Raw genomic sequence first — 57,364 nt, forward strand, 5'->3', positions numbered from 1 at the left:
GCGACGTCTGCGCGCGTCGAGGCGGCAGCTGCCGCGGCTGCCGGACCGTTGCCGACGGGTCGGGCAGATGCGGGGTGACCGCGGTGGGGCGGTCCGCGAGTATCTCCCTGATGGCACCGTGCATCTCCTCGGCGGTCTGGTACCGGTCCGCGCGATCTTTGGAGAGGGCACGGAGCACCAGGGTGTCGTAGGCGCGGGGGAGTCCCGGAACGCGGGCGGACGGAGCCACCGGCGGTTCCGACAGGTGCTTCATGGCCACGGCCAGCGGTGTGTCACCGGTGAACGGGGGAAGGCCGGTGAGCAGCTCGTACAGCAGGCAGCCGGTCGAGTACAGATCGGTGCGACAGTCCACCTGCTCGCCGCGGGCCTGCTCCGGCGAGAGGTACTCGGCTGTGCCCAGCACCATCGATGTTCGGGTGAGGGCCGTGTCCGTCAGAGTCGTCGACCGGGCGATGCCGAAGTCCATCACCTTCACCACGCCCTCGCGGGAGACCATGGCGTTCGCCGACTTGATGTCCCGGTGGATGATGCCATGGTGGTGAGCGTGTTCAAGCGCCTCCAGGACGCCGGCGGTGAGCTGCAGAGCATGTTCGGGTCCGGTGATCCGCTTGTCGCGCACCAGCTGGAGCAGTGTGGTGCCTTGGACGTACTCCATCACCAGATAGGGGGCGGGTACGCCGTCTGCCGTGTCCTCTCCCGCGTCGTAGACGGCGACAAGGGACGAGTGGCCGAGCAAGGCGGTCGAGACCGCTTCACGACGGAAGCGCGCCCAGTGTTCGCCATCGGCTGCCAGTTCCGGACGCAGCATCTTCACTGCGACCGAGCGAAACAGCAGCACATCGTACGCCAGCCACACCTCGGCCATCCCACCTCGGCCCAAGACCTGTTCCAGACGGTAACGCCCGCCCAGACACCGTGTGCGGTCCACTGTGGTCCCCCCTCCTCGCCGGCACTCGTCGGCACTCGCCGGGGCACGGTAGGGACAGAGCTTGTGGGATTTCTGTGATCCCCACGAACCCGGAGTAGCTCGGGGCGGCCCCCCAGAAGACCTGGAACGAGGCTTTGCGCGTCCACGTGGGTTTCTTGGTCAGGACACGGCGTGGACGTCCGATTCCGTACACGTTCCGCCCTTCGGATGTCCCCGAACAGACCGCGTGCCGCCCCCCTCCCGCACTGCCTGAGGAGAAGCCTTGTCCCGACGTCCGGCCCGTCCGACCCGTCTGGCCCGTACGGTCACCGCGGCAGCCGCCGCGCTCGCCGCCGCCGGCACGCTCACCGCCACGGCCATCGAGCCCGCCTCGGCGCACGCGCCCGTACACCCTGCCGCCCGGCACGTCCTGCTGCTGTCGGTCGACGGCCTGCACCAGTCCGACCTGGCCTGGTACATCGCCCGCCACCCGCACTCGGCCCTCGCCCGACTCGCGGGCGGCGGCGTGGAGTACACGCACGCGAGAACCACCGTCCCCTCCGACTCGTTCCCGGGCATGGTCGGCCAGCTCACCGGCGGCAACCCGGGCACCACGGGCGTCTACTACGACGACGGTTACGACGCCGCCCTGCTCCCGGCCGGTACCACCACGTGCGCGGGCGCCAAGCCCGGCGCCGAGGTCGACCTCACCGAGGACCTCGACAAGAACAAGGACTCCATCGACGCGGGCCAGGGCCTGACCGGACTTCCCGGCAGCATCCTGAAGATGACCGGTCACGCCGCGAGTCTCATCGACCCGACGAAGCTCCCGATCGACCCGAAGTCCTGCGTGCCGGTCTCCCCGCACGCGTACCTGCGCGTGAACACGGTCTTCGACGTGGCTCGCAGGGCCGGACTGCGGACCGCGTGGTCCGACAAGCACGTCGCGTACGACATCCTCAACGGCCCCTCGGGCAACGGCATCCAGGACCTGTTCGCCCCCGAGATCAACAGCACTGCCATCGGCTACCCCGCGGGCGCCGACTGGACCAAGGACAACGCGGCGACCGAGCAGTACGACGGCTACAAGGTGCGGGCCGTACTCAACGAGATCGACGGCTACGACCACAGCGGCACCCAAAGGGCCGGCACCCCGGCGGTGTTCGGCATGAACTTCCAGTCCGTGTCGACCGCCCAGAAGCTGCCCGCCTCGGGCGGACTGGCCGGCGGCTACAAGGCACAGGGCGTGCCCGGCCCGCTGCTGGAGAAGAACCTCGCCTTCGTCGACAAGGAGGTCGGCGCGTTCGTCGCCGAGCTGCGCAAGCGGCACCTGGACGGCAGCACCACGGTCGTCCTGTCCGCCAAGCACGGCCAGTCGCCGACCGATCCCAGGGCGCTCAACCGCATCGACGACGGCCCCCTCCTGGACGGCCTCAACGCCGCTTGGAAGAAGGCCCACCCGGGCTCCGGTGACCTGGTCGCGCATGCCGTGGACGATGACGCCATGCTGATCTGGCTCACCGACCGGTCGAAGGCCGCCACCGACTTCGCCAAGGCGTACCTGCTCGCGCGGTCCGGCACCGGCAACGGCATCGACGGCAGCGCGAAGCCTTTCACGGCGAGCGGCCTGAAGACCCTGTACGCGGGCGCCGAAGCCGCCCGCTACTTCCACGTCGAGCCGGGCGATTCCCGCGTGCCCGACCTGTTCGGCATCAGCCAGTACGGCGTCGTCTACACCGGCGGCAAGGGCAAGATCGCCGAGCATGGCGGCGCCCACGCCGACGATCTCGACGTCCCGCTCGTCGTCTCAGGCGCCGTCACCCCGCACGACGTCCGTGTCGCCGCCCCGGTCGAGACCACCCAGATCGCCCCGACCATCCTGCGGCTCCTCGGTCTCGACCCGCGGGCCCTGGACGCCGTACGCGCCGAGCACACCCCCGCACTGCCGGTGCGCTGACCTCACGGCGCGCGGGCTGGGGAGCCACCCCTTGGCTCCCCGGCCCGTGGCCGCTCCGCGCGCGAGAGCGACGACGTCGGGAACTCGAACGCGTCGTCGCCCTTGGGCCCCGCGCCCTGGGCATCCTGCGCGCTTCGGTATGCCTCAGCCATGGCGTGGAAGGAACGCTTCGGTGCCAGGCTGCCGTCGGGCATGACCTTGCGCACTCCGTAGGAGGCCATGTCGAGGTCGTAGCGCGGATCCTCGTGGTGCGGAGGTGTGTAGCCGGCGAAGGTGAACCAGAAGGCGGTGTCCACGCCTTCCTCGTCGAAGACGCCCCATTGCCGGCGCAGGTAGCGGGCCTGTTCGTCTTCGTCGCGGATGTAGTCGCCGTCGATATTCGGTCGCCGCGAGCGGCTTGCCGCGCCGGAGATACTCGCGCAGACCCTGACGGAAGGCGTCACTGGCATCGCCGTAGGCGTCGGCACTGACGATGTCGACGGGCGCCCAGTCGATCTGTTCCAGGGCTTCGATTCTGGCGAGGCTGTCGTCTCCGGGGAGAATACCGGCGGCGAACAGGCTCAACTCACAGCCGGCGACGAAGACGTCCGCCCCCACCTCTTCGGCGCGATCGGCGCAGTCCGCGAAGTAGGGCGGCAGCTCCTCGGCGGACAGTTCGCAAGGGAACGGGGAGAACCGGACCTCCAGCCCGGCGTCGGCGGCGTGCCGGGCCGCGAGGGCCAGCCGCCCAGGGTCGCCACCGGTGATCCGTACGGCGTCGCAGTGCAGGTCGTCCGCGATCATGCGGATCTCGCGTCGTACCGCGTCGGCGTCGAAGACGGGCCGAGAACTCTTTCCGCCCGGAGTGAAGCCGGTGTCGTAGGTGATGCCTTTGGCTCGCATGGATGCTCCTGACAATCGATCGACGTCTGTTGCCGCGTCTCACCGGGCCCGGCGATCGGAGCCGAACGTGAGGTCCGAGTCGAAAGTCCGGTCAACGGCGGTCTCCTCTGAACCGTGCTGTTTGTGCTGGTCAGCCATGCGACTGGTGATTGCAATGACAGTGAGGGGCAATGCACGCCGAGCGAGGGGGTGTTGCAACGATCGGCGACCGGTGCACACTGTGGCCGAGACGCCCCCGTCAGAGGAACCGAACCCGATGCCGGGACGCAGGCTGACCAGAGCCGACCGGCAGCAGATCGCCGCCGGGTTGGCGCAGCGCCTGAGTTACGCCGACATCGCCCGGCGCCTGGACCGTCCCACCTCGACGGTGAGCCGCGAGGTCGCGCGCAACGGCGGACCCGCCCGCTACCGTGCGGAACTGGCACAGCTCGCGACCACCCACCGAGCCCGACGCAGACCGCAGCCGCCCGCGTCGGCGCAGCGGACCATCGAGCACCTCGGCCCCGGCCCCGACGCGACGGCCGCGTTCGTCACCGAGCTCACCGCGGCACTCGTCGAAACCGGCCTCCCGCGCACCGCCGCCCGTGTGATGGCCTGCCTGTTCACCGCCGAGACCGGCAGCCGCACCGCCATCGATATGGCGCAGCACCTGCACATCAGCGCCGCGACCGTCTCGCAGGCGGTCCACCTGCTGCAACGGCAGGATCTGATCCGCTGCGGCCGCGACGACCGCAGCCGCCGCCACCGGTATTTCCTCGACGACAACGCGGGCCTGCGGACCGTCGTGGCCAGCGTCGCCGCCAACCAGCGGCTCGCCGCCACCGCGCTGCGCGGCGCCGAGGTCTTCGGAGCCCGGACCGCTGCCGGAACCCGGCCGGCCCTGGCAGGCCGATTCCTCGAACGCCTCGGCGACGACCTCATCCGCTCCGCTGAAAAGCACTGGCGTGACATGGTCGGTGACGGGGCCGAGGAGCACACGCCGATGATCCACACATCGACACAGTCGGCTACCGGCCAGTAGGTTTGGCTGATCAGGTACTCCTCTCAACCACTTGAGTCTCTCTAGGCTCCGATCACCACACCGGACGGGTGCCGCTGGGGCATCACGGTCCGATCCGATGCTGATGAGGACAGTGAGGACACCGATGACGCGTTCCGGCCGTATCCGTACGCACCTGGTCCGGGGCTGGCCGACGGGCGCGGCGGCGATGATCTCCGTCGCCCTGTGCTTGGGCATCGGCACGGCTCCCGCCTCTGCCACCACGTCTGCGCCGCGGTCGGCGGCCGCCGACGCGGCCGGGCCCGCCTTCCGCCTGGCCGACATTCCCATGAAGGACGGTGTCGTCCTCAAGGCCGACGTCCTGACCCCCGCCGCCGGAACACCGGGCGCCGACGCGCAGGGACGCTATCCGGTGATCGTGCAGCCCGCCTCCTGGGGGCAGAACGACCTGGAGTACGTCGCTCAGGGCAGGAAGCTGGCTGCCGACGGCTATGTGGTGGTCACGTACACGGTGCGCGGATTCTGGCTCTCCGGCGGACGGGTAGACGTCGGCGGGCCCACCGACGTCGCCGACATCTCCTCCGTCATCGACTGGACCCTCGCCCACACCGAGGCCGACCCCCGGCGCGTCGGCATGCTCGGCCTGTCCCTGGGCGCGGGCATGTCCCTGCTGGGCGCCGCCCACGATCCACGGATCAAGGCGGTGGCCGCGCTGAGCGCCTGGGGCGACCTGGTCGACTCCCTCTACAGCGGTCGGACCCGGCATCTGCAGGCGGCGGCCCTGCTCAACGCCCTGCAGGCGCCGACCGGCCGTCCGGGCGCGGAGTACGCGCGGACCCTGGCCGACCTCTACGCCAACCGCGACATGCCAGAAGTCGTCGACTGGGCCAGGAAGCGGTCGCCCGGAACCTACGTGGACGACATCAACGCCCACGGCACGGCGGTCCTCTTGGCCAACGCCTGGAGCGACAGCATCTTCAACTCCAGCCAGATCACGGACTTCTACCAGAAGCTGACCGGCCCCAAGCGCCTGATCATGCGTCCCGGAGACCACGCCACGCAGGAACTGACCGGATTCCTCGGCGTGGACAACGCGACCTGGGCGAACGCACGTGCATGGTTCGACGAGCGGCTGAAGGGCGGCGGCGGAACGTCGGGTGACCACGGCGCACCGGTGGAACTGCATGTCAGGAATGGCGGCGGCGAGGAGGACTATCCCAGTTGGCGGGCCGTGAGCTCGCGGACCCGGTCACTGCCGCTCGGCCGTGCGAACGCCTTCGGCACCGGTGCACTGGATGGTCCGGCCGACACCGGATGGCGCACCTCGATCACCGGTGGCATCGATTCCGGGGCGGACGCCGGGATCACCGAACTGTCCGGGGCACTCGACCAGATCGCCGAGCTGCCGCCGAGCGTCGAGGTTCCGCTACTGCCCCGGTTCGCCGCCGGCGTCTGGCAGTCGGCGCCCTACCCGTCCGTCCAGCGCATCCGCGGTGCGGTCACGTTGCACACCACCGTCACCTCCTCCGCGCCGCAGGGCACCGTCTTCGCCTACCTCTACGACGTGAACGTCCTCGGCGTGGGCAAACTCATCTCGCACGCACCACAGAGCTGGTCCGACCGCACCCCGGGGCGGGCCTTCCCGCTCGACGTCTCACTCTTCACCACGGCGTACGACCTGCCGGCGGGCCACCGCCTCGCCCTCGTCGTCGACTCCAAGGATCCCGCGTACGGCGGCAGCACCCCGCTCGGCAGCGACATCTCGTTCAGCTCTCCGCAGGCCGACCCGTCCCGTCTGGTGCTGCCGTTGAGTTGACCGGATGATGGTGGCGTGTCCGTCGCGCCACCCCAACTTCCGCTCCGGCTCGGCGCATTGACCAATCGATCCGTCATGTCGCCTTCAACGCTGGGTTGTTAGGATCTTCTCATGGGACCTTTGGAGCCAAAGGCAAATGACCTCATCGTTGCGGTGATCTGCTTCGCAGCGGTCTTCTTCACTTTCGCGAAATTCCTGGTGCCGCGCATCACCAGGACGCTCGAAGCCCGGCAGGACGCTATCGAGGGCACCCTTGCTCGGTCCGAGGCCGTGCACGCGGAGGCGCGGCGGATTCACGCCGAATACCAGGCCGAACTCTCCGAGGCACGTCACGAGGCTGCCCGCATCCGGCAGGCCGCGACCGACGACGGAAGCCTCCTCATTCAGGAAATCCGGGCGGAGGGGCAGCGGCAGCGCGACGAACTCGTGGCATCGGCCAGGGCGCAGCTGGAAGCCGACCGGATTCTCGCCGAGGCGGTGCTCCGTGAGGATGTGCTCAGGCTGGCCACCGACCTGGCCGAACGAATCCTGGGCGAGCCGATCACCGACGAGCGCAGGGCACGGGAAACAGCCGAGGCGTTCTTCGCCGAGGTGGACGCCGACTCGTCGGCGAAGGCGTAACCAATCTCTGAGGGGCCGGCCGCAGGGCTTGCGAGCAGCCCTTGGGATCCGGTCGGCTCCGGCCTGGTGTTCAAGGCGTTCGCCGACCCGGAGATTCAGCGGTGGAGCCTGTGCACCGCGCTGTCCGAGGAGCAGGCGAGGCCGTGGATCGCCGGCCGGCAGGAGGGGTGGCACGCCGAGACGGATGCCGCGTGGGCGATCACCGCGCCGCACGGAGCCGTGGCCGGCCACATCGCCCTGCGCCAGGTGTCGTTGGTACTGGGTGTCGCCCGGTGTTCGTACTGGGTGTTGCCCGAGACCCGCGGACGGGGCCTTGTGCCCGCCGCATGGGAAGTGATGGCGGGCTGGGCCTTCGAGGAGATCGGCCTGAACCGGATCGCGCTGGCCCACTCCGTGGCCAACGCCGCCTCGTGCCGCAGCGCGGTCAAGGCCGCATTCGCGGGTGAGGGGATCCGGCGGAGTGTCGTGAAGCATCTCGGCTCGATGCGTGGGGTGAGGGTGCCGGGGTTGTCGTCCATAGGAACAGGCTTCTCCCCGGTGCCGACTGGCTCTGTGATGCGGGTTCGGCACGGGCCTGCACGCGCTCGACCTCCAGTCCGGCGAGTCGGGCGTAACGGTGGAGGTCCTCGGGCAGGCAGCGCATGGGGCGGTACGTCAGGTTGAGGAAGTGCACCTCCTCGGTGCCCCGGGATTCCGGCACCGCGACCATGATGGTGCCGCCTGGCACGGTGAGGGCCGCCAGCCGTCGCAGGCCCTCGACAAAGCGGGGTTCGGGCAGGTTGACGAGGCAGAACAGGCAGACGACGGCGTCGTATGCACCCAGGTCGGTGGTGTCGCTGAAAAGGTCGGCCAGGATGAAGCGGGCCTGGGGAACCTGGCGCCGTGCATGGGCCAGCATGACCTCGGAGATGTCGACGCCCGTGACATCAAGGCCCTTGGCGCACAGTTGCTCCGTGGTCGGGCGGCCCGTCGCGCACCCCACGTCGAGGACACGGGAGCCGGGGGCGAGACGGCCCGTCAGCTCCTCGACGGCGTCGATCTGGGCCTGTTTCCGGCCGGTGAAGGCATGTTCGTAGTCCATGCCGAGGCTGTCGAAGAGGCGCGCCATGGCGGCGCCTTCCGGTGAGATCACCACAGGACCGGGAGCCTTTCGGGGACCCGCTTGATGTTGCCCGTGCGCCAGACCAGCTGGTCGAGGGGCTGTGCGAGGCGCAGTCGCGGGAGGCGCTGGAGGAGGGCGGTGAGGGCTTCCGCGGCGTGGACGCGGGAGATCGCGGAGGCGGGACAGAAGTGGCGGCCCGCCCCGAACGACAGGTGTGCGTTGGGCGAGCGGCCGGGGTCGAACCGTTCGGGGTCCGGGAACTGCTCGGGGTCGAAGTTCGCGCCTTCCACGCAGACCAGCACCAGTTCCCCGGCCCGCACCAGGACGTCACCGACCTGGACGTCGGCCCGCGCGATCCGGGGCAGTCCGTCGCCGATCGACAGCGTGGCCCGCAACAGTTCCTCCACCGCGTCCGGCATCGCCTCGGGCCGCTGACGCAGGTGGTCCATCGCTGACGGGTGCCGGATCAAGGTCAGGACGGCGTGCAGCAGGAACACATAGGTGCTCATGGCGCCGGCGCCGAAGAGCGAGGTGACCGTCGCGGCGAGCATCTCGTCGGTCAGGTCGCCGCCGTCGCGCTCCGGGTCGTCGCGGAGCTCGCACAGCCGCCGGATCAAGCCCTGCTGGGCATCTCGGTCGGCGCGCACGTGCCGCAGGACGAAGGCGTAGTCCTTGTCCCAGTTGGCGGTGCAGCCGTCGTAGACCACGGGGCTGGTGACGAAGCCGAGGTCCAGGCCTGACATGAGCCGCAGCCCGTCCTCATAGGGCAGGCCGAGCACCTTGCAGACCAGGGCGGCGGAATACGGCTCGGCGAACCGCTGCCGCAGGTCGACCGGTGGCCCCTCCTCCACGATGGTGTCGAGCAGTTCGTGCGCCCGCGCGGACATCCACTGTGCGGACGCCGGCCCGGAGCGGGGTCCGAAGGCACGCAGCACTTCCTGGTGGAGCCCGGCACTGTTGACGTTGCCCATGGTGTTGACGACCTCGGGGGGAATCGTCAGAGCGTACTGGCGCGGTACATCGGGAGCGGCTGTGTCGCGCAGGCTGAAGCGTTCGTCCTCCAGTACCTGTCGGGCCGTCGCGTAGCTGGTGACCAGCCATGCGTCGTCGCCCGTGAGCGTCCGGATCCGCGCGACGGGGTTCTTCTCGCGCAGCCGCGCGCACTCGGCGGGCACGACGTCACCGCGCCGGGACAGCGGCCACTCCACATCGGCGTAAGAGGACAGGGAGGTTTCGGTGGGGGTGGATGCCATGGCACTCTGCTTTCTTCTGCGGCTCCGTGGGAGTCCTGCGCGGGTCAGTCGCGGCACGCGACGATGGCGTAGCCCTGGTTGTCGGCCGGGCGCAGACCTGTCCGGCGACCACCGAACAGCAGCCGGCCCAGCGGAAGGACGGTGTGATAGCAGTGGACGGACGAGGCGGCCCCCAGGATCCGTGGCGTGTCGACGAAGAACGGCAACTCGGCGTCCACGTAGGCGAGTGCCGCCTGTACCTGAGCGGGAGCGGGCAGGCCGCCCGGCTGCAGCCGCTTGGCGAGGAACTGGTACGCCATGGCGTCCCGGACCGACCGTAATTCCAGATCGGTTCGCAGCGCCGTCCGCGTCCGCGCACGCACATCCCGGTAGCCGGGCTGGTCGAGGAAATCGGATAACGGCCGAGCCCGTACGCGCTCCGCCGCAGTCCCGAGGTCCTCGAGCGCGCCGTCGATGCGGCGCCGTACACCGCGCAGTTGCTTGGCCACACTCCTGCGCGCGGCGCCCCGCTCGTAGCCGAGGGCTTCGAGCATCGCCTCCAGAGCGACATCCGCGTGCACCACGTCCACGACGGCGAAGCGCTCCACCGCCCACGCCATCCCGTCGGCCAGACGCCGGCGGCTGAAGTAGCTGTTGCCCGTGCTGACTCCGAACAGCGCGTGATCCCCACGCTGAAGGAGCCCTTCACTGCTCGCCCCGAAGGGTAAGACGCTTACCCCTTGATCAGTTTCACGACAGGTCACTGTCACTCCACGCCTAGGTGTCTGCGCACATGCGTCGCAACGTACCCACGGAGAGTGACAGAGATGCCGTCGATCCCCTGAAGGTGTGACTCTGAGTAGTCAATGGTGAAGTCGTGCGCCCTGGCGCGCACTTCCCATGCCCCGGCTCGCCCGGCGCGCGGGCCGCTGGCTTGCTGACCCGCTGACCCGGACTCCTGCGCCAGTTCGCCATCGCCAACTCCAATGGGGCGGACGCCCCTTCGTCGGCGCGACATGAGTATTCCGGCGAACCTCTGAGGTCACAGCACGAGAAAGGACCCCAGTTGAACCCGGGGGCTCCAGTTGAACCCGCACAGCCCGCTGACCGAGAATGGGCCCGACTGGCTTGTGCCGTTTCGGCGGCTGACCGTTTCCAGGGGGGAAAGTGGGCGGTAGTGCCTTTGGGGAGCTTCTGCGCGATTGTCGGCTCTCGGCCGGTTGGACGCAGGACGAATTAGCCGACCGGTCAGGGGTGTCGGCCCACTCGATCAGCGTGTTGGAGGCGGGGCGGCGACAGCCGCGGCTCTCCTCGGTGAGCCGGCTCGCCGAGGCCCTCGCACTCGATCCGCGCCGCCACGAACAGTTGCTCGCGGCGGCGCGCACCGTCTCCGCCCCCGCCCGCTCGGCCGCCGCCCCCGAAACGCGGCGGCCGCGCCCGGCCGCGCCCTGCCAACTCCCTTACGACACCCGGCTGTTCACCGGCAGGGCCCGAGAACTCGACCAACTGCTGGCGCTGGCCAGGTCGGCGCCCGCGGGCAGCGCCGCCGGCATGGTGGTGATCTCGGCGATCGACGGCATGGGCGGTGTGGGCAAGTCCGCGCTGGCCATCCGAGCCGGGCACCGGGCGCGTGCCCACTTCCCCGACGGGCAGCTCTTCGTGGACCTCCACGGCCACACGGCCGGGATCGCCCCGGTCACCCCTGCCGACGCCCTGGACTGGCTGCTGCGTTCGCTGGGCGTACCGCCGCAGCAGATACCCGAGGAACTGAGCACCCGCGCCGCCCTGTACCGGGAACGGCTCGCCGACACCCGCACCCTGATCGTCCTCGACAACGCCGCCAGCAGCGCGCAGGTACGCCCGCTCCTGCCGGGCACACCCGGCTGCCTGGTCCTGATCACCAGCCGCAAGCGACTGACCGGCCTCGACGACGCACACAGCCTCGCCGTCGACGTGCTCCCGGACACGGACGCGGTGACGCTGCTGCGCGAAGGCGCGGGCCCCGGTCGCATCCCCGACGGCCATCCGGCCACCGACGAGCTCGTCCGGCTCTGCGGCCACCTGCCGCTGGCGATCCGTATCGCCGCCGCGCGGCTGCGCCACCACCGCGGCCTGGACCTGGAGGACCTGGTGGACAGGCTCCGCGACGAGCACCAGCGCCTGGCTCATCTGACGGACGAGGACCGCAGCCTGACCGCCGTCTTCGCGACCTCCTTCGCCTCCATCGCCCCCGACGAACAGGATCTGCTGCGGCTGCTGGGCGGCTTCCCCGGCTACGACGTCGACCCTTACGCCGTCGCCGCCCTGGCCGGCACCGACCACCGCACCGCGGAGCGGCTGCTGGAATCCCTGCTTCACCACAACCTGCTGGTCCAGCGCACCCCGTCGCGCTACCACTTTCACGACCTCGTCGGTCTCTACGCCCGGTCGATGGCCGAAGACCAGACGGGGGAGACGGACCGGAACGTCCCGCTGCGCAGGCTGGCCGGCTACTACCAGCACGCCGCCGCCCGGGCCAACGAGCACCTGGCACGCCGCACCCGCCCCGGTCGGCGCCCGGAGCCGGCGGCACCGGCCGCCCTCCCCGCGCTGACCGACCGGACCAAGGCCCTGGCCTGGATGCGCGGCGAGCACCGGAACCTGCTCTCGCTGCTGGGCCACCCCGCCCTCGCGGCCCTCCCCTCGTTCACCGTGTCGGTCTCCGTCGACCTGGCGGCCTTCCTCCTGCTGGAGGGGCGCTGGAGCCAGGCCGCGGCGCTGCACCAGTCCGCGGTGACCGCGGCGGCAACCGCCGGCGACCGCCGTGGCGAGGCGGACGCCCTGTGCGACCTGGGCCGGGCCCGGCACGCGACCGGCGACTATCGGGCCGCCGCGGAGCTGTACGAGGGGGCCCTGGCGATCCACCAGGAGCTGGGCGACCGGCACGGTGAGGCCAACGACCTGCACGAACTCGGCCGTATCCGGCTGCTGACCGGGGAGATCCGGGAGGCTGCCTGGCTGCACGAACGGGCCCTGGCGGCGTTCCGAGCGCTCGGCGACCGGCTCGGCGAGGCCCGCGCCCTGTGCGACCTGGGCCGGGCCCGGCACTCCTCGGGCGACTCCTCGGCAGCGGTGGAGCTGACCTCGCAGGTGCTCGACCTCTACCGGAGCATGGGAGACCGCCGCGGCGAGGCCGCCGCCCTGCACGACCTGGCCTACATCCTGGACGAGGTGGGCGACCGGGACAGCGCCGGGGTGTTCTATCAGGAGGCGCTGGCGATCTACGAGGACCTCAACAGCGTGCAGGGCGTGGCCAACACCCTGCGCGGGCTGGGCCGGATCCGGCACGCCGTCGGCGACCACCGCGGCGCGGCCGAGCTGCATCAGCGCTCCCTGGACGCCTGTCGGGAGGCGGGCAGCCGCCACGGAGAGGCCGACTCGCTGCTGGGCCTGGGCCGGGCCCGCGACGCGCTGGGGGACAGCCGCGACGCCGGCGCGCTCTACCAGCAGGCACTGGCGCTCTACCAGGAGATCGGCAGCCGTCTGGGCGAGACCAGCGCGCTGCTCGACCTCGGAGCCCTGACCGAGCGGACGGCGGACCCGCGCTCGGCGCTGACGCTCCACCAGCAGGCCCTGGCACTCGCCCGCGACACGCGCAGCCTGCTGGACGAGGCGCGTGCCCTGGAAGGCGCCGCCCGCTGCGCCCTCGCTCTCGACGACCGTGCCGCCGCCCTGGCCGGCCTGGAGGACGCCGTCGCCCTTTACCGCCGACTCGGCTCATCCGCCGCTGCGGACGCCGCTGCTCGGCTCTCCGCCCTGCGGACCGAGCGTTCCTGAGGCCGCGGGACCGGCTCCACGTCGAACCGCCAGAGCTCACCGCGTACGTCGACGAACTCCCGCCAGGCGCGGCGTGCGCGCCTCGGCGAGCGAGAGGCTGTTCCCGTCCGGGTCCGATACGACAACGTGGCGCACGCCGTTGCTGTACGTCTCCACCGGCTGGTGGGGATGCCACGTGCGGCGAGGCGGGCCAGGATGTCGTCGAGGTCGGTGACCGCGACCGAGCGCCGTCGGCAGCTGCTCCAGTCGACCGCGTACGAGAGCAGGCCGTCCGACCGCGCCTTCGCCCTCTACGTGGACGCGGTCCTGGCCTCCTGGGAGGGCGGCGTCGACGTCGCGCTGCACTCAGGCGCAGAGGGTTCACGCCTGGCCGGCGAGCACGGCCTGCTCTACTGGAAGGCGATGATGCTCGCGGTCATCGAACGCCGACGCGAGCACGCCTACCTCCACCCCGCGCTGCCATCCACCCACACACCCACCTGGTCCACACGCTGCTGGGACGGGGTGCGGCGGAGCGGGTGCTGAGGGGACGATCGCGCGGCACGCCTGGCGTATCCGGTGGGCGCGGCGTGATGGCGGTTGCGGCGGTCGACCTCGGCGGCGTGTTGGTGGGCCCGGCACATGGGGTCTGTTCCAGCACTCACGATCGTACGGGGATCCGGCTACCCTGCCTTTATTTGCTGCGGATCCCGGGGGGACGGCATGCACTTACCGGAGGGGGACAGAAGCGGACCCGTCTCGTGTGCGATCGGAGCCGTCACTGTGCGCGGCAGAGCGGCGCGGTCCGGTGCGACGAGATTGTTGTGGGTGTCCGTCCTGGCCATGGGCGTGGTCGTGGGGTGTGCGTCGCCGCCGCGGGTGTGCAACGGGCCGAATGAGCCCGCTCCGGACGTGCTGTTGGATGTCGCACCCTGGGTTGCGTCGCATCAACAGGCCACCGTGCGGGCCTGCGTCGACGGCCGGTGTCAGACGATACCGGGCACGTCTCCCCGTGTGCGCTCCCTGTTCCTGCCGACGTCGGCAGGGCCGGATGCCGGGCGTACCGTCACGGTGACCGTCACGGCGGACGAGAGTGACAGGCGAGTGCTCCGGGTCAGCAGAAGAGTCCGGCCGGTCCGGCACACGGAGGATGGGGCGTGCGGCAGGGCCAGCTGGTGGCAGACCCCGATGACACTGACGGCTGCCGGAGAGCTTCAGGTGCGCTCACGATGATGCGATCGGCAGAGCCGGGACACCGGCGCACTCCCCGCTCACATACGCTGCTTCCCCGCACGCGCCAGGCACCACGTGCCGCCGCCGAAGAAGACGAAGGTGGCTGCACGGGGCCCGAGTGCGGACATGCGGATGTCATTCGGCATGTCGACGGCCTTGGTCTGGATCACCCAGATCAGGACGGCGCCGAGCACGATCAGAGCGAGTCCTGCGACGGCCCAGGCGATCCTGGCAGCCGGTGTCCGGGTGGCCGTCGCGCCGGTCGTCGTCTGCTCGTCCTTCAAGGCTGTCATGGTCGAACTCACCTTCGTGGCGGGGGATCCACTCGGGAGCCTACCCGCTGGTGCGCTGTGCCAAGTCGGGGGTGATGAACGGCACCTGTGCCACACAACTCCCGGGCCGTCCGTCCCGCCGATCAGGTGGCCTCACACCGAGAACTCGCGTATCACCGTGTTGCGGAACACCGCACTGCCGCCGATCGTGAACAGCGCGAGCCTCGTGTCCAGCAGGTACGGGAAGACCTGGCTGGTGTGCACGTAGCGGCCGTCGTCGACGAACATCTCCACCGAGGTGCGATCCACCAGGACGCGCAGCTTCACCGTGCCGGCGGACCGGTCGAACGGGGTGCGGCTCTCCTGCCACTTGCCGGACGTGTCGGCGTTCACCGTGTTCCGGCGGTTGAGGAAGGCGTAGGCGTCGTAGATCCCGGCGTCGATGTGCCGACCGCCGTCCGGTGAGCGCCTCAACTGAAGGCCTGCGCCGGTGAGTTGGGACCAGTCGATCGAGGTCGTCACCTCGTAGGAGATGCCGGTGTAGTCGAGCACCTTCGTGCCGTTCACGGTCACGTCGCCCAGGTTCACGGTCCGGGAGACATACGAGTCGAGGCCGGCGACGGGCTGGGAGGCGAGGTAGCAGGTGCCGTCGGACGCCTTCTTCAGGATGACCTCGCGGACGATGGAGTCGCTGCCGTTGAAGCCGTCACAGTCGATGGTGGGGGTGGTGTTGGCGTAGTCCCAGTTGTTCACCCAGCCGATCGCATACCGGGCACCCGAGTCCACCGCGCCGCTCGCGTCCCGCTTCTCGAAGGTGACGGCGGCGTACCAGTCCCAGCCGTGGTCGAGCCACTGCGGGTCACTCGCGTCCGCGGTGAACGCGCTGCCGTCGAAGGAACCCGTCCAGTAGGCGTACGTGTTGGGCAGCCCCGAGCTCTTGCCGTTGGCGCTCGCGCCGAGCACCCACTTGACGGTGCCGTCGCCGGCGGTGATACGGAACAGGTCGGGGCACTCCAGGACGCCGATGCCGTCGTGGACGAAGCCGCCCGCGTACACCCAGGACTTGAGGTCGTCGGAATGGTAGAAGCCGATCTTGTCGTTCTCGGCAAGGGCCATCACCCAGCGCCCCCGGTCCTCGTCGCGGATCACCTTGGGGTCACGGAAGTCGGCGACGCCCGGGTTGGGCAGGACGGGGTCGGTCCCGTAGTTGCTGAAGGAGCGGCCGCCGTCGGTCGAGTAGTACAGGAACTGCTCCTGATGGTCGGTGCCGCCACCGGGGGACATGGTGACGATGACGACGACCGCGCCCGCACCGAAGCCGGCCGTGTTGCCGGTGTCGACCACCGCCGAGCCCGACCAGAGGTCGCCGCCCGGCGTGGTGTCCTTGGGCACGGCGACCCCGCGGTCGCTGAACGAGACCAGGTCCCTGGTGGTGGCCAGGCGCCACGCGGTGCCGACGGCGCCGGTGAAGTAGTCGGCGTTGTAGAGGTAGTAGTAGTGGTACTCGCCATCGATCCAGATGGGCCGCTGAGGGTCGTTCTTCCACTGGTCGGGGACCGTGAAGTGGTACGCGGCACGGTAACTCGCGCCGCTCGCCCCGGCCTTGGCCCTACCCCTGGCCGTAGCCTCGGGCTGCGGGGCGGCCGTCGCCGGTCCGGCGGGCAGCAGCGCGGCGGCGGTGCCCGCGGCCGAACCCGCGAACAACGCTCTCCGGGAGATCCCCGATGTTCCGGGCATGACGCATCGTTCCTCTCGTGACGGCCCATCAGGGCCCATGACGGCTCGTGACGCACGCGAGTGCGGCTCGCAACGCAGGGGGCGTGAAACAGGCGGCTCGTGTGAACGAGGACTGTAGACCTAACTCGTTAAAGGTCAAGCGTTCCCGGCCCTTGACAGGCCTGTTGTCCGGTTCACATCATCTGGGTCATCAACCCTGATCTAACACGAGTTAGGCCCGTTCGATGACCGACTCGAACCTCCCTCGCCGCACGCTGCTGCGGTACGGCGCGTACGGAGCGGGGGCATCCGCCCTGGCCGCTGCCGCCGCGAGCTGGGACCGGCTCACCGCAGCCGACATCCCCGGCCGCGACGACGGCTCCCTCGTCGTCGCCACCCTCGGCTCCGCCTTCGACCCGGCCGCCGTCGACGCCCTCACCGAGGGCTTCCACCGGCTCCACCCCGACATCCCGCTGCGGGTCAACGCGGTGCAGGCCGTCGACTGGTCGGACTTCTTCGCGAAGATCCTCACCCAGATCGCCGCGGGCGCCGCGCCCGACCTGGTCTATGTGGCCACCGAGGGTGTGCAGCTGTTCGCCCGGCGGCTCGGCGTGCCACTGGATCGCTGGGTGCGCCGGGACGCGGCGGAGCTGCGCTCGTACTTCGCCGACGTCCACCCCTCGCTGGTGGAGTCGATGATGTACGAGGGGAGCCTCTACCAGCTCCCGATGGAGTTCAACGCCGCCGACATGTACCTCAACAAGCAGGTGCTGAAGCGGGCGGGCGCGGGTTTCCCGCCGGCCGACTGGAGCCGGGACGACTTCACCGCGTTGCTGCGGGAGATGAAGCGTGCCGGCGATGCGCACTTCACGCCGTACTTCTGGACCAACCGGCTGTGGGGCGGCGTGGTGCCCTGGCTCTTCGCGAACGGCACGAACCTGCTGAAGGAGTCCAAGGCGCCCGGTGGCTCCTGGCTGTGGGACACCTTCTACCCGGCCGCCGACCGGCATGGGCGCGGTGGGGGCTTTCGCTGGACGACCCCGCAGGCCACCGCCGACCGGGTCGAGGAGGCGTACGACTATCTCGCCTCCCTCGTCCAGGAGGACCTGTGCACCCGGCCCGAGGGCGGCAACGGCAGCAACCTGGTCGGTGTGTTCTCCACCGGCCGCGTCGGCGTCACGCCGGCGGGCGGCTTCTGGGCGGGCGGCCTGCAGCTGGCCGGAATGCAGGCGGCCGACTACGACGTGCAGTATTTCCCGCGCTGGCGCACCCAGCGCCACCAGTTCGGCGCCGCGGGCTACGCGCTGCTGCGGACCTCGAAGAAACAGGACGCCGCCTGGGAGTTCATCAAGTACGCCGTCCGCCAGGACACGATGACCCGGCTGTTCCGCAGCAACCAGACCACCCCGGCCCGGCGCTCGATGCTGAACGCCGCCCGCTACGCCGGAAGCGGCCCGGCGCACTGGCAGGTCTTCTACGACACCCTCGACCGGTTTCCCGACACCGGCCCGATCCCGGCGCCGCCGCAGGTCGCCGAGGTGACCGACGTCCTGCTCAAGTACACCGGCACCGCGCTGGCCTCGCCCCGTGCGGTCCGTCCCGCACTGCGCCGGATGCAGGGCGACCTGGAGAAGGCCATGGAGCGTGAGGTATGACGAACACCCAGGTCCCGGCCGCACGTCCACGGCCCGCCGCGCCACCCGCCGTCGCCGCACGGCCCTCCGTCCGCGACCGCGGCTCCCGGCTGCTGGCCGCGCTGTTCCTGGCGCCCACGGTCGTCGGCATCGTCGTCTTCACGGTCGTGCCGATTATCGGGTCGGTCGTGCTGAGCCTGTTCCGCTGGAACGTGATCGACCCGCCCCGTTTCGCCGGCGGCGCCAACTACCGCACCACATTCACGGATTCGACCGTCCTGGTCTCCTTCCGCAACACGCTCCTCTTCATGGTCCTCGCGGTCGCGCTGCAACTTCTGATCGCGCTGGCGCTGGCGCTCGCGCTGAACGGGCGGATGCCGGTGTGGCTGCGGTCGGTGTTCCGTTCGGCGTTCTTCTTCCCGCTGGTGCTGTCCGCCGCGTCGATCTCGGTGGTGATGAAGTACCTGTTCAACCAGGACTTCGGGGTGGTGAACTGGTTGATCGGCCTGGTCGGCGTCGCGCCCGTGCCCTGGCTGACCTCGGAGCACGCGGCGATGGCCACGGTGATCCTGGTCTACGTCTGGCAGCAGTTCGGCTTCTCGTTCCTGCTGTTCGTCGGCGGTCTGAACAACATCCCCAAGGAGATCCACGAGGCCGCCGCCCTCGACGGCGCGACCGGCCTGCGCAAGCACCTCGGCATCACGCTGCCGCTGCTGTCGCCGACGCTCCTCGTCGCGTCGGTCGTCGGCATCATCAACGCCCTTCAGGTCTTCGAGCAGCCGTACGTCCTCACCGACGGCGGACCCGGCGACTCCACCCGCACCGTGGTCATGGTGATCTACGAGCGGGCCTTCGAGCAGCTCGACTTCGGTGAGGCATCTGCGGTGGGAGTGCTGCTCTTCGCGCTGATCATGGCGGTCACCGCCCTCCAGTTCCGGCTCAGCCGGCGTTTCGTCCACTACCAGTGAGCCGGTGAGCCGCATGAGCCAAGCAACCCTGACCCTGAGCCGCGTACGTCACTCGCTCGCCCCCTGGGCCCGGATCGCCGGACTGACCGTGTGCGCCCTGGTGACGCTCGGCCCGGTCATCTGGACCGTCTCCACCTCCCTGCGCACCCCGGCCCAGTCCTTCGACCTGCCTCCGCAGATCATCCCGACGCACCCGACGACCGCGGCCTACCACGGGGTCTTCCAGCAGCTCGACGTGTGGCTGCTCGCCCTGAACTCCACGCTGGTGACGGCGCTGATCGCAGTCGGCCAGATGATCACGGCCGGCCTGGCCGGATACGCCTTCGCGCGCCTGGAGTTCCCTCTCAAGAAGCCGCTGTTCGGCCTGGTCCTCGCGACCATGATGGTGCCGTTGCAGGTCACCATCGTGCCCGTGTTCCTGGTGCTGAAGTCGATGGGCCTCACCGACACACTCCTCGGCCTGATCATCCCGGCCTTCCCGACCGCCTTCGGCACCTTCCTGATGCGCCAGTACTTCCTCGGCATGCCGAAGGACCTGGGCGAGGCGGCCATGCTGGACGGTGCGGGGCCCTGGCGGATCTTCCGCTCGGTGTACGCGCCGCTGGCCACACCCGGCCTGGCGATCGTCGGCGTGCTGGCCTTCAACTACCACTGGAACGAGTTCTTCCGCCCGCTGATCCTGGAGACCTCCAGCCAGAACTACACACTTCCGCTGGGCCTGGTCTCCCTGCAGGGCAACCTCGGCACCGGGTCGATCTCGGTGGTCCTGGCCGGAGTCGTGCTGTCGATGCTCCCCGCCGTCGCCGTGTTCGTCGTCGGCCAGCGCCCGCTGCGCGAGGGCATCACCTCGGCAGGAGTCAACCGGTGAGCCACGACCCCCACGCCCCCCGCTTCCGGGTCCGTCCGCCCGCGGGCTGGATCAACGACCCCAACGGGCCCTTCCGTTGGCACGACCGCCACCACCTCTTCCACCAGTACAACCCGCACGCCCCGGTCCACGCCGACATCCACTGGGGCCACGCCTCCAGCAGCGACCTCGTCCACTGGGAGCACCACCCGGTCGCCCTCGCGCCGACACCCGGCGGCCCGGACGAGGCGGGCTGCTGGTCGGGATGCGTGGTCGACGACGCCGGCACACCGACCGCCGTGTACACGGGAATCGACCGCGACCACACCGGTCTGGGCACGATCTGCCTGGCGCGGGCGGAGGACCCGGACGACGAGCGGCTGACCGAATGGACGTCGCTGCCGGCGCCCGTGGTGGCAGGGCCGCCGCCGGGACTGGACGTGGTGATGTTCCGCGACCCGTTCGTCTTCCGCCACGCGGACCGGTGCTGGGCCCTCGTCGGGGCCGGGCACGCCGACGGCACGCCGTCGGTCCTGCTCTACGACTGCGACGACCTGACCGACTGGCGGTTCGCCGGTGTGCTGCTGGACGGCAGGGACCCGGTGGCCGCGTGCGCGTTCGGCGACAAGGCGGTGGGCTGGGAGTGCCCGCACCTGTACCGGACAGCCGGCGGCGACCATGTACTCCTGGTGTCCCTGTGGGACGGAGATCCGTGCTCGACCGCATATCTGACGGGTCATCTAATAGCCGACAGCCAGGGCACGTTGAGGTTCGTGCCGCGCACCGGCGGCCGGCTCGACCAGGGGCGGGACTTCTACGCTCCCGCCGTGCTCCAGGAGCCGGACCGCGTACTGCTGTGGGGCTGGTCGTGGGAGGCCCGGCCGGGCGAGGAGGTGGACCGGGCCGGATGGGCGGGCGTGCTCACCGCGCCACGGGTCGTCGACGTGCACCCCGACGGCTCGCTGCGCGTCCGTCCGGCCCCGGAACTCGGTCTTCTGCGTCCGGCCGAGCCGTTCGTCACCGCGCCGGGCCGGGCTCCGCTTCCGGAGACATACGACCTGACGGTCACCGCGTGCGAACCGACCACGGTGAGCCTGCTCCGGGACGCTTCGGGCCGGGAGCTGACCGTCCGGGCGGACCCCGCCGGGGGAACCGTCCTCCTCGACCGCAGCGCCTGGCCCCGGACCGGCCGGGAGGGCTCCGCCCCGATCACCGTGCACGTGCCGAAAGGCCCAGAACTCGCGATCCGGCTACTCGTCGACGGCTCGCTGCTCGAACTCTTCGTCGAGGAACGGGCGATGATCACCGAGCGCGTCTACCGTCGCCCCGGCGACATCGCCGAGCTGGTGGTCGACGGGCCGGGTGCCCAGGTCACGGGGTGGGCGCCGGACCCACGGAAGCACGGCTGACCATGGGGCAGGCCAGGCGCCGGGGGGTCGCGGGCGGCGTACGGCCGGTGCCGATGGAGTCCAGGAGCAGCCGGGCCGCCGCCTCGCCCATCGCCCGGTGCGGCAGTGCGACCGAGGTGAGCGGAGGGGTGAGGAACGCGGCCATGTGCTCCTGGTCGTCGTAGCCGACCACCGACAGACCGGCGGGCACGTCGATCCCGAGCCGGGCCGCGGCGTGCAGGACACCCGCCGCGACCCGGTCGTTGTAGCACAGGACGCCGGTGGGGCGGCGGCCCGGCTCGACCCCGTCGAGCAGGCGCAGCGCCCCGGCGTATCCCGCGGAGATCTCCCCGCCGCCGCGCACGATCCACTCCTTGGGCACGGCGATGCCCTCGGCGCGCAGCGCGTCCCGGAAGCCGCGGGTACGTTCGGCCGAGGCGATGTCGTCCAGGCCGCCGATCACGGCGAGCCGACGGTGGCCCGCGTCGAGCAGCAGGCGGGCCGCCGTACGGCCGCCGGCGCGTTCGGCGGGGACGACGCAGGGCAGGGAGTCGTCCTCGGGCAGGCAGTTGGCGAGCACGGAGTGGGTGCGGTGCAGGCCCTCGGGGACGCGGACCCGGCGCAGTGACATGGCCGCGTAGATGATGCCGTCGACGCGCCGGTCGAGCAGTTCGGCGACGGCCGCGTCCTCCTTCGCGGGGTCGCCGCCGGAGTCGACGGTGAGGACGAGGTGGTCGCTGTCCCAGGCGGTCTCCATGGCGCCGCGCAGCAGCCGACCGGCGAACGGGGAGGACGCGATCTCGTCGGTGACCAGCCCGATCACGGCCGTACGGCGACGGCGCAGACCGCGGGCGACGGGGTCGGGGCGGTAGCCCAGCCGGGCGGCGGCCTGCCGGATGCGTTCCTGGGTGGCGGGCGAGAGATTGCCCTCGGCGCGACCGTTGAACACGAAGGACACCGCGGTGTGCGACACGCCGGCGAGCCGGGCGACGTCCCGCGACGTCGGGCGCCCGGTGCCCGTGCTCCTGCTGTCCTCGGCACCGCCCATGCCGTCCGCCGCCCTCGCGCAACCCGTCCCTGCCGATCTCCACCCACCCTATCCGTCCTGGCCGGCACGGTGCGGCGAGGTGGTGGCCCGGTCCGCGGCCGAAGGTTGCAAGGGTCACTTGCAAGCACCCTTTGCAACTCGTAGTCTTCCGGCATGGCCGAACAACCGCCCGCCCAGGAGATCACCGATGTCGAGGCGCTCCGCGCCTTCGCGCACCCGATGCGGCAGAAGATCGAGCAATGCCTGCGCCGGGGACCGGCCAACTCCGCCGCGCTGGCACGCGAGTTGGGCGAGAGCACGGGGCTGGTCAGCTACCACCTGCGGCAGCTGGCCAAGCATGGCTTCGTCGAGGAGGTCCCGGAGCTGGCGAAGGGGCGGGAGCGGTGGTGGCGGGCAGTGCCGGGGGACCGGCGGTTCCCGCCGTACAGCCGGCAGACCCCGCAGATGCGCGAGGCGCTGACCGAGATGCACCGGCTCAATCTCGCCGAACTGATCGACTCCGCCCGGCGGTTCGAGGAGGCGCGCGACACGCTGGGGCCCTGGGCCGACGCGGCGCTCTTCTCGCGCGCCACGCTCCGGGTGGACCCCGGCCAACTCCGCGCGTTCTTCGAGGAGTACATCGCGCTCCTCTACCGGTACTCGGCCCGGGGACCCGAGGACGCGCCCGAGGCACGGACCGTGCTCGTCCGGCTGCTCGGAATTCCCGAGACCGACTGACCGCGCGGACCGACCGACAACACAAGGGGGATACGCGCTGTGGCGCTCTCGGCTAGATCCGCATCACCGGTACGCTCCGTACTGGCCGTTTTGTCCGGGGCATTGGTCGGCGCCCTCCTCCTGCTGGCCGCGCCGATGGCGTACGCAAGCGAAGACGGGCCGGTCCTGGTCCGCCAGGAGGTCACCTTCCGGGGTGGCGGTGGGCTCGTCCTGCACGGCACCGTCCTCAGCACAAGGGGAGCACCCGGAGCGGGAGCCGGCATCGTGCTCGTCGGCGGCTCGGGCTCCGGGCCCCGGGAGGAGTACCGGCAGGAGGCCGAGGCGTTCGCCCGGGCCGGGATCACCACACTCGTCTACGACAAGCGGACCGTCGGCTACTCCCGGCTCCATGTGGACTTCGGCCTGCTGGCTGACGACGCGCTGGCCGGAGTGCGGTTGTTGCGGTCCAGGAGCGGGGTGAACGCACGCCAGGTCGGGCTGTGGGGGTTCAGCGAGGGGGGCTGGGTGGCGCCGCTGGCCGCGTCGCGCTCGACCGACGTCGCGTTCGTCGTCACCATCGGCGGACCCGGCTACGACCCGCTGCGTACCCAGGCCTGGAACCTCACCACGCACCTGCGCCACCAAGGGGTGGGCGGACCGTTCCGTCGCACCGTGGCCGGCCCCAGCGCCCAATTCCTGGCCTCGACCGGTCTGTTCCCGGCGGCCGGCTACGACCCCTTGCCGGTGCTGGAGCGGCTCCACCGAACGCCGGTGCTGGCTCTGTGGGGCGATCACGACACACAGGTGCCGCCCCAGGAGAGCGCACGGATCTTCCGCGAGGCCCTGGCCCGTGCGGGCAACCGGCACGCCGTCATCGGCTTCGTCGACGGCGGTGCGCACAACGGGCACCGCACGTCGGACGGGTTCGACCGGATCGGCGGCCCGCTCTTCCACGGCAAGAAGCTGGGGGACCTTGTCCCGCGCTATACGCAGACCATGACCTCATGGGTGCGGGCCGTCGCCGCCGGCCACCCACCGGCGTCGAGCGCCGCTCCCGCACCCGGGCAGGCACTCGCCAGCACCCCTGTGCCGGACCACGCCTGGGCCTGGCTCACCCCGGCGCTGCTGCTCCTCGGCTTCGCCGCCTATCCGCTGAGTGCTCTCCCGCGCTGCGGCCCGGTGCTGCGCCCGGTGCGGTGGTTGGCCGGGTTCGGCATGCTGGCGGTCGTGGCGACGGTGGCCTGTTCGACCGCCGTCTTCGTGGCGGGGAACGGTGCAGCGGCGCCCGTCGTGTGGGGCCGTCCGGCTTTGTGGCTGGTGGTGCAGGGTCTTGCCGTCGCCGTGGTGGTGTCCGCGGGTGTCTCTGCGGCCGCACTCCGGCGCCGCCGGCTGACGCCGAGCTGGGCCGTCTGGCTGCGCCTGGCCCCGGTCGGACTGGCCGCGGTCGGGTTCGTACCGTGGGCGGTGTGGTGGGGTGTCGCCGCGTGACGGCCGTCGTCCCTCTCCTCCGCGAGCGCGTGCGCCTCGCTTCGTCATCCGATCGCTGAACTTGGCACGGACCTTACGATCATGGAGTGACGGTCAACTACGAGTGGCGGGGTGACTTCGACAACGCCGCCCTCAACGCGCTGCATGCCGACGGCTTCGGTCACCCGGTCGCTCAGGCCGACTGGCGAGAACGACTTGAGCGCCACAGTCTCGGCTGGGTCTGTGCCTGGGAAGACGGTTCGCTGATCGGCTTCGTCAACGTGGTCTGGGACGGTGGAGTCCACGCCTTCATCCTGGACACAGTGGTCGGCCGGCATCGGCAGGGGACAGGTGTTGGTGCCGCACTGGTCGCAGCCGCGGCTCATGAAGCTCGTGCCGCGAACTGTGAATGGCTCCACGTCGACTTCGAGGAACACCTGCGTTCCTTCTATTTCGATGCCTGCGGCTTCAAGGAGACGACAGCCGGCCTGATCGCCCTGTAACACCGTGGACAGCCTCCGGGGCCAGAGCCCGAGATCCGAACGGACATTGGCGCCAGACGGAGGAACCCTTGTCGTGCGCTGGGTGGCCTTCCCGAAGGCGTCCGTCACATGGGCAGCGAGCGCAGCCGTACTGGCCCTGAGGGCCAGCGGGCGTCGTCGTGCAGGGGCGTCACCATGGTCCGCAGCGGCATGGTCACCAGGCGGCCTTCGGGTTGTTCGACGCGTACGTCCTCGTCGAGCGGGTGCCATCCGAGGCGCTGGTAGAGCGCCACGAGGGGAGGTCGGCAGAACAGGAGCGCATGCTGAGGGCCCATCGTGCGGGCGTGCTCCAGTGCGGCCGAGACGACGAGCCGAGCCAGGCCCTGACCTTGCATGCCGGGTGCGACGGCCACCCCGCCGACGCCCACCACCTCCGTCTCGGCGTCGCCGATCACGACAGGCAGTCGCAGCAGGCCTGCGTGTGCCACGAGCCGGTTTTCGTGTGTGATGCCGAAGTGTTGTTCTTTCGGTAGCCAGGTCAGACCGGTCGAGGCGACACCGAAGGGATCATCGCTGTTGCCAAGGATCTTCTCCTGGAACGCGTGCACCCGTCGGTCCTGCTCGTTGGCTGAGGGCGCCTCCCTCGCCCTGGACAGCGTCGACGAACTCCACCCGCCCCTCGATCGGCTCGCCGAAGCGATCCAACGCGACCTGCACACCCTTGTGCAAGTGGACTAGACCAATACGGTAGGGTCGCGGACTTGTATGGCGCATACGCGTCAAATGGAACGAACTCGAAAGATCCTGATGAACCACCGAATACGTGCCGCTGCGCTCAGCGCCGCGGCCACGGTCGTGCTGCTCACCTCGCCTGGCGTGGCGGCGGCTTCCCCTGTCTCCGGCACGGCGCAACCACCGGCTGTCTCCGGCACGGCGGCGGATCCATCGCCTCTCTCCGGCACGGCGGATCCAACGCCATCCACTGCCGTCAAGCCCGCGGAGACGCCGACGCAGGCTCCCGCCGTTCGGCCTACCGCTTCGCCGAAGCAAGGAAAGGCAAGCGAAGGGGAGGCGGGCGAGCCCGACATCACCCCCGGACCGGAGGCCACTTCCACACCGGGGACCGGCGACGCTTCCGATGACGGTTTGAAGACCACGCCGCAGGAGATCGAGGAGGCCAAAGCCGCAGAGGCGTACTGGACCTCGGAGCGGATCGCCGACGCGGTTCCGGTCGACAGTGACAAGGCCCGCACGCCAGGGGGCCGCAGCGGTGTGATGCGCTCCCCGTCGAAGTGGGACGCCAAGGGCATCCCCACGGCAGGCGTGTTCCTCATCAATCCCGATGACGATCCGCAGAAGGACCCGTCCAACCGGGATCAGTTCTGCTCCGCCTCCGTCGTCACCTCACCGAACAAGTCCCTGGTGATCACCGCCGCGCACTGCCTGACGGACAACGACCGGCACCGGTCGCTGGCCTTCGCACCCGGCTGGAAGCAGCACCCGGACAAGCCCGGAAAGGGAATCGCGCCCTACGGCGTCTTCCCGGTCAAGAAGAACAAGATCTGGCTGGACCGGCGCTACCTGGAGCAAGGCCCCGTGTCGGCCGATGACGTGGACTTCGCCTTCCTGCGTACAGGGCCGAACTCCAAGGGCCAGTTCCTGGAGAACGCCGTGGGCCAGGGCAATGAGCTCAAGACCGTCCACTCCGCAAGCCTGGCGCAGAGCAACGTCACCCTGATCGGTTTCCCGGGGGACGCGAAGAAGCCCCTGGTGTGCAAGAGCAACACCCGCGGCTACCAGGGCCGGTTCCTGGCGATCGACTGCGACGCGTTCGCCGGAGGTTCCTCCGGCGGCCCGTTCATCCGGAACTTCGACGGCAGACGCGGCGACATCATCGGCGTCATCGACGGCTACAAAACCGGCGGGCCCACCCCGAATACGTCCTACAGCTCACAGTTCGACGCCGATGTCGTCCGGCTGTACAACCAGGCCGTCAACGACAGCACGCCCGACAAGCCCCGCAAGGACTTCGAGATGGGCTCCCCGGGACTGTGGCGCAACGCCGTCGCCGCCGCTTCCGGAACCTTCCACACCTCCTCGCAGAAGACCAAGGACGGTGACCTCATCGTCAAGTGGTCCGACGGTGAGGTGTCGATCTTCAAGGACATCAACGAGCACTCCAAGCTCCCCACCTCCGGTTCCGTCCGCCAGGCCAACGAACTCAAGATCGCCGAGCCCGGATCCACCTGGAAGTACGCCCGGGGCATCGCCACCGGCAAGTACGGCGGCAACACCTGGCCGGACGACCTCGTCGTCCGCTGGTCCGACGGCGAGGTCACCATGTACGGCGACGCGTCCGCCTCCGACCTCGGCCGCGAATACATGCTCGTCCCCCCGCCGGCCAAGGCGTACTCCCAGCGCAGCCGTGCACCGAACGGCACGCCCGACGAGGAAGACCGCGACGGTGACACCTGTACCGATGTGTGCGGCCCCGGCCTGCTCCGCCGCGGTACCGCTGCCTGAACCTGACAGAGAGGAAGGCCGCCGGGCGCACCTCAAAGGATGCGCTCGGTGCCGCATATCATGACCAACATGCTTATACGCCCCCTCGCCGTCGTCCTCCTCGGGGCTGTCGTGATCAGCGGGTGCAGCTCCGCACCGGAGACGAGCGGGCACGGGGGCAAGGAGAGCCCCGCCGTCACCAAGTCGCCGACCCCTCCCACCGGCTCGGACACCACTGACGTGTGGGGCAAGGGCGACTACGAACAGGCAATGAAGCGTCTCGCACGCGCTGTCCACGACCCGGACGCCGAACTTGTCGACGAGGGCTACCCGGACATCATGGAGGGCCTGCGCCGGACCTTCCGTACGCCCGGGAAGCGGCCCTACCGCCTCGACGTCAGCTGCGACAGCCCCGAAGCCGGCGAACTCACCCTCCGGCTCAGGCGCGGCAAGGAGGCACAGGACTGGACGGTGCCCTGCAACGACCACGAGGCTGACCGGTTCAACATCCCCGCGACGGACACACCGTTCACCGCCACCATCGACAGTCCTGACAGCAGAACCACCGGCCTCATCCACTGGCGCCTCAACACCATCGGCAAGGACCAGGTCGAAGAGGAAGAGTGCGTCGACGACATCCGAGGCTGCGACAAATAGCCGGCCATGTGCAGCAGACATACGGCGGCCCCGCCGTCGAAGCGACTGTGTGCCCGGCGACCGACGAGAACGGTGAGGCGGCCGACTGGTTCCCCGCCGCTGTCCACGGACCGGTAGCGGCACGACGTGGGGGCCGGAGCCGGGCTCCGACCTCCACATGCCGGGCAACCGGATCACCGCGTGCGGAGCGGCGTGCATCGCCGAGCACGCCCTTGGCGTGAAGGGGCGCCGACGCCAAGAATCGGCAGATGCGTGAAATCAAGCTGTCCGACGGGATCATCGCTCTGTCCCCGCTGCGCCTGGACGATGCGGAGACACACCTTGCAGGAGAGGACGAGCCGATGGTTCGCTGGCTCAGCGGCGGTCCCGGTACACGCGCGGGCGTCGAAGCCTACATCCGGCACTGCCGGGAACAGTGGGAGACGGCCGGGCCACTCCGCGCTTTCGGCATCAGGGTCGGCGCCGACGAGATGCTTGCCGGCACGCTCGACCTGCGGTTCGCAGCAGAAGGCCTGGCCCCCGGCCAGGTGAACGTCGCCTACGGCCTTTACCCGTCGTGGAGGGGTCGCGGCCTGGCCACCCGCGCGGTCCTCCTGGTCTCCCGGTACGCGGCAGATGAGGGCGGTAAGGAGGCGGTGATCCGGGTAGAGCCGGAGAACACCGCATCTGTCGCAGTCGCCCAGCGGGCGGGGTTTGTTCCCGGCAAGCACACGCGGGGCGGGGACGGGACGCGGCACCACTGGTACATCAGGGACCTGCGCATCGATACCCAGTGACGGACCTACGGCTGGGACGGAGAACAACGGAGAACAGGAGAGCAAGCGTGGCGATCGCGGAGGTTCCGCTGACGGCGGCGGCACGGAGGGCCTGCGGAGTCAGTGGACCGGCCACACGCCTTTACGGCGGTGAGGAGTCCGCCGCCTGGAGAGTCGGCGACAACGTGGTCCGCATCGGCCCGTCCGGGAAGGACCCGACCGAAGCGGAGTGGTGTCACCGGGTCGCGGCGGCGGCGCGAGCCTGCGGTTGCGCCGAGGCGGTGGCACCGCTGGCGCTGCCGGGCCGAGGTGGGGCGACGGTGGTACGGATCGAGGGGCGAGCGGTGTCACTGTGGCCCTATGTCGATGGGGTGTGGGCTTCGAAGGAGGCAGCGGCATCGGCTCCGGCGGCGCGGCTGCTGGCCCGGCTGCACCGGGCGCTGGCCGCGGTCGAACCACCTCCCCGGCCGCGGCCGTGCTTCTTGCAGACCGGGCTGGACGGCCGCGCCACCTACGACGATCCGGGACTGCGTGACCCGCAGCTGGACAAGTGGCTTGCGGACTTCTCGGCACGGGCCCGGCTACGACACCCGCTGCACGGCGACTACTACCACGGCAACCTGCTCGCCGAGCGCGACGACCCGACACGGCTCATCGCCGTTCTCGACTGGGACGAGGCACTGGTGGCTCCGCCGGAGGTGGAAGTCGCCAGTGCCGCAATGGAGTTCACAGACGACTTCTGCGAGGACATCGCGGACGCACGCCGCTTCGCCAACACCTACCTGCAGGCCGGAGGCACCGCGGAGATCCTCGACGACGAGGCGCTGGTACAGCTGATGCGACACCGGCTGCGGTGTGAGAGCGTCCACTTCACGCGGGAGACGGCACGAGGCGTGGAGCACGACGCGGAAGACCTCGACTACCACCGGCGGCGGCTGGAGGCATTCGCCCGACTTCGGCCATGAACGGGTGCGGTGGGCATCTCTGATCGGTCAAGTTCTGCGGAATTCCCTGGTCGTAGGGTTTCGGAACGCTGGTTGCTCTCCGGTCTCAGTCCGGCCGGTCAGTTACTGCGGTGTGTGAGTCAGCCTGGTAGGAGCTGGTGCGGTAGCGGCTGCGGAATTCCGCCAGGAGCTCGTCGGTCGCCTCGGCCCCGGCGCTCACGGCGGTGTGGACATCGCGGAAGTAGTCTTCATAGCCCGCGGGCGTGTAGAGGCACAGGGCGCGTGCGGGGACCGAGCCCGCGTTGCGGAAGCCGTGCGGGGTGCCGCGCGTGGCGGCGAGCAGATGCCCGGGGCCGGCCGTCACCTCGCCGTCTCCGGTGTGGAGTGTGAGCTCGCCCTCAAGGACGTAGAAGTACTCGTCGTGTCCGTCGTGGACGTGCGGCCTGGCGCCGATGGTGCCGGGGGCGAGGCTGAACTCCTCGAAGGCGAAGTGCCCACCTGTGTGCTCCGCGGTGAGGCGGAAGAAGTGCTCGACACCGGCGACGTCAATGAGTTCGCCGTCCTGGGGGCGACGCAGAAGCGGGCGACCGGAGGTTCGGGCCTGATCATTCATGACTGCATTGTGACCCAGCCAGCCTCGTCCGACGCGAGCGAGTCCCCCACAAGTCCCCCGCACCAGCCCGGTGAACGTTCCCTGGGAGTGAGTTCTCGTCGATGTTCCCCGCCAGCACGGTAGTCCTGCTTTACGGGACAAGTAGCTCGTCGAGTTTGCGGCAAAGAGCGCTTGCGCCGCTCGACCAGCCGGGCGATGTCGGTGATGCCGCCTGCGGCCTCGACGACCGCGTTGCGGAACGGGCGGCCGCGCGCTGATCAAACGCTCACCCCCTGTCCTACGCTGACGTGATGGGCGTGGGCATAGAAGTGCTGATCGTGGACTGGCCGCGGGTCGAGGCGGCACAGCCTGGCGACCGGGAAGAGCTGCTGGTCGATGCCGCGTTCGGAGAGGCGTACAGCGATGGCCTCTTCGAGCATGGCTGGTCGTGGTCCACGCACCCGGGGGAGGACTGGTACGGCAGATACGCCCTGCGGAACACGCTCGGCTCGTACAAGCCGCACTTTTGGGCCGGTCATCGTTGGGATCACATGCGTGACCTCGTCGAACCCAGAGCACGCGACGTGGTGGACCGGGTGGCACCCCAACTGGAGGTTCTGCGCGAGCCGTTCACCCAGCATGCCGCGGAGTCCAGCGGATGGATCAGGTCCTTCGAATCGTTTGCCGACTTTCTCACCGACTGGGGAGAGGTGGTCACGGAGGCGGAGCGTCGCGGCTGGGGCATCGTCGGCCTGCGCTGCTGACCACCACTTCCGTTCGCCGTTCGCATCCAAGCGGGAGAAGTTTTCGGGGGCGAGTCGATGACTGTGCCAGTTATGCTGCCCTGTCTTGTCAGGCCAGGGAGGACCGGCACCATGAGCAGCACCCCGTCATCCTTTCCCGAGCGGATTGAGCTCACAGGGGAAGGTCTTGTCCTGCGTGACTGGACGGAAGCAGATCTGGCCGCTATGCCGGATCTGTTCGACCATCCCGACATCGCGTACTGGACGCCGATCGTCTCCCCCTTCGACGAAGCGGCCGCTCGCGCGCGGCTGGACCGGGACCGACAGCTGCGGGCGGAGGGTACGACCATCCTGCTTGCCGTCACCGTTGACGGCCGCGCGCCGCTCGGCGAGGTGATGCTGCGGCGCGCCTCCCAGGGCGCAGAGATCGGCTACGCGATAGGCCCGGCGCACCGTGGCCAGGGGCTGGCCGCACGGGCGGTGCGGGTGATGGCTGCGTATGCCTTCGAGCAACTGGGCGTGGGACAAGTGATCCTGGAGCTGGAGGCCGAGAACGCCGCAAGCGTCGCCGTGGCCACCAAGGCGGGCTTCAGACTGCTCGACGTGCCACTGATCGAGGGGGAGGAGAAGGGACGGCCCTACGCCCTGCAGACGTGGGGCCTGCTGCCGGCTTTGTGACGCTGTTCGGGTGATGTTCCGCCGTTGGAAGACGGAGGTGCCCGGTCTGCGGCCCCGATCCGGGCGTCCGCCGACTGGTGGGCAGCCCACCGGGCGAGTGCCTCGGCTGTGCGTACGTGGCGGGCCACGACGGCTTCCAGGTCCTCGGCCTTCGCCGGGGCGCGCCGGTGTCCTCGCCCGGCGCGACAAGGACGTCACGAAGGCCGGCGGCAGCGTCACGGGGATGCCGAGCTTGCCGAGACCCCCGCAGTGGCTGGCGTGCCTTCGCATCCGGTCCGGTGCATCTGCTGGGGGCCGGCCTCCTCGTCGTCGTGGCACCTCCAGGCGTGTCTGAGGGCGTGCAAGGTCGACTGCGCTGACCCGGACGGCTGTCGTCCCCGAGGGCGAAGATGCCCTTGGCGTGGAGGCGGTACATGACGTCACGGGAAAGCGTCGGCTCTTGCATCGTCGCGGTGCGGCTCTCCGTGTTTCAGAGCGGAGACATAGGCGTACAGGGGGACGTGTGGCCCCTTCCCGGCCGAACAGCCCGCAGGACTCCGGTTCGCCTAGCACGAAGGTCAGCTCCGGCGGCGCTGATCAGTCTCAGCGGAACGCGACGACATTGTGGGCGAGCCAGCCGGCGAAGGGGCGCGGGGCGCGGCCGAGGACCCGCTGGACGTCCGGGCTGACGCGCGGGTTAGCTGGTGAAACCCGGCTGCCGAGCCCAACGCGGCGGCGATGGCCTCCACCTGCTGGCGCGAAGCGATCCCCTCCGGGTCGGTCAGCTTGTACGCGTGCGGCGAGGCACTCAAACATCCGGCCGATGACGGGCCTCTTTCGTGCCGGACTCGTCCACATATATCGGGCCTGTGCACACGAATGATCTAGTCCAGGAGGACGGCGCGGGCGAAGCGGCCCTAGCGTCGATCATGTCTCACTCGCTGCTTGTGCCCTACTCGCTGACAGTCAGGAGTCGGAAGTGAACTGCATGCGCCGCTACATGGCCTGTACTACCGCAAGCGTGGTGCTCACCCTCGGTGCCTTCGTGCTCGCCGCTCCGGTCCAGGCACAGACGGGCCCCGCTACTGGCATTGCCGTCGCGGGCGTCCGCCCCGACGTCACCAGCCCCACCGGCAACGGCTGCGACGACAGCAACGGCAAGGGCAACGGGAGTGGAAACGGCTGCAGCTGCGACGACAGCAAGGGCAGCGGCAACGGGAGCGGGAACGGTTGTAGCTGCGATGACGACAAGGGCAGCGGCAACGGGAGTGGGAACGGTTGTAGCTGCGATGACGACAAGGGCGGCAGCAACGGGAGCGGGAACGGTTGTAGCTGCGACGACGACAAGGGCAATGGCAATGGCAACGGGAACGGAAACGGCTGCAGCTGCGACGACAGCAGTGGCAACAGCTACGGCAACGACAGCGGCTGCGGCAACGGCAACGGCAACGGGAATGGCCACGGCTGCGGATGCGGCACCGCCAACAGCAGCGGCAAAGAGGTCCCCCTTGAGGACAAGAACGTTCCGAAGGTCTTGCAGCCCACGAAAATCGAGCTGTCGTAGGGCTTGAGCCGCGTACGAGGTCAGCCCAGTGTGTGTGTTGCCCACTGCAGGCCGAGGCTGGCCAGCCGCTGCAACTGCGTGGTGCTCAGCCTCGCCCGCCGGGTCTTGGCGTTTGACAACAACACCCCCAGGTTGACCTCGCTGCCATCCGGAACGGTCTCGACGTGGGAGCGGCTGATGGGCCCCACGCCCCGTTCGCTGCCGGAACTGTGCCAGGGGGCTGCACAGCCCCCCTTCCCACGCCACGCGCTCCGAACAGCCCACGGCCCAGACCACCCGGTCCGGGCCCGCTCGCGCACCCGCAGTCGGCACGCGATGCCGTGCCCAACGATGGCCGGGGCACCCCGGTCAGCCGCTCGGCGCGCAGGGAGGGGCAGGGCTCCGTGGGCGACCAGCTGAGGGCCGTAGGGAGTAGGCATGGACTGCGTCTAGACGGCCGTGCGCAGCGGCCGCACCGAGAAGCGGAAGCCCCTGATCGGACCGTGGCAGATGACCCCAGTCGGCGTGGGGATGCCGATGCCGTCACGGCAGAGTGTGAAGCCGAGCCTGGCGTAGAAGTCCGTCCAGACAAGCGCCGAGACCGGCCATGAAGTGGGCGTTGGACGAGGTAGGCGGTGTTGATCGGCGGGTCCTGCGGGGCCAGTGCCTTGAGGCCCGCGCCGCTCAGGAACTCTGCGGGCCCGGCCAGGTTGCACCGGAGCCACGGTGTGTCCCGGTGCCTCGCCTGTGACGCCGGCCAGTTGGTCAAGCGGGTTCGCCAGCCGCGTGGCGAGCTCGTCGGCGTGGGGTAGCGGGGTGACACCGCGGCCTCCTCGTTCGAACAGTTCGCGGCCCATGCGGTTCCCCAGCGCCCGGATCTGCACAGTGACGGGGGACTGCGGCAGTCCGAGCCGCCGGGCGGCGGCGGTGAAGGAAGCCAGGCGGTGCACCACGAGGCAGGCGCGCTGCAGGTTCAGGTCCGGTCCAGTGGACCGGACCCATGACTGTCCTGATCGCTCACGGCTTCGAGCCTAGGAGATGCGCATGACCGCCACCTGCGATCCCTCCCCAAGGCGGGCATCGGTTCGTCGATACCTCGTATCGGTGTGTTCATTGGCGCGGATTCCTCGGCGGCTTTAGCTTCGAGGCAGAGGGCACTCACGTCCCCCACCGAACATGCGCCAGACCTTGCACACACTCGGCCAGGATGCGCCGACCGTCCGGAAAGCGAACTGTGAACCGTGAAGGCAATCGCGCTTGAAAAGTACGGCTCGTTGGACGACCTGCGGCTGGTGGACCTGCCTGAGCCCAAGGTGGCGCCCGGTGAGGTCCTCGTGCGGGTGAAGGCGGCCGGGGTCAATCCTGTCGACTGGAAACTCGCCGCCGGGTATCTGGATCCGATCATGGAGGTCCGCTTCCCGCTGATCTCTGGCTGGGATGTCGCGGGTGTCGTGGAGCGGGTGGGGTTCGACGCCGGAGAGTTCGCCGTGGGGGACGAGGTCTTCGGCTACGTACGCAAGGACTGGGTGCAGAACGGGGCCTACGCCGAACTGGTCTCCGCCCCCGTCCGGACGCTGGCCAAGAAGCCGGCCGCGCTTGGCTGGGAGCAGGCCGCGGGGGCTCCGCTGGCCGGGCTGACCGCGTACCGGAGCATCAAGCGGGTCGGCCTGGGCAAGGGAGAGACGGTGCTGATCCACGCCGCGGCGGGCGGTGTCGGCTCGCTCGGTGTGCAGATCGCGGTCGCGCTCGGAGCCCGGGTGATCGGTACCGCGAGCGAACGGAACCACGGATTTCTGCGGGAACTGGGCGCGGAGCCGGTCACCTACGGGGACGGGCTCGTCGACCGGGTGCGGGAACTGGCTCCCGATGGGGTGGATGCGGCCCTCGACTTCGTCGGCGACGGCGCGGTGGATGTGTCGCAGCACCTGCTCAAGAGGCGCGACAGGGTCGCGTCCATCGCTGATGGCGAGGCGGCGGCGAAGGGCGGCCACTACGTATGGGTCCGCCCTGACGCGGCCGACCTGGCGGCCCTTGCCGACCTCGCGGACGCGGGGAAGCTCACGGTGCCTGTGGAGCACACGCTGCCACTGGCCGAGGCGGCTCAGGCGTGGCGCCTCGGCCAGGCGGGCCACACCCGCGGAAAGATCGTCCTGACCCTCTGACCTCGCCTGCCGTGATGGGCAGCAGCCATCGCGAGCCCGGTGGGCGGCAAGATCCCGCTCGACCCGGAGAGCCTGACGTGGCGGAATCTGGACGACCTGGTCACCCGCAAGCGATATCTGGACCGGGCCTTCATGAACCGCCTGGAGGGCACCATGAAGGTCTCCGAGGCGAAGGTGGACGACTACGACGCCATCCATCTCATCGGCGGCCACGGCGTCATGTTCGACTTCCCGCAGAGCGATCCCGGGCGGTGTCCTCGTGGGCGTGCAGGGGGCAGATGCTATAGGGATGTGGGTCCAGGGCAATGTCCGCTCGAAGGCGGTACTGGCCGGGGTCGCGCTGGAACTGTGCGACCTGGTCCGCCCAGGCGCGGCGTCCCGTAGTTGGCAGCGGCGCAGGTGGAGGCAGTAGGCGGAGGTGGCGTACCCGGCGCCGACAGTGGACTGCCACCAGAACTGGGCGCCTTCTTCCTGCTGGGTCAGGTCGAGCAGGCAGGCGAAGATCGGGGCGCCGTCGGGGTCGATGGAGCGGGCCGTTGACGAGTCGGGCCACGTAGGACGCTGCCTCGGTGGGCGTTGTTGACGGATTAGGACAGGGCGTTCAGGTCCGCTGTCGCCTGCGCGAAGCAGGGTGTGGGACGGCGCTGCGGGGGGTCTGCGGGGCGAGGTAGGGGCGTGTCGCCGCAGTGCCGCTGAGCCAGTACGTGGGGGAGCTCCAGATCGAGCAGGTTCTCCCAGCGTGTGCGGGACAGCTCGGCGGCGATGCGCCGGCGGCGCCCTGGCGGAGTTGTAGTCGTCGCGCTCGCTGTCCAGGACGAGGGTGTCGGCAAGTCCTTCGTCGAGGGACGTTAGGGTGCATCGGATGGTCACCAGCCGGGGAACCGGACCAGCGCGATGCTATGTCCGTACGAGACGGTATCGTCTCCCGGCGTGACCGACACCGACGCGCCCCGGGCCAATCGCGACCTGCTCATCGGGTCTTGGATCTTCGCGATCCCGGCAATCTGCGGCTTCCTCCTGGCGCTCGGCCTGATGCTCGTCCCGCCGTCCTACGACAACAACGGGGCCTTCCAGGAGCCGATGTCGTGCGGCGTGCCCGCACTGTTCGACCAGCAGGCGTTCACAAAGCAGGAGTACGGCTCCGACGCCGGGCTCGACGAGCTCGGCACATCCGGATGCGCCGCGACGGTCTCCGCCCGGGAGCACCAGGCGGTCGGCGCCCTCGCTGTGGCCACCCCGCTCGGCCTGCTCGCATTGGCCCTCCACCTGCACCGCCGTACGGCTCCGGCCTGCTCTTGAACTTGATCGGGTGATGTCGGTCCTGTTTGCCTGAGGGCGATCGGTTGGCTTCGGTAGCCCTGTTGTATGAGATATGCGCAGGGCGGTGGGCTGAACGACGCCGGGAGGGCTACGCGGGAGCGGATTCGACTGGAGGCAGCGGAACGCTTCAGGCGCGCGGGAACGAACCGGGAGATCGCCGCCGCGTTGCGGGTGAGTGAGCGGTCAGTGGAGCGGTGGCGCCGGGCCTGGCACGAAGGTGTGGAGGCCGGGGTCCTGTCGAAGGGCTCGCCGGGCCGCCCGAGGCTCAGTCCGGCACAAATGAACAGGCTGGAACGTGAGTTGGGGCGTGGCCCGCTCCTCCACGGCTGGACGGATCAGCGGTCAAGCGCGAGATCGGCAACGTCGCCGCGGCCGATCCGGGCCAGATCGACGGCTGTCTCACAGGCACCGGCCCGATCATGGATGGCTGACCGGCATTCAGTTGTTTCACGCCACCAAAAAGTCATGGCAGGGGGGCCAGCACCCGTCGTAGGGTCAGTCGGCATGGCCGGTAGTCATCACGACAAGTGTGTTTTTCCTGAACTCAAAACCGACGTCGCCAGATTGACGTTGCGTGCGCTCACTGCCGAGCAAGCCGATGAATACTACGCGCTCATCGACCGAAATCGCGAGCACCTCACCCAGCACGGCGACTACCAGGCGCTGGCCGCATCGGACCACCAGACGGCACATGCCGAGCTGCTCAACGATCCCAATCCTTCCCTCCGTTGCGGCATCCTCCTTGACAGCGCCCTCATCGGCCGCGTTGACCTTGTGGCTGTCAACCCACCCAAGTACGGCTTCGGATACTGGCTCGACCACGAGGCAACGGGACATGGATACGCCACGGCAGCCTGCCGTGCGCTGATCGAGTACGGAGCCACTGTGTTGGGCGCCACCGATGTGTTCGCGGGCGTCACCCACGGAAATGACAAGAGTGGCGCCGTGTTGATCCGGCTCGGCTTCAGGGCCGCCGAGGTCTTCGAGGCCTACACCCGATACCACCGGTCCCTGGTCGCCTCGCCCTGCGCGTATCCCACACAACGCTGAGATCGGACCGAACCGGCCGCCGCTCGGCGAACGGGCCCGACATCACCCAGTCAACTTCAGCAGTACTCTGAGGAAGAGATAGTGCTTCCGGTGTCCCGGGCGGCGGTCGCGCTGTCCCGCCCGGCGGATGCCGAGTGGTCGGGCCTGCGAGTCTGCCCGACAGCCGACGCGTTGGCGACCTTCGTCGCAGTAGGCCTGGGAGGCCGGGTCACCGAGCGCCGCGAACGCCGATAGGACCCTCGGCAGCAGGTACTGAAAGACCGGCGGGTTCGGCATTGCCGGCGTCGGCCGCTTGGGCTGAGCTGACCCGATCGTGCGCCGAGCGGACGGCGTACACCTCTGCTGTGCGTTACTGGTGTGCGGGCCACCTCCGCGTGCACGGAGGTAGACCGTACCCGCGCGACACCACCGTCCGACACAAGACGCCCGCTCCGCGCATGCGGAGGTCACCCGTACGTCGTTTTTTCGAAGAGCGTGAACGACTTGGGTGCACCGCCCGGCTGCGGCTTACCTGCTTTGTGGCCGACGACCCGGTAACCGGCGTCCAGGTAGTAGGCGTTCAGGCGCGCGTTGCCGGCCAGACAGTCCAGACGCACGAACGACCGCCCCGCCGCAGCAACGCGGCGCTCCGCAGCACGCAGCAGAAAACGCCCCGTCCCCGGCCTGGCGCTGCTGCGGTCCACCATCAGCCGATGCACATAGCCGGCTACCGGCGGCTGCGGTCCCCAGGCGTCCTCGTCTTCCCACCACAGTTCCCAGGCTCCCGCCACGCGGCCGTCGGCCTCGGCGAGCCAGACCTCGCCATTCGCCATGGTCTTGCGGAAGTGGTCCTCGCCCAGCTGGCCGGGCTGCCACTGGCCGGTGATTCCCTGGGCGAGCATCCATCGGGCAGCGTCGTCGCGCAGACGAACGAGGGTGGCGAGGTCGGCGTCGCCCGCGAGGCGGAAGTGCAGATCGTTCACATCGCGATCCTCGCACGGACCCGTACGAGCGCTCGACGCTGTTCCTCCCGGTCGAGCGCCAGCGTTGTCAGTCCTCATCGACAATCTCAAGCTGTCTGATCGCTAGTACTGCAACGCTGCTTGTTCTGAGTGCTGGGCAGTTTCCAGGGGTTGTGTCCGCGTCGTCTGTAGTGGCTGATGCGGGCCTGGTGCTGGCGTCGTCGTCGCCAGTGTGACCGGGGCAGGATGTCGGCGACCGGAGTAGGGCGTCGATCGGCGAGGCGGGTGATTAAGCGTCGGGTCTCGGCGAGGCTGAGGTGGATGGGCTGGGAGGTTCCGTTTCTGCTTTCTCAGTGTCCAGCTCTCGGGCCCGCAGGACGGTCAGGCAGGCGTGGGCGGCCATGGCCAGGGTCATGTGGCGGTGCCAGCCGGGATAGCGGCGGACCTGGTAATCGTCCAGGCCGCACTCCTGCTTCGCCGTCTGGAAGCACTCCTCAACAGCCCATCGGCTGCCTGCGATGCGGATCAGCTCGTCCAGCGTGGTCTGGGCCGCACAGTAGGCGATGTAGTAGGAGACCTCCTCGGGCCTGCTCACACTGCGACGGGCGAGAACCCGGTACCGGCGGTCCTCACGGTGCCAGGGCCTCACGGTGCAGGGTGTCACCTCGACGCGGGCCCAGTCATGGATCCGCCGGCCGTGAGCTCCCTCGCCGCAGGAACGGCGCTTCCACTTCTGCCGGGGCAGACCGGGGAACAGGTCGTGGACGGGATGGTCGATGGACCAGCGGGTGACGACGGTGTCGTGCCGGGTGGTGGCCATGACGTGGAAGATGTCCGCCTGCTCCGGCTCGGACCGCCAGCCCTTGCTGAAGCCATAGGCGGCCTCCGCCGTCACCCAGCCGAACGGGATCTTCTCGGTGATGGCGCGGCGGACCATCACCTCGGCTGTCGCCACCTTCGTAGATCAGGACGGCATCCTGGTCGCCGAGGTTCTCGACGACGTAGTCACGCAGGTCGTCCAGAACCTCGTCGGCGTCCCACCCGATCCGGTTCAGCAGCCGGTGGATACGATCGGGACCGGCATGCCCGGCCTCCTCCGCCAGCGTCCAGCCGTTCTTCCGCTCCAGCGGAGCAACCCAACCCCCGCATAGAGGCCAGCGCCGACTGACGCGGCTCTTCCCGGCCGAACCGGTGCACGAACCGCTCGTGCACCGCCTTGAGTTCACTCGCCCACAATCTGACATCAGCAAGGTCCCCACCCATAACCAGACCAACGTCCGAGCTGGCCACCAGTCACGGCAAACACCGTTGCAGTACTAAGGTGAACTCAGCTGAGCCGGGCACCAGTTGATACGGGAGGACATGATGGCTGCGGACGACGCCGACGGTACTTACGGCAAGCTGCTCGCCCTGCTCGACGAACACGGGGCCGCCTACCGGGTGATCGAACATGACCCGGAGGGCGGCACCGAGGCGGTCAGCCGGCTCCGTGGCCACGCCCTGGGTCAGGCAGCCAAGTGCATCATTGCGATGGTGAAGATCGGCAAGAAGGAAAAGCGCTACGCCCTGGTGGTCGTACCGGGAAACAAGCGGATCGACCTGGCGGCGGTGAAGGCGCTCTACGGCGGCACCTACGTCTCCTTCGCCTCTCCCGACATCGCCGAGGAACTCGCGAAGTCGCCGAGCGGCACCATTCTTCCGTTCTCCTTCGACGACCGGCTGGAGTTGATCGTCGACCCCGGGCTGCTGGTGCACCCCGAGTTCTACTTCAACGCCGCCCGCCTCGACCGGTCCCTTGCACTGTCCACGGCCGACTACCGGTCCATCGCCGAGCCCCGGGTGGAGCCGGTGTCGCTGGACTGACATGGCGTCGGCGTCGCCGGCCTCACTGGATCGACGGGGTGAGCGCCAGGGCCATGCCGAGTCCGACGAGTACGGTGCCGATCACTTTGTTCAGCACGGCCTGCCGTTGCAGCAGCCGGGCACGCAGGCTCTGATTGGAGAAGAGGGTCGCGGCCAGCGCGAACCAGGCCAGGTGGGCGACCGACATGAACAGGCCGTATCCGATCTGCTGGGTGACCGGGGTGTCGGCGCTGACCATCTGGGTGTAGGTGTCATGGCTGAATTGTTGGCATCGGCCTTTCTGTGCCGGTGTGCCAAGGACGCCACGAACAACCCTCCACGGGCCGCTGGGGCACCCCCTCAGGACCCACTCCACCTCGGATCCGCTGGTGCGCAGCGACACCGAGTCGTCCCGTCCCGCATAACCTCAGGCCTGCGCTGGCGTTCGGTGTCAATCGCCGGCTGCTGCCGCTCCAGCTTGAGCGGCAGCAGCCGGCGCAGCCCTTCGTACCGCAGCCGGCCGACCCGGTACGAGGTGATCAGCCCGTTCTCCTCCAGCGGCATCCCCGGGAGGCTGGATCACCGTGTTGCCTCGGTCGCCGAGGACGCCGTCGTGATTCATCCAGAGCGACACCTACAGCTTGCTTGTGCCGTGGACGCACTGCACCAGGTCCTTGCGCAGGGACCGGCCGCCTCGGCGCCCCCGCCGCGCATCGGGGAGCCGGCCCCGGCCGTCGCAAGCGCGCGGCCGTCGGGTCGGGGCCCGCGGTGCCGGCCCCGACGGCGGGCCGTGACGTCCCGTCCGCCCGGGTCGTTCAACCGGTGAAGTGCCCCTCGGCTTCCGGCGTTCGGGCCGAGCGGCGTCTCAACGCCCGGCCCCCCACTCGCGCGTGTCGCAGCCGGGCGCCGAAGGGTCGTTCCTCCCCAGCCGCCTCGCGGAGGAACGGTCCTTCGCCGTCCCACAGTCGGGCCGGCCCCCGAGTCTGTGTCAGCGAGCGATCATGGCGGCGCTGACGAAGCGATCGGCCTCTTCGTCGGTCCACTTCGTCGGTCCACTCGCGGTATGGGCCACCGGACTGTGTCAGGGAGTGACGGAGGCAGCGGCAGACGTGCTCAAGGGCAGGGCCGTTCTCGTCGGTGCTGACATACGTGAGGGCAGATTGCACGAGGTGCAGCGCGGTCCGCGGGGACGTCTCGCGCACCCACTTCACCGCGGTGACGATGTCCGAGCTCTTCGCCGGTCTCTCCGGTAACGCCCGCACTCTCCCCAGCCGAGCCTGTCGCGAACCGACACCCTCGCCGCCCAACCCACATTTTGTGATCTTGGTCGCCGTCCTCCGCCGCACCGTCATGGCTCCGGGACAGGTGAGCGGCGGCTGCTGCGGACAAGCGCGGCGTTCGACGATCGATCGGTTGTTGAACGACGGCGCCAGGACGGCGACGCGTTCGGCCGAAGTGGCCTTCCTTGTCCAACAAGCGTGTGTCGCCCGCGTTCCCCTCGGGTTCCGGAGTCCCCAGCCCAGATACCAGTCACAAAGAGGAATCCATGGAGCGCGTCGCCCGGTCGGTCTCCCCCCGGATGGCTTTTCCCCAAGAGCGCCGCGGGAGATGTCGATCTAGCCTCCGAGATGAGCGCGCAATATATGGATCTTCTGATGGCGCGCTCCGACCCGTGGAGGAGATATGCGCAACATACAGAAGGCCGCTGTTGCGGCCGCCCTCATCGCCGGCGCCAGCTTCATGGGCACCGGTCCTGCCAACGCCCTGACTGCCGAGAGGATGCACCCCAGCGGCGGGTGCGTCGACGTCCTCGGGAACGTTGGCGTCCTCAATGGATTGCTAGGAAACCTGATCAACGGCGAGGGAAGTCCAGGTGGACAGGGCACGGAGTGCTAGACATTTGTCTAGGCCTCGGAGTCCTCGTGCCGATGTGCTGGACGTCGTAGTGCGCGACGGCGAGGGGGCAGACCGTCAGCAGCAGTCACCTCCCTCTGGTTGACCCGCCTGCGCAAGGTAGTGCGGTCTCCGGGGCCGCCTCCTCGGCCGCGTGTTGCCCGGGGGCCTGCCGGGGGCCTGCGCACTGATCTGCGAGCGCAACCGCTGCTCGGCTTGGAGCCGCTCGGCGGTCGCTCGCAGGTCGCGGGCCTGGTCGCGCAGCTCGACGGCCTCGTGCCGGGCCTGCTGGCCTTTCTCGGCGCGGGCGGTGTCGATCTGTGCGGCCAGGGTGGGCAGGTGGACGTGCATCGCGGCGAACTGCTGGCGCAGGCCGTCGGGTTGTCGGGAGCCTCGCCGAACGCGCCTTGGGCGCGGAAGACCTCGGCGTAGGGGGAGCTGAGCGGCGTCTGCCAGGCCTGTTGCCGGGTGGTGGCGGCCGCGCGTTCGGTGCGCTGCTGCTCGTCGTGGGCGTCGGCCGTCTGCCGCGTGTACTGGGCGAGCAGGGCCTGCTGTTCGGCTCGGGAGGGGCCGGCCAGCTGCTCGCCGCGCGAGCGGGGGGTGTCCCGATGAAGTTCTGGTCGACCCAGACGGTGTCGGTCTGCTCCCCGCGCGGACGGGGGTGTGTCGACGATGATGTCCGCGATGACGCTCGAGGAGGATGCCGGTGAGGCTGGCGCCCAACTGGCTGCCAGGGGACAGGCAGGAGGTCGACGGGTAGCGCCAGGTGAGGCACGTGTGTCGGCCATGGGTCGACTCAGGGCAGGCGCCGATGGAGTCTCGGAGTGCCGCCGAACAGTTGACGCCTCTCATCCAGGCGATGCATAAGGGGGCGAGGAATCCGGCTGGCCGCTACCGTCGCAGTGCCTTGTGCTGACATGACCGCAGGGCAAGGCGGGCCCGACACACTGCGCTCGTGCAGTGGCCGCCCAACGCGGCAGTCGGACGGGACCGCTCAGCCCTGTGACACCCAGTCCTTGATCTCCTCAGCGACCAGTCGTACGTCCAGTCCGTCGCGGGCGATCCGTTCGGCGAGGTCCCCGGCATCCTTGTAGTCAACTGTCACCACGGCGCCGGATAGCGAGCGCGGGCGGCATGCAACGTCGGCGTGCGGCCATCGAACAGGCTGCCGCCACGGAGGAGGAACAGCAGGCGGAGCGGAATTCAGGCGCCTGACGAGCTTCTTTCAGCATGCGTGGAAAGTCGCGGCCCCCAATCCGGCCACCAGGCGCTCCGTCTTCCTTCTGACGTTTCGCAGCGAAGTTGGTCGGACGGAAGCCGGTGACCTGAGCGGACTGGAAGAGGCAAGCTGGTCTGGAAGGTCGACGGCCCGCGAGCTGGGCGTAGGGCGTGATCTCCGAGCCGTCTGGTGTCGATCACTCGTCTGCCGCGGCCGGAGGGGAGCCGGTGCTCTCGGCAAGCGACTGCATCCTTTGGCCTACTGTGTTTTCGGCCCTGTGGAGGACGATCTTGCGGCACTGCCGCGAGAGGGTTGATCCGTGCGAACAACCATCGGATACACCGTCGAAAGCATCGGCTACGTCGTGGGAGCGCAGGGGCTCGTCAGCTTCGTTTCGCGGACCTTCTTCGGCACGGAGTGGGGCTGGATGCACAAGGTCGTCGATCTTTCGTCCACCGCTTACCTCGGCATCGCCGTCGTGGGGCTGGCGCTCATCGTGGGCGGGGTGAAGGCGCGGAATGCGCCCGAGCGTCAGGAGGCCGCCTGACCGGCGGGCCTTTCAGCCCGCGACTGCCATTTCCGTGTCGTAGCGGTCGAAGCCCGCAGGCCGCCCGCCGCGTGCCCCGTGCAACTTGTCACAGAGCCGGCAGTGGGTGGCCCGGTCCCCGGTGCGAACGCCCGCGCGACCAGACACTGTCGGGGTACGAGCTCATGTGCGGCACTCGGTCCCTGAGTGGCAACGACCGTGGACTTCCAGGCCGAGCCGTATCCGGCGCCCGCCCGCCAGTCCTGCGAACTGCCTCCACGAGCCGTTGGAACTGGCACGGACGAAGTCGGTGAACACTTCAACGATGGTGCAATGCCTCACGGAGATCGTCTGCGCCACCAGACCAGCACGCATCGGCCCGCTCGGTCACGAGACAGGCTTTGAGCTGCCAGCCCCGGCAACCACCCCGAGGGACAGCTTCACCAGGCCGAACAGCGTCTTGGAGTCAATGCGGTGCTCGGGCTTGAGCCCGCGGGCTCCAAGCAGGTCCCCCCCCGGTGTAGAAGACCGTGGCGGCCGCCGGCACCGCGGCGACGAAGGCCGGCACAAGCACGCGGCCGACGGGTCACAGGCGTAGCCGGCGTGGCTCCGTTCGGTGCCGGAACGCAGGTACTCCCATACCGATCAAGACTGTTACCTGCGCCGGCCGGTTGCGGTTGCGTGCCTGGAGGGAGTCCGACGGCGCGGCCATGGTGCTTGGTGAAAAGGCTGGCCTTGCCGTGGCCGCGGTAAGGCCAGCCCGAGTACGTAGAGATCGAGCAGCTCTCGGGCAACGACCTCTTGGGCGTCGTGCCGGGCGCCAGACATCTTTTGGCCGGGCGCCTCGATCAGAGTGAGTAAGCGGACGGGGTGAGGCGGTTGCCGGTGACGATTCCGGCGAGGACGAGCCGGTCGGTGGTGGCACCGCGGAGTCGGTGGGTGGCCAACCAGGCGAGTTCGTTGATGCGCTGGGTGCCGTTACTGGTGGTTCTCGGAGTGAGGCCGAGGACGAGGAGCTGTCCGAAGGGGGCGTTGGTGTTGGTTTGGTGTACTCGGCTTCCTGGGTGAGGGATTCACCCTCGATGTGTGTCCGGCTGTTGTCGTCGATGTCCTGTTTCATCTCGGTTAGGCAGCGGAGTGGTCCGAAGTGGACCATGGCGTCGGAGCGGCCCTTGCCGATGTTGATGGGCTCGACCTGTACGACGCTGTACAGGGGCCGGCCCGGTCAGGTGGCGCTGTCCGCTGGGGTGATGCGGGCGAGTGCGCCGATCTCCAATGCGGTCCATACGGCGCCGTCGGGACCGACGGCGATGCCGTGCGGTTCGGAGTGAGGGGTGGGCAGGTCGTGGACGGTGAGGGAGCCGTCGGGGGTGATCGTGCCGACCCGGTTGCCTGCCCATTCGGTGAACCATGCGGTGTTGTCGCTGTCGACGGTGACGGCGTGCGGTCGGGCGGTTCGGTCGGGCAGCGGGAACTCGGTGATTTTTCCGTCGGGGGTGATCCGTCCGAGCTGACCGGCGGCGATCTCGACGAACCACAGGGCGCCGTCACGGCCTGCGGCGATCCCTACCGGCGCTGCAGCCTCCGTCGGCAGGGGGTGGATGGTGACCGCACCGTCCATGCCGATCCGGCCGAGGGCGTTTGCCTGGTTGAGGGTGAACCACATCGCGTCATCGTCACCGGCGGTGATCGCTGAGGGGAACGCGCCTGTGATGGGGAGCGGGAACTCGGTGATGCGGCCGTCGACGGTGATGCGGCCGATGCGGTCGGCGGCGGTCTCGGTGAACCACAGGGCACCGTCCGCTCCCGCCGCGATACCGAACGGCCCGCAGGCGGGGGTGGGCACGCTGAATTCGTCGATGACGCCGTCGGTGGTGATCCGCCCGATCCGGTGCGCCCGGTACTCGGTGAACCACAGGGCGGCGTCGGGGCCGGGTGTGATGACGGTCGGCCCGCAGGCGGGGTCGAGCCGGTGGCTCGTCGGCTCCCCGCCCGGGACGAGCCGGCCGATCCGGCCACTGTGGACGAGGGTGAACCACAGCGCGCCGTCCGGTCCCGTGGTGAGGGAGTACGGTCCGGCCGCGCTGTCGGCCACCGCGTGCTCTTCGATGGACACCTGGGTCACAGGGACTTCCCCCCAATATGCTCGGCGGCGATGCGGACTATGTCTTCCGGGGATCCGGACATGATGCTGCGGGCGTGTTCGGTGACGAGGTCGACGGGCCAGTCCCACCAGGCGGCGCGCAGCAGTTTGTCGACGTCGGCGTCGCTGAACCGTTGTCGGATCGCCCTGGCCGGGTTGCCGCCGACGATCGTGTAGGGCGGAACGTCGGCGGTGACCACGGCGCCGGCCGCGATGATCGCACCGTCGCCGATGTGTACGCCGGGCATGACGGTCACCTGGTGACCGAACCAGACATCATTGCCGATCACGGTGTCACCGCGGCTGGGCATGGACGTGACGATATCCAGGGTCTCCTCGGTCCAGCGGCCGCCGAACATGGTGAACGGGAACGTGGAGACCCCCATCGTCGGATGTTCCGCACCCGCCATCAGGAACCTGGTTCCCGTGGCGATGGCGCAGTACCTGCCGATGACCAGACGCTCGGGGCCGTACGCGTACAGGACGTTGAGGTGCTCGAAGCCGGTCGCGCCGGTCGGGTCGTCGTAGTAGGTGTACTCGCCCACGACGATCTTCGGTGAGGTGACCAGTGGTTTGAGGAACACCACCCGGTCATGCGCTGGCAGTGGGTGAACGGCGGTGGGGTCAGGCGACAACGTATGTCCTTCGGATCTGTGGCCTGTGGCCTTCGGGATGGGATCGTCTGCGGCTTCGCGCGGTGGGTCAGGCAGAGGCGGAAGGGGCGGTCCACTCCACGAACTGGATGACCACTCCGTTCGGGTCCTTGATCTGGAACAGCCGCTCACCCCCACGGCTCTTCACGCAGCGGCATGGTGATTTCGACATCCTCGGCGCGCAGCCGCTCCTCCTCGTCCTCGATACCGCTGCCGGCGAAGGCGAGAATCAGGCCGGAGGCGTGCCGGTCACGCTGATCGGTCGGCAGCACTTCGGTGCCACGTGCGAGAAGGACGATGTCCACCGCGGCATCGTCGCGCGTCAGGGAGGCGAACCCATCGGCGGCGGCCCGCTCGGTATAGCCGAGGTGGCTGGTGAAGAACCGCCGGGACGCGGCGACGTCGTCGACGGCGAGCGAGACGGCGGACGTGGTGATCTGCAAGACGGCTCTCCTCATGGATGCTTCGCGGAGCCTGCGGCACGACACGACACGGCACGGGCCGTGCCGTCGGTAGGGGAAGTGTGATCAACAGGCGGTCTCGTGTCAATACGGCACGTGCCGTGCCGGTAAGGTGGTTGCATGAGCGACAGTCGCGCCAGTCGTCACGACAACCGAACCGAAGCGATCATGAGGGCCGCGCTCGACCTGGCCCTGGAACTCGGCTACGCCAAGCTCAGCATCGAGGCGGTCGCGACCAGGGCCGGCGTCGGCAAACACACGGTCTACCGCCGCTGGTCCTCCCGTGGCCTGCTCTTCCTCGACGCGGTCCTCAGCCTGAACACCGAAGGTCTGAGCCACCCCAACACCGGCGACGTCGTGGCCGACCTGCGCGAGACGATGACCAGGGCTGTCAAGCTGCTGGCCCGACCCCCGTGGGGCCCGCTGTACCAGGCCCTCATCGGCGAAGCGCAGCACGATCCCGAGGTTGCCGCCGCGCTCAACCGGCGTTTCATCGAGCCGCAGACCGCCGACACCCTGGCTCGCCTCAAGGCCGCGAAGGAGCAGGGGGAACTCGCGCCCGACTTCGACCTCGACCTGGCGTTCGACGTCTTGTCCGGTCCTCTGTACTACAGACTCCTGATCACACAGCAGCCGATCACACACGACTACATCGACCGTGTCCTACAAGCGGTCTTCGCCGGGATGAGCCCCAGGCCGAAAACGAGCTACTGAACTTGAACTCGTGATGTCGGTCGGCTCTTGGTGTCGTACAGATAGGAGACCGTTGGACGCTGGCCGTTCGGGATCAAGAGCGTGGCTGCAGCCAGTGACGTGCGGCGGCCAGTGTCACCTCGATGTCGTCGCTCCATGAATAGACTTCCAGCCACGACAGGTAGCCGCCCTGCGCGAAGACCAGAACCTCACCGGGGCACTCGCCGGCCTCGGTGAGCAGCTGCGCTTCGGCCGCCACGATGGTACCGGCGCCGGTGGGCGCAGGCTCCACCTCGCTGATGTCGAGTTCGAAGTAGGCGGTACCGCACCCGCATGAGCAGCGCGCTCGCACGCTGAGGTGCGGAATCTGCCTTCGGAGCGCGGCATGAACCGGATCATCCACGTTGAGGACCAGCGCAAGCACGTCGGCTACGTCGGCAGGCAGGCTCTCGGTCATCCCGTCACCATATCTGACCAGCTGCTTTGGGCTCTGACCGCGCCCGCCCCACCGCCGCTCGGCCGGCCAGGCCTTGCGTCCAGGACCAGGGTGGTACCAGCGAGACAGCCGTCGATGGCCTCTGGTCGGTACTGCAGCATCTTGAGCTTGCGCTTCACGGCACGGGTGATCTGGCTGAGGTCAGCGGCGGTGAGGTAGCCGATGTCGCGCTTGACCGGGGACCAGATGCCTTCTTGCGGGTTCAGGTCGGGCGCGTAGGTGGGCAGATGGAAGACTGTGAGCCAGTCTGCGTTGGTTTCGATGAACTCCCGCAGTGGCTTGGTCAGATGCAAACGGACGTTGTCCCGCACCAGGACGATCGGACCGTCGAGCTGGATACGGGCACGGATCAGCAGGTGGCGGAAATCGCGCTGGCCGAAGCCCTTGGGGTGGTCCTTGCGTCAGGTGTACTCGCGGACGGAGTAGATGAGCCGAGACCGCTCACCGGGCTTGTAGCAGGTCATGCCTGCGATCGATACCCGGCCCGAGCCCCGGCCGCGAACGTGGACCACCCGGGTGCAGCCCCTGCGGCCCCAGGTTCTGGCTCGCGGCGGCGTCAGCGACTGACCGGCCTCGTCCTCGAAGACGATCCATCCGTCGCAGGCCGCCGCGATGCTCTTACCCGCGGTCAGACCTCCTTCTTCCATAGGTCCCGGCATCGTCATCGCGTTCGATCGCTCGCCGTGTTGGCTGCTGCCTTGACCAGCCGTGCCGCTTCAACAATCGCCACGTGCCCTCCACGGTGCAGGAGACGTGGAACATCCGGCCGATCAAAGTCTTCACCCTGGCCAACGTCCACCGCTGATCAGCCCAGCCGTGCGCGAGGGGACCGCGCTCCAACTCCCTTTCAAGCTTGACAATCTGGCTGTTGGACAGCCGGGAGCGGCCAGTCGGCCCAGACGCACTCGCTCTCGGGCGGCCCTCTCCACGTCGGTCAAACCCCCACCTTGCGCATACCTCACAGCCCCAGCAGTACCGGCCCCGGAGCCCTGGATCTGCCGAACGCCCCGACATCACCCGTTCAGGTTCAGTAGCTAGAGAGTGTCCGCCCGTGAGGAGCCCGAGCAGGAGATCGGGGTGACGCGATGGCAGGGCTGCCCGCCTCTGTTCAGTGATGCCGAGCTCGTCTGCCTGGCGGCGTACGGGAAGCCGTGGGGGACCGGGCTACGTCTGCCCCGGAAGGCGTAGGACTGGATGAAGGCTCGCGCCCGCCGCTCAACCTGTACGGCGCCACCGCGTGGTTCACGTTCGCCGACGGCCGCATCCGCAAGGACGTTGTTCCCCACGACTGGTGGTTGCAGATCAGCGACGGCGATCGCCGTCCGTTCGACCGAGCGCGTGTTGCACTCACCGCGGACGTGCGCGAGGACCGGTTGCGGGGGCGCTCTGCGGGAGCTGAGCGAGGAACTCCTTCTCCAGTGGGGAGGGAGCCTCCGAGGGCAACCGGGACTAAAGGATGCTGCCGAAGACTTGGTGGCGGCGTGTTTGGGCGATGGCTGGCCTGTTGTTTCACGCTGCCACGGCGAGGTTGTGCAGGGTGGCGACGGCCTGGACGGCGTGGTGGAGGACGTCGCCCCTTTGGCGGCAGTCGCGCAGGATCTTCCAGTTCTTCATCCGGGTGAAGGTGTGCCCGATGCGGGCCCGCACACGCCGGTGTTCGGCATTGTCTTCCTCCTGCCCGCGCAGGAGGGGACGTCCGGCTCGTCTGCGGTGCGGGACGATCAGCCCGGTGCCCAGATAGGCGCCGTCCGCGATCACCGTCGTGCCCGCCGCGACGGCCGGCAGGTTGGAGGCGCGCCAGACATGTGCGTCTGCCTTGTTGCCGGGTGCCGGCCGGGCCGAGGCCACCACCAGGCGGGTGTCGGCATCGATGATGACCTGCACATTCGCCGAGAAGCGGTAGTTGCGTGAGGAGGCTGCGACCTGCCGGTCACGGACCGGGATCAGGGCGCCGTCCACGATCCACAACCGGTCGGCGCCCGGCACCGGTCTGGGTGCCGGCTCCAGCGCGAGCAAGGGGCGCAGACGCTGGGTGACCCGGCAGACGGTGGCAGGTGAGCAGCCGAAGAGCGGTGCCAGCTGGCGTATGGTGAGGTTCGTGCGGTAGTACACGGCTACGAGTAGCAGCCGCTCGGCCAGCGGAAGGCACCACGGCCGGCCATCACCGGGGCCGTTCCCGCCTCGTTCCCGCACCACGCGCCGCAGTTTCTCGAACCGCCCCATCCGCAACCCGGTGAACGTCTCCACCCACACCGGCTCAGCCCGCAACACCCCACCCACACAGGCAAAATGCCCGCCACCAAGCCTTCTGCAACACCCTTCAGCTTGTTCCTTGTCGTCTGCTGTCACGCAGAGCGCCGAGTGTCTCGGGGCGTTTGACGGTCTTGCCCACGTCATAGCGGGTGGTGGGGTGCCGGTTCCTCGGGCCGGGTGGTCGTCCTGGCCCTGGCCTGGTGGGTTTAGGTGCACGGGCCGGACTGCCCAGGTGGGGGCGGATGTTCCTGAACCCCGCCGGACCCGGGTCGGGGTGAGCGCGGTGCCGGAGCGTGTGGCCTTCTCCCAGGGCTTGCGCTGGTCGGCTGCCAGCGGCAGCGCGGGCGGAGCTGAGTGTGTGCGGCGATGACGAGCCAGGTCCACCGGTCCACCGCCTGCGGGTCGCGCAGTCTGGGGCGGGTCCAGCCAAGAGACTGCTTGAACAGGCGGAACGTGTGCTCCAGGTCGAATCTCCGCAGGTAACACGACCGCACGAAGGCGACGTCGACCGAGGCGGCCCCGGTCGCGGAGGACCATGGCCAGACCGGCGGCGCGTCGCGGTCGCCGGGAAGGTGGTCCACCTTGAGCCGGATCAACGTGCCGTCGACCAGGGCGAGTTCGCCGTCCAGGTCAATCCAGGCCGAGCGGTGGGTGAGCCTGGGGCGGACCCGATCCCACGCGCGGGCCTCGGCCTTGCCGTAGCGGGGCGTGTCGTTCATGGTCACCACCGCGGGCTCCGGCCAGGTCTCCGGCTTCGCCAGGCGGAACTCCGGTCCGTGCTTCGGTGGCCGGCCGCCCTTCGGGTCGTAGACACGCGGCGGCTTCGGCAGCCTGAGCGCGCGGTCGTCGGAACGCAGGCGTCCTGCCAGCTCGACGGGAAGGTCGGACAGGAGCCGGGCCAGGCGCATCACGTCGTAGCCGGCGTCCATCACGATCAGCACGTCCAGGTCCCCGTGCCGCCACTGCCCGGCCGCGATCAGTCGCTGTACCACCTGCCGGAGCTGGCCGGCCGTGACAGCCGCGGCGTCATCGGCGGGCCTGAGGCGGACTGCGTCCAGCACCGCCGTCCACGAGGTGCGGTCCGGTGTCAGCGCGGCGACGACCGAGTACGGCCAGCCCGGAATGATCTGCGCGGCCTCTTTAGACCGGCCATAGACGTGACAGAACAACGGCGAACACGCAGCGTCCGAGCGCAGCCACGGGGAAACATCCACGGTGAGCACGATCCGCTCGTCGAAACGCGGCAACGGCAGTGACACCAGCAGGTCACGCAGCCGGTCCATGTCGACCGCGGTTGAGCGCGGCATACAGAGAGCCGTAGCCGCGGCGGTGTTCAGCGGTCAGCGACAGCTCCACCGGCGTCCTCACCGGCCCGTCCGCACACAGCAGTGCGTCCGCCAGCTCGAAGAACGCATCCGCCCGTGCGGACAGACACCCATAGAAGTCCGCCCGGAAGCGTGACAGTTCCGCGAACCCATCCCGGTTGGTTGCCCAGCCGTTCCGGCGCACTCAATCACCACGGCCTTCTTCGTGAACACCTGCATCTCGTCGCAGAGTTCAGGATCACGGAGAAAACCGCTGCCATGTCCAGCGATCACCCCAACGAGTGACCACCCCACCCGCGGTGATCAAACCCGACTGTCGTGTGTCATGGAAGTCTGGCCATCAGCCGAGGTAGTTCGCGCACCCCTCGTCGTCGAGTTCGAAGGGACCTTCAGGGATGATGCAGAACTCATTGCCCTCGGGGTCCGCCATCACCAGGAACCCGCCGCCGGCGTACTGCTCCAGCTTGCGCCCGCCGAGCATCTCGACCCGTTCCTGCTCGGCGGCGGGATCGGGAGCGGCGATGTCGAAGTGCATCCGGTTCTTGCCCGACTTGGGTTCGGCGGTCTGCTGAAAGCCCAGCCCCAGGCCGCCTTCCCGCCGCAGCCAGACGTATGGGCCCATACGGGCCACGACCGGTCTACCAAGCAGTTCGGACCAGAACGCAGCAAGCCGCTCAGGGTCTGCGGCATCGACGACGAGGGCATTGATCTGCATAGGTGAATCCGTCATGCCCCGATCCTCTCAAACGAGCCCAGAGCCGCTCAGCATCGGCTCTGGCCAGCGGAAATCAAGCTCGGTGGCATCCGCTCAAAGCGCGATGGCACAGGACACCGACGATAAGGAACAAGTTCAGGGTCTGTTGCGAAAGTGCTGGTCATAGCCAATCGGCAGGTGGCCATGACGACGACCAGTCTCGTCTTCTCGGATCGACAAGCCCGAAACGCCGTTGCCGCTCGACTCAGGTGTCGAGGAGCTCCGGCACGAAGATGTCCTCGCACGTCAGCTTTCGCTTCGACAGGCCCTGCTCGTGGTGGTAGCGCAAGAAGGTGTCGATGGCCTTGCGGTTCGCGGCGACGCCGTAGGGCCACCAGTCGTCGCCGAGCAGCCGACGGTTCTCCTCGAACAGCGTGCTGAACCACGGCGTGATGACGCTCATGTGCTGCTTCGTGGCGTCGTCGAGGTACTTGCGCTCGGCGAGTACCTTGGCTTGCGTGAAGGCGTCGTACACGGCCCGTGCGAGGCCCGGCCGATGTGCCAGTTCCCTGCGGATCGCGATGATGTGCATAGGGGGGAAGATCCCGGTGCGGCGGTAGTAGTCACGCTCCACGGACTCGTAGTCGGGAAACAGGCGGGCGACCTTCGGGGAGCCGTCCAGCACCGCCTGCGGAACGTCGACGGAGATCAGTGCGTCGATCTCGCCGGATTCGAGCATGGCGCCCAGGGTCTGGCCGTCCTCCGCGTGGCGCACGTCGACGCCGTCCGGGACGGGCTGCGGAACCCAGTCGAAGGCGGGGATGGGGTGGTTGGTGCCGCCGATGACCCAGCGGCACTGGTCGGGGGTCACGCCGTACTCGTCGGCCAGGATGCCCTTCGGCCAGATCCCGGCGTCGTGGCCGTAGAGAGCGAACTCGCCGACGGTCCTGCCGGCCAGGTCCTGCGGCTTCACGATCCCGCCGGCGGTGTTCACGAAGATCGCTGAGTGGCGGAAGTTGCGGTTCGGCAGAATCGGCAACGCCAGGAACGGCGCGTTGTCGAGGTCGACGGTGCGCAGGAAGTAGGTGAGGCCGAATTCGGCGAGGTCGTAGTGCCCCTCCATGGTGCTGCGGAAGATGTCCGACACGAGCGGTGCCGTCTCGAATGTCGCGTCCACCCCGTCGACCGTGACCCGGCCGTCGAACAGGGCCTCGGTGTGCTCGTAGGCGTAGACGCCGATGCTCAGCTTGGTGTTCATCAGTGGATCTCCTGTCCGGGAGTCCGTGAAGTGGCCTGCTTCCATAAATGAACGTTCACTTTAGAGTGTTCCCGGAACAGTGGAGCTGTCAAGATGAATGTTCATTCACGAAGAAGGAGGCGACCATGCCGCGCATCACAGCCGAGCGCCGCGAGGCGAAGCGTGCGGAGATCGTCGCTGCGGCCCGACGTTGCTTCGCCCGCGACGGGTTCCACCAGACCTCGATGCCGGACATCGCCGCGGAGGCAGGCGTCTCGGCCGGCGCGCCTTACCGCTACTTCACGAGCAAGGAGGAGATCATCCTCGCTATCGCGGGCGACGCATTCCGGCTGATCTTCGAACCGGTTGAGCGACTGGCCGAGAGAGCGGACGCCCCGTCCGTCGCGGAACTGGTGGCCGCCGCGCTCGGCACGATCAGCGGCGAGACGGTGCAGGACGCGGCGGGGCACGAGGTCGCAGTGGAGGAACTGCTGCGCTGCGTCGTGCAGACGTGGGCGGAGGTGCTGCGCAACGACGAGGTACGCGGCCCGGCCGCGGAGGGCTTCGAAAAGGTCCGTGCCACTGTCGCCGACGCTCTGCGCCGCGGCCGGGCCGCGGGCACGGTGCCCGCCGCCATGGACCCGGACCGCGCAGCCCGCGTGGTGATGGGGCTGCTGCACGGATTCCTGCTCCAGCGCGTGGCCTTCGGACTCACGGACACGGCCGGCTTCGCAGACGACCTGCACGTCGGGCTGATCTTGTGATGGGCTATGACTGCGCGAAGGCGGCGCGACACGGGCACCACGGCGGATGGACACCGGCGCATTGATCCCCGCGCCGCGCGCGTCGCGGTAGCTCACCGCGCAGTACAGGAGTGCTGGTCATAGCCACTCGTTGATGGCTGCGAACAGCGCGGTCGCGTAGTAACGGACGGCGAGTTGTCGTACCGTGCGGCGACCGCGCGATGGCGCTTGAGCCGGTTGATCCCGCACTCCACCGCGTGCCGCGCCTTGTAATCGTCCTTGTCGAACTTCGGCGGGCGACCGCCTCGGGAGCCGAGCTTCTGGCGGTTGCGGATCTGGTCAGCCTTCTCCGGGATGGTGCGCTGCACGCCGCGTCGGCGCAGATAGGCGCGGTTCGCCCGGGACCCGTAGGCCCGGTCGGCGCGGACCTTGTCCGATCGGGTGCGCGGTCGGCCCGGTCTGGCCCGCGGCACGCGATGCCGTCCGTGGCCGTCAGGCTCGGTATCGACCCCGCCGGCAGGCTCTTTTCAGAGATCCCCCTTTGCGCGCCCCGGTGGCGTGCTGGTGGGCACGGGTGAGAGTGGAATCCACGCTCACATCCCACGCGATCAGGCCCTTTGCGTCAGCCTTGGCCTGTAGCTGCTCGAAGATGCGCTTCCCAAGAAGTAACCCAGCCAGACCGCGTGGGGGAGTCCAACAGGGCTTCCCCGCACCCTTTTTGAGTACACATACTCATGCTGCCGGCTGCACCTGGGCGGCATGCTGGGGCAGACGGGGGTGAGGCGACGATCATGAAGCGGGTCAAGCAGGCCAAGACAGCGGCATTGATGCTTCTGGCGCTGGCGGTGCCCGCGTGCTCGGCGGTTGACCGGGCTGTACCGGAGAAGACGGTCCGCAAACTTGCCGGCAGCCCGGAAGCGGTGAAGACCAGGCGGCGGGCGGAAGCTGGGCTGAGAGAAGTGGTTCAGGCGTACGTCGAGCACACGCCGCTGAAACTCGGCCAGGTCGTCGTCAACGATACGTGCGAGGGCGGAACGGCAAGGGGATGGCTGGAGACCAGGGACAGCGACTTGTACAAGATCCGCTGCGGCCTGGGTATCACCGCCTACTTCGGTGCCGACCCGAAGCACATCGTGCCGGTCCTCGACGGGATCCTCACGGCCGGCGACCAGGGCATACCCGGGATCCATTTCACCCACGAGGTTGACGGACCGATCATCGGCTACTACCGGAAGCCGTATGACAGACACGACCCTGAAGTGCCTTCCCGCGGCATCGGAAGCGGAAGCCTGTCGTGGGATCCGATACGCGACCGTCACCGCACAGAACTGTTCATCAGCGAACCGACAAGCCCGTGTGAGAACGACCCACCGGTGAAACGCTGCCTCCATGAACCGGAAGCCGCTACGGTGGCCGCCATTCGCAATCAGTACGGCATGGTGTTCCAGCTCGACCTGGGCACCACCTACTTCAAGATCATGAAGAAGCAGCACTGACCGGAGGTGTGGCCTCCCTGCCCCTCGTGTCGCCGACACTCCGGCTCACGCTGAAGCGGCCGCGGACCGGCCGCGAAGCCAAAGTGGGCGCCTGACGGTCCGGTCTGGGAGGGCTCGCGCCGGTCTGTCTCACCAGTGGATGAGATCCAGCGGGGCGGATTACAGGAAGGGCGATTTCAGGAAGGTCGATTTCAGAAGCAGTTGTCGCACCGATCACGGTCAGCGCGTATTCGACTGTGCGGACCCCGTCGGGTGTTCCTGCAGGGGGGGCAGGGCATGGAATCAGGGGGTTACGATCCGTGTATGCGGCTTGAGGGATCAGGTTCGGTCTGTCTGCAGGTGGATGGGGTGTACTGCGCTGCTGCGGCGGCCTGCGTGGGGGTGTTCGCCAGGCCCCTGGGCGCGGCGCTGGAAGTGCCGAGCGGGTTTGTGGTCGGCGCGGCTGTCCTCACGGCAGGGTGGGCGGGGTTGTTGCTGTTCGCTGGGTCCCGGCTGCGACTGCGTGCGTCGCTGCTCGGCGTCCTGGTGGTCAACGTCGTCGTCGCCGTACTGGTCGGCGTGCTGGCGATGACGCGTCCCGTGGACGCGGTGTCGGTCCTCCTGCTGGCTGTGGTCGTGGAGGTAGCAGGTTTCGCCAGTTGGCAGGCCGCCGTGCTGCGCACCGGCGTTCACTGAGAAGGCATGTTCCTGTCGACCGTGAGGGCGGTTCTGATCGAACGGGGGCCCTGGGTCGGTGATCTTGGCCGGGTGGATGCATGAGA

50 protein-coding genes and 6 pseudogenes (1 of these 56 running past the window's edge) are annotated in these 57,364 nt (G+C 69.0%); 32 read left to right on the top strand and 24 right to left on the bottom strand.

Annotated elements, in window-relative coordinates; genetic code table 11:
• Positions 1-928, bottom strand: the 5' portion of a protein-coding gene (locus tag IE277_RS30655; RefSeq protein ID WP_268252674.1) for a protein kinase domain-containing protein. It extends 326 nt beyond the left edge of the window; only the first 928 of its 1,254 coding nucleotides appear in the window; its start codon is at positions 926-928; its stop codon lies beyond the left edge, outside the window.
• 262 nt (positions 929-1,190) lie between these two features.
• Here IE277_RS30655 and IE277_RS30660 point away from each other — a divergent pair, with 262 nt between their 5' ends.
• On the top strand, positions 1,191-2,864 hold the full coding sequence (locus IE277_RS30660; RefSeq protein WP_229882081.1) for an alkaline phosphatase family protein: 1,674 nt from the start codon (positions 1,191-1,193) through the stop codon (positions 2,862-2,864).
• A gap of 2 nt (positions 2,865-2,866) precedes the next feature.
• Here the strand turns inward: IE277_RS30660 and IE277_RS47765 are convergent, their stop codons facing one another.
• On the bottom strand, positions 2,867-3,307 hold the full coding sequence (locus IE277_RS47765; protein ID WP_229882082.1) for a hypothetical protein: 441 nt from the start codon (positions 3,305-3,307) through the stop codon (positions 2,867-2,869).
• A gap of 695 nt (positions 3,308-4,002) precedes the next feature.
• Between IE277_RS47765 and IE277_RS30670 the strand changes: the two genes are divergently transcribed.
• From IE277_RS30670 to IE277_RS49725, 4 genes and pseudogenes are all read left to right on the top strand, one after another.
• Positions 4,003-4,767: a MarR family transcriptional regulator gene (locus IE277_RS30670; protein ID WP_189956962.1), complete on the top strand. Its 765-nt coding sequence runs from the start codon at positions 4,003-4,005 to the stop codon at positions 4,765-4,767.
• Positions 4,768-4,891: 124 nt separating this feature from the next.
• Complete coding sequence (locus IE277_RS30675) at positions 4,892-6,562, top strand: CocE/NonD family hydrolase (protein ID WP_189956963.1); 1,671 nt, start codon at positions 4,892-4,894, stop codon at positions 6,560-6,562.
• A 111-nt stretch (positions 6,563-6,673) separates the two neighbouring features.
• Positions 6,674-7,183 (top strand): F0F1 ATP synthase subunit B, encoded by a 510-nt coding sequence (gene atpF, locus IE277_RS30680; protein WP_189956964.1) that lies wholly within the window; start codon positions 6,674-6,676, stop codon positions 7,181-7,183.
• A gap of 66 nt (positions 7,184-7,249) precedes the next feature.
• Positions 7,250-7,588, top strand: a pseudogene (locus tag IE277_RS49725) (GNAT family N-acetyltransferase); the annotation flags it as partial.
• Positions 7,589-7,607: 19 nt separating this feature from the next.
• On the opposite strand, the gene IE277_RS30685 reads toward IE277_RS49725, so the two are convergent.
• From IE277_RS30685 to IE277_RS30695, 3 genes are read right to left on the bottom strand one after another with little or no spacing between them, the layout of a single operon-like run.
• Positions 7,608-8,291 carry a class I SAM-dependent methyltransferase gene (locus IE277_RS30685; protein WP_189957020.1) on the bottom strand — a complete coding sequence of 228 codons (684 nt, stop codon included), beginning with the start codon at positions 8,289-8,291 and terminating at the stop codon, positions 7,608-7,610.
• 20 nt (positions 8,292-8,311) lie between these two features.
• Positions 8,312-9,538, bottom strand: a complete 1,227-nt coding sequence (locus IE277_RS30690; protein ID WP_189956965.1) for a cytochrome P450 — start codon at positions 9,536-9,538, stop codon at positions 8,312-8,314.
• A 44-nt stretch (positions 9,539-9,582) separates the two neighbouring features.
• Positions 9,583-10,287, bottom strand: coding sequence for a tRNA-dependent cyclodipeptide synthase (locus IE277_RS30695; protein WP_308433433.1), 705 nt, complete (start codon positions 10,285-10,287; stop codon positions 9,583-9,585).
• A gap of 397 nt (positions 10,288-10,684) precedes the next feature.
• Between IE277_RS30695 and IE277_RS30700 the strand changes: the two genes are divergently transcribed.
• Both IE277_RS30700 and IE277_RS30705 read left to right on the top strand, forming a co-directional pair.
• The gene (locus tag IE277_RS30700; protein ID WP_189956967.1) at positions 10,685-13,333 is read left to right on the top strand and encodes an ATP-binding protein; all 2,649 of its coding nucleotides are present in this window, start codon (positions 10,685-10,687) and stop codon (positions 13,331-13,333) included.
• A gap of 210 nt (positions 13,334-13,543) precedes the next feature.
• Entirely contained in the window at positions 13,544-13,858 is a 315-nt protein-coding gene (locus tag IE277_RS30705; RefSeq protein ID WP_189956968.1) for a hypothetical protein, read from the top strand.
• Positions 13,859-14,583: 725 nt separating this feature from the next.
• Here the strand turns inward: IE277_RS30705 and IE277_RS30710 are convergent.
• Positions 14,584-14,838, bottom strand: coding sequence for a hypothetical protein (locus tag IE277_RS30710; protein WP_189956969.1), 255 nt, complete (start codon positions 14,836-14,838; stop codon positions 14,584-14,586).
• Positions 14,839-14,970: 132 nt separating this feature from the next.
• Positions 14,971-16,554 (bottom strand): glycoside hydrolase family 32 protein, encoded by a 1,584-nt coding sequence (locus IE277_RS30715; protein ID WP_189956970.1) that lies wholly within the window; start codon positions 16,552-16,554, stop codon positions 14,971-14,973.
• A gap of 224 nt (positions 16,555-16,778) precedes the next feature.
• Here IE277_RS30715 and IE277_RS30720 point away from each other — a divergent pair, with 224 nt between their 5' ends.
• The 4 genes from IE277_RS30720 to IE277_RS30735 are packed head-to-tail and all read left to right on the top strand — an operon-like array spanning position 16,779 to position 21,391.
• Positions 16,779-18,188 (top strand): extracellular solute-binding protein, encoded by a 1,410-nt coding sequence (locus IE277_RS30720; protein WP_189956971.1) that lies wholly within the window; start codon positions 16,779-16,781, stop codon positions 18,186-18,188.
• Positions 18,185-19,135 (top strand): carbohydrate ABC transporter permease, encoded by a 951-nt coding sequence (locus IE277_RS30725; protein ID WP_189956972.1) that lies wholly within the window; start codon positions 18,185-18,187, stop codon positions 19,133-19,135. The genes IE277_RS30720 and IE277_RS30725 overlap by 4 nt, the downstream gene beginning before the upstream one ends.
• Before the next feature lie 13 nt (positions 19,136-19,148).
• Positions 19,149-20,003 carry a carbohydrate ABC transporter permease gene (locus tag IE277_RS30730; RefSeq protein ID WP_189956973.1) on the top strand — a complete coding sequence of 285 codons (855 nt, stop codon included), beginning with the start codon at positions 19,149-19,151 and terminating at the stop codon, positions 20,001-20,003.
• Complete coding sequence (locus tag IE277_RS30735; RefSeq protein ID WP_189956974.1) at positions 20,000-21,391, top strand: glycoside hydrolase family 32 protein; 1,392 nt, start codon at positions 20,000-20,002, stop codon at positions 21,389-21,391. Before IE277_RS30730 ends, IE277_RS30735 begins: the two co-directional genes overlap by 4 nt.
• Here the strand turns inward: IE277_RS30735 and IE277_RS30740 are convergent.
• On the bottom strand, positions 21,354-22,418 hold the full coding sequence (locus IE277_RS30740; RefSeq protein ID WP_189956975.1) for a LacI family DNA-binding transcriptional regulator: 1,065 nt from the start codon (positions 22,416-22,418) through the stop codon (positions 21,354-21,356). The two genes, IE277_RS30735 and IE277_RS30740, sit on opposite strands and share 38 nt — an antisense overlap.
• Positions 22,419-22,571: 153 nt before the next feature.
• Here IE277_RS30740 and IE277_RS30745 point away from each other — a divergent pair, with 153 nt between their 5' ends.
• The 3 genes from IE277_RS30745 (at position 22,572) to IE277_RS30755 (ending at position 25,084) form a co-directional block, all read left to right on the top strand.
• Positions 22,572-23,135, top strand: a complete 564-nt coding sequence (locus IE277_RS30745; RefSeq protein ID WP_189956976.1) for an ArsR/SmtB family transcription factor — start codon at positions 22,572-22,574, stop codon at positions 23,133-23,135.
• Between the two features lie 90 nt (positions 23,136-23,225).
• The gene (locus IE277_RS30750) at positions 23,226-24,602 is read left to right on the top strand and encodes an alpha/beta hydrolase family protein (protein WP_229882083.1); all 1,377 of its coding nucleotides are present in this window, start codon (positions 23,226-23,228) and stop codon (positions 24,600-24,602) included.
• Between the two features lie 86 nt (positions 24,603-24,688).
• A complete protein-coding gene (locus IE277_RS30755) occupies positions 24,689-25,084 on the top strand; it encodes a GNAT family N-acetyltransferase (RefSeq protein WP_189956978.1) in 396 nt (131 codons plus the stop codon).
• Positions 25,085-25,188: 104 nt separating this feature from the next.
• On the opposite strand, the gene IE277_RS30760 is transcribed toward IE277_RS30755, so the two are convergent.
• Positions 25,189-25,671: a GNAT family N-acetyltransferase gene (locus IE277_RS30760; RefSeq protein ID WP_229882084.1), complete on the bottom strand. Its 483-nt coding sequence runs from the start codon at positions 25,669-25,671 to the stop codon at positions 25,189-25,191.
• Positions 25,672-26,209: 538 nt separating this feature from the next.
• On the opposite strand from IE277_RS30760, the gene IE277_RS30765 reads away from it, so the two are divergent.
• The 4 genes from IE277_RS30765 (at position 26,210) to IE277_RS30780 (ending at position 29,942) form a co-directional block, all read left to right on the top strand.
• Positions 26,210-27,586, top strand: a complete 1,377-nt coding sequence (locus tag IE277_RS30765) for a trypsin-like serine peptidase (protein WP_189956979.1) — start codon at positions 26,210-26,212, stop codon at positions 27,584-27,586.
• Between the two features lie 69 nt (positions 27,587-27,655).
• On the top strand, positions 27,656-28,222 hold the full coding sequence (locus tag IE277_RS30770; RefSeq protein ID WP_189956980.1) for a hypothetical protein: 567 nt from the start codon (positions 27,656-27,658) through the stop codon (positions 28,220-28,222).
• Positions 28,223-28,470: 248 nt separating this feature from the next.
• Complete coding sequence (locus IE277_RS30775) at positions 28,471-28,998, top strand: GNAT family N-acetyltransferase (protein WP_189956981.1); 528 nt, start codon at positions 28,471-28,473, stop codon at positions 28,996-28,998.
• 47 nt (positions 28,999-29,045) lie between these two features.
• Positions 29,046-29,942, top strand: coding sequence for an aminoglycoside phosphotransferase family protein (locus IE277_RS30780; RefSeq protein WP_189956982.1), 897 nt, complete (start codon positions 29,046-29,048; stop codon positions 29,940-29,942).
• An 85-nt stretch (positions 29,943-30,027) separates the two neighbouring features.
• Here the strand turns inward: IE277_RS30780 and IE277_RS30785 are convergent, their stop codons facing one another.
• Entirely contained in the window at positions 30,028-30,534 is a 507-nt protein-coding gene (locus tag IE277_RS30785; protein WP_189956983.1) for a cupin domain-containing protein, read from the bottom strand.
• 290 nt (positions 30,535-30,824) lie between these two features.
• On the opposite strand from IE277_RS30785, the gene IE277_RS30790 reads away from it, so the two are divergent.
• From IE277_RS30790 to IE277_RS30800, 3 genes are all read left to right on the top strand, one after another.
• Positions 30,825-31,277, top strand: coding sequence for a hypothetical protein (locus tag IE277_RS30790; protein WP_189956984.1), 453 nt, complete (start codon positions 30,825-30,827; stop codon positions 31,275-31,277).
• A gap of 111 nt (positions 31,278-31,388) precedes the next feature.
• Complete coding sequence (locus IE277_RS30795; protein ID WP_189956985.1) at positions 31,389-31,934, top strand: GNAT family N-acetyltransferase; 546 nt, start codon at positions 31,389-31,391, stop codon at positions 31,932-31,934.
• A gap of 1,000 nt (positions 31,935-32,934) precedes the next feature.
• Positions 32,935-33,477 carry a hypothetical protein gene (locus tag IE277_RS30800; protein ID WP_189956986.1) on the top strand — a complete coding sequence of 181 codons (543 nt, stop codon included), beginning with the start codon at positions 32,935-32,937 and terminating at the stop codon, positions 33,475-33,477.
• Between the two features lie 428 nt (positions 33,478-33,905).
• Here the strand turns inward: IE277_RS30800 and IE277_RS30805 are convergent, their stop codons facing one another.
• Positions 33,906-34,409, bottom strand: a complete 504-nt coding sequence (locus tag IE277_RS30805) for a helix-turn-helix domain-containing protein (protein ID WP_308433434.1) — start codon at positions 34,407-34,409, stop codon at positions 33,906-33,908.
• Positions 34,410-34,697: 288 nt separating this feature from the next.
• On the opposite strand from IE277_RS30805, the gene IE277_RS30810 reads away from it, so the two are divergent.
• From IE277_RS30810 to IE277_RS30825, 4 genes and pseudogenes are all read left to right on the top strand, one after another.
• On the top strand, positions 34,698-35,618 hold the full coding sequence (locus tag IE277_RS30810) for an NADP-dependent oxidoreductase (RefSeq protein ID WP_189956987.1): 921 nt from the start codon (positions 34,698-34,700) through the stop codon (positions 35,616-35,618).
• A 930-nt stretch (positions 35,619-36,548) separates the two neighbouring features.
• Positions 36,549-36,917 (top strand): hypothetical protein, encoded by a 369-nt coding sequence (locus tag IE277_RS30815; protein ID WP_189956988.1) that lies wholly within the window; start codon positions 36,549-36,551, stop codon positions 36,915-36,917.
• Between the two features lie 66 nt (positions 36,918-36,983).
• Positions 36,984-37,280, top strand: a pseudogene (locus IE277_RS47775) (helix-turn-helix domain-containing protein); the annotation flags it as partial.
• 33 nt (positions 37,281-37,313) lie between these two features.
• Positions 37,314-37,988, top strand: coding sequence for a GNAT family N-acetyltransferase (locus tag IE277_RS30825; RefSeq protein WP_506005346.1), 675 nt, complete (start codon positions 37,314-37,316; stop codon positions 37,986-37,988).
• 446 nt (positions 37,989-38,434) lie between these two features.
• Here IE277_RS30825 and IE277_RS30830 read toward each other — a convergent pair whose 3' ends face one another.
• Both IE277_RS30830 and IE277_RS30835 read right to left on the bottom strand, forming a co-directional pair.
• Positions 38,435-38,950, bottom strand: coding sequence for a GNAT family N-acetyltransferase (locus tag IE277_RS30830; RefSeq protein WP_229882085.1), 516 nt, complete (start codon positions 38,948-38,950; stop codon positions 38,435-38,437).
• 268 nt (positions 38,951-39,218) lie between these two features.
• A pseudogene (locus tag IE277_RS30835) lies at positions 39,219-40,192 on the bottom strand (IS701 family transposase).
• Positions 40,193-40,294: 102 nt separating this feature from the next.
• Here IE277_RS30835 and IE277_RS30840 point away from each other — a divergent pair.
• Positions 40,295-40,792, top strand: coding sequence for a YbaK/EbsC family protein (locus IE277_RS30840; RefSeq protein ID WP_189957023.1), 498 nt, complete (start codon positions 40,295-40,297; stop codon positions 40,790-40,792).
• 22 nt (positions 40,793-40,814) lie between these two features.
• On the opposite strand, the gene IE277_RS30845 is transcribed toward IE277_RS30840, so the two are convergent.
• On the bottom strand, positions 40,815-41,030 hold the full coding sequence (locus IE277_RS30845) for a LysE family transporter (protein WP_229882086.1): 216 nt from the start codon (positions 41,028-41,030) through the stop codon (positions 40,815-40,817).
• A gap of 1,850 nt (positions 41,031-42,880) precedes the next feature.
• Between IE277_RS30845 and IE277_RS30850 the strand changes: the two genes are divergently transcribed.
• Together IE277_RS30850 and IE277_RS30855 are read left to right on the top strand one after the other, a co-directional pair.
• Positions 42,881-43,096 carry a hypothetical protein gene (locus IE277_RS30850; protein WP_189956990.1) on the top strand — a complete coding sequence of 72 codons (216 nt, stop codon included), beginning with the start codon at positions 42,881-42,883 and terminating at the stop codon, positions 43,094-43,096.
• Positions 43,097-44,202: 1,106 nt separating this feature from the next.
• Positions 44,203-44,430 carry a hypothetical protein gene (locus IE277_RS30855; protein WP_189956991.1) on the top strand — a complete coding sequence of 76 codons (228 nt, stop codon included), beginning with the start codon at positions 44,203-44,205 and terminating at the stop codon, positions 44,428-44,430.
• A gap of 1,204 nt (positions 44,431-45,634) precedes the next feature.
• On the opposite strand, the gene IE277_RS30860 is transcribed toward IE277_RS30855, so the two are convergent.
• The 3 genes and pseudogenes from IE277_RS30860 to IE277_RS30870 all read right to left on the bottom strand — a co-directional run bounded on the left by IE277_RS30860 (position 45,635) and on the right by IE277_RS30870 (position 47,648).
• Entirely contained in the window at positions 45,635-46,534 is a 900-nt protein-coding gene (locus IE277_RS30860; RefSeq protein ID WP_189956992.1) for a Vgb family protein, read from the bottom strand.
• Complete coding sequence (locus IE277_RS30865) at positions 46,531-47,187, bottom strand: CatB-related O-acetyltransferase (protein ID WP_189956993.1); 657 nt, start codon at positions 47,185-47,187, stop codon at positions 46,531-46,533. Before IE277_RS30865 ends, IE277_RS30860 begins: the two co-directional genes overlap by 4 nt.
• 67 nt (positions 47,188-47,254) lie before the next feature.
• Positions 47,255-47,648: pseudogene (locus IE277_RS30870) on the bottom strand (VOC family protein).
• 138 nt (positions 47,649-47,786) lie between these two features.
• Between IE277_RS30870 and IE277_RS30875 the strand changes: the two are divergent.
• Positions 47,787-48,380 (top strand): TetR/AcrR family transcriptional regulator, encoded by a 594-nt coding sequence (locus tag IE277_RS30875; protein ID WP_189956994.1) that lies wholly within the window; start codon positions 47,787-47,789, stop codon positions 48,378-48,380.
• A gap of 73 nt (positions 48,381-48,453) precedes the next feature.
• Here the strand turns inward: IE277_RS30875 and IE277_RS30880 are convergent, their stop codons facing one another.
• The 6 genes and pseudogenes from IE277_RS30880 to IE277_RS30910 all read right to left on the bottom strand — a co-directional run bounded on the left by IE277_RS30880 (position 48,454) and on the right by IE277_RS30910 (position 54,385).
• Positions 48,454-48,816 carry a hypothetical protein gene (locus tag IE277_RS30880; RefSeq protein ID WP_189956995.1) on the bottom strand — a complete coding sequence of 121 codons (363 nt, stop codon included), beginning with the start codon at positions 48,814-48,816 and terminating at the stop codon, positions 48,454-48,456.
• 77 nt (positions 48,817-48,893) lie between these two features.
• Positions 48,894-49,817, bottom strand: a pseudogene (locus IE277_RS50145) (IS630 family transposase); the annotation flags it as partial.
• A gap of 547 nt (positions 49,818-50,364) precedes the next feature.
• Positions 50,365-51,135 (bottom strand): transposase family protein, encoded by a 771-nt coding sequence (locus IE277_RS30895; RefSeq protein ID WP_189956996.1) that lies wholly within the window; start codon positions 51,133-51,135, stop codon positions 50,365-50,367.
• A gap of 40 nt (positions 51,136-51,175) precedes the next feature.
• A pseudogene (locus tag IE277_RS30900) lies at positions 51,176-52,617 on the bottom strand (NF041680 family putative transposase).
• A gap of 156 nt (positions 52,618-52,773) precedes the next feature.
• Positions 52,774-53,163, bottom strand: a complete 390-nt coding sequence (locus tag IE277_RS30905) for a VOC family protein (protein WP_189956997.1) — start codon at positions 53,161-53,163, stop codon at positions 52,774-52,776.
• A 229-nt stretch (positions 53,164-53,392) separates the two neighbouring features.
• A complete protein-coding gene (locus IE277_RS30910) occupies positions 53,393-54,385 on the bottom strand; it encodes a substrate-binding domain-containing protein (RefSeq protein WP_189956998.1) in 993 nt (330 codons plus the stop codon).
• Between the two features lie 125 nt (positions 54,386-54,510).
• Between IE277_RS30910 and IE277_RS30915 the strand changes: the two genes are divergently transcribed.
• Positions 54,511-55,128 carry a TetR/AcrR family transcriptional regulator gene (locus tag IE277_RS30915; protein WP_189956999.1) on the top strand — a complete coding sequence of 206 codons (618 nt, stop codon included), beginning with the start codon at positions 54,511-54,513 and terminating at the stop codon, positions 55,126-55,128.
• A 92-nt stretch (positions 55,129-55,220) separates the two neighbouring features.
• Here the strand turns inward: IE277_RS30915 and IE277_RS47790 are convergent, their stop codons facing one another.
• A complete protein-coding gene (locus IE277_RS47790) occupies positions 55,221-55,580 on the bottom strand; it encodes a transposase (protein WP_229882088.1) in 360 nt (119 codons plus the stop codon).
• Positions 55,581-55,898: 318 nt separating this feature from the next.
• Between IE277_RS47790 and IE277_RS30925 the strand changes: the two genes are divergently transcribed.
• Both IE277_RS30925 and IE277_RS30930 read left to right on the top strand, forming a co-directional pair.
• Positions 55,899-56,603, top strand: a complete 705-nt coding sequence (locus tag IE277_RS30925) for a hypothetical protein (RefSeq protein WP_189957000.1) — start codon at positions 55,899-55,901, stop codon at positions 56,601-56,603.
• Between the two features lie 303 nt (positions 56,604-56,906).
• Positions 56,907-57,278 (top strand): hypothetical protein, encoded by a 372-nt coding sequence (locus tag IE277_RS30930; RefSeq protein WP_189957001.1) that lies wholly within the window; start codon positions 56,907-56,909, stop codon positions 57,276-57,278.
• The last annotated feature ends 86 nt before the right edge of the window (positions 57,279-57,364 follow it).

The organism is Streptomyces alanosinicus, assembly GCF_014650595.1.
GTDB classification, from domain to species: Bacteria; Actinomycetota; Actinomycetes; order Streptomycetales; family Streptomycetaceae; genus Streptomyces; species Streptomyces alanosinicus.

What these genes read in the sequence shown, in the direction of transcription:
- IE277_RS30690 (WP_189956965.1), bottom strand. Translation starts at nt 9,538, where the DNA reads ATGGCATCCACCCCCACCGAAACCTCCCTGTCCTCTTACGCCGATGTG.
- IE277_RS30710 (WP_189956969.1), bottom strand. Translation starts at nt 14,838, where the DNA reads ATGACAGCCTTGAAGGACGAGCAGACGACGACCGGCGCGACGGCCACC.
- IE277_RS30675 (WP_189956963.1), top strand. Translation starts at nt 4,892, where the DNA reads ATGACGCGTTCCGGCCGTATCCGTACGCACCTGGTCCGGGGCTGGCCG.
- IE277_RS30725 (WP_189956972.1), top strand. Translation starts at nt 18,185, where the DNA reads ATGACGAACACCCAGGTCCCGGCCGCACGTCCACGGCCCGCCGCGCCA.
- IE277_RS30905 (WP_189956997.1), bottom strand. Translation starts at nt 53,163, where the DNA reads ATGACGGATTCACCTATGCAGATCAATGCCCTCGTCGTCGATGCCGCA.
- IE277_RS30930 (WP_189957001.1), top strand. Translation starts at nt 56,907, where the DNA reads ATGCGGCTTGAGGGATCAGGTTCGGTCTGTCTGCAGGTGGATGGGGTG.
- IE277_RS30925 (WP_189957000.1), top strand. Translation starts at nt 55,899, where the DNA reads ATGAAGCGGGTCAAGCAGGCCAAGACAGCGGCATTGATGCTTCTGGCG.
- IE277_RS30730 (WP_189956973.1), top strand. Translation starts at nt 19,149, where the DNA reads ATGAGCCAAGCAACCCTGACCCTGAGCCGCGTACGTCACTCGCTCGCC.
- IE277_RS30745 (WP_189956976.1), top strand. Translation starts at nt 22,572, where the DNA reads ATGGCCGAACAACCGCCCGCCCAGGAGATCACCGATGTCGAGGCGCTC.
- IE277_RS30770 (WP_189956980.1), top strand. Translation starts at nt 27,656, where the DNA reads ATGCTTATACGCCCCCTCGCCGTCGTCCTCCTCGGGGCTGTCGTGATC.
- IE277_RS30910 (WP_189956998.1), bottom strand. Translation starts at nt 54,385, where the DNA reads ATGAACACCAAGCTGAGCATCGGCGTCTACGCCTACGAGCACACCGAG.
- IE277_RS30840 (WP_189957023.1), top strand. Translation starts at nt 40,295, where the DNA reads ATGGCTGCGGACGACGCCGACGGTACTTACGGCAAGCTGCTCGCCCTG.
- IE277_RS30715 (WP_189956970.1), bottom strand. Translation starts at nt 16,554, where the DNA reads ATGCCCGGAACATCGGGGATCTCCCGGAGAGCGTTGTTCGCGGGTTCG.
- IE277_RS30790 (WP_189956984.1), top strand. Translation starts at nt 30,825, where the DNA reads ATGGGCGTGGGCATAGAAGTGCTGATCGTGGACTGGCCGCGGGTCGAG.
- IE277_RS30795 (WP_189956985.1), top strand. Translation starts at nt 31,389, where the DNA reads ATGAGCAGCACCCCGTCATCCTTTCCCGAGCGGATTGAGCTCACAGGG.
- IE277_RS30740 (WP_189956975.1), bottom strand. Translation starts at nt 22,418, where the DNA reads ATGGGCGGTGCCGAGGACAGCAGGAGCACGGGCACCGGGCGCCCGACG.
- atpF (WP_189956964.1), top strand. Translation starts at nt 6,674, where the DNA reads ATGGGACCTTTGGAGCCAAAGGCAAATGACCTCATCGTTGCGGTGATC.
- IE277_RS30785 (WP_189956983.1), bottom strand. Translation starts at nt 30,534, where the DNA reads ATGAATGATCAGGCCCGAACCTCCGGTCGCCCGCTTCTGCGTCGCCCC.
- IE277_RS30720 (WP_189956971.1), top strand. Translation starts at nt 16,779, where the DNA reads ATGACCGACTCGAACCTCCCTCGCCGCACGCTGCTGCGGTACGGCGCG.
- IE277_RS30880 (WP_189956995.1), bottom strand. Translation starts at nt 48,816, where the DNA reads ATGACCGAGAGCCTGCCTGCCGACGTAGCCGACGTGCTTGCGCTGGTC.
- IE277_RS30875 (WP_189956994.1), top strand. Translation starts at nt 47,787, where the DNA reads ATGAGCGACAGTCGCGCCAGTCGTCACGACAACCGAACCGAAGCGATC.
- IE277_RS30670 (WP_189956962.1), top strand. Translation starts at nt 4,003, where the DNA reads ATGCCGGGACGCAGGCTGACCAGAGCCGACCGGCAGCAGATCGCCGCC.
- IE277_RS30685 (WP_189957020.1), bottom strand. Translation starts at nt 8,291, where the DNA reads ATGGCGCGCCTCTTCGACAGCCTCGGCATGGACTACGAACATGCCTTC.
- IE277_RS30775 (WP_189956981.1), top strand. Translation starts at nt 28,471, where the DNA reads ATGCGTGAAATCAAGCTGTCCGACGGGATCATCGCTCTGTCCCCGCTG.
- IE277_RS30845 (WP_229882086.1), bottom strand. Translation starts at nt 41,030, where the DNA reads ATGGTCAGCGCCGACACCCCGGTCACCCAGCAGATCGGATACGGCCTG.
- IE277_RS30915 (WP_189956999.1), top strand. Translation starts at nt 54,511, where the DNA reads ATGCCGCGCATCACAGCCGAGCGCCGCGAGGCGAAGCGTGCGGAGATC.